Consider the following 57,671-nt stretch of genomic DNA (forward strand, 5'->3'; position numbering starts at 1 on the left):
AATCACTTTTTAAAAGTTTTTCCTGAGCTCCGTCCAGCAAAACCTTCCGAAACCAGCTCGCGTCATCTATTCAAGATATCCGCTCAGCCTGCTGCTCAATTAAACTTTTATTCAATGATCTCAACACCTTGCGTTTTCGCTCAGTGCGGATTGGGAAACTATGTGAACCCGATCCAGAAGTCAACCATTTTATGACCGGTCAGTCAAAAAAAATCTCAGCTGCGCTGTGCCACTTAAGGCCGCACTCAGCCGAGAAAGAGGTTCTAGATAAAACACACCGCCACGTCAACTGCTTTTTGAATTATTCTTTGGGATTTCCATCACACTGGATTATCGTATATGATTCTGATGAAATGTAATCACTGACAGAAAACATTCAAAGTGCAAGAACTCTTCACTACGCATTAAAAATGAGTTCATAAGACTCATCAAAAACTGCCCTTAAAGAGTATAGCTCTCTACTAATTAGATATGAAGAAAGACCTGCCGAGAAAAGATAGAGAATTGTTAGCTTATTCCATTGGAGTTACGTCGCTTTGTTTAATAGAACTATAATGAAACATAAAAAACATTTTTCAATTATAAAAAGAAAAAGGTTTACACCCAGTTAGGTGCAAACCTTTTTCTTTTATATGTCTTCATGAAAGTTATCGCGCTATGGAAAAGCCTACGAGAACTGCAGCTTCAGAAAACGTTTCTTTCGCAAAACATTCTTTTGCGAGATGGTAATACAATATAGAAAAGACCCTAATATCAGCAGCAACAAGATTATCATCTTCTTACTGCTTTTATGCTATATCTATTTACTAGATTACTCTGAAATGATTTCAAAGCATCACAAAAAGCGATCTTTAGGATAAAAGACAAATAATTTTTAAACTACAATTGTTGTACATACTCCGATGGTTTCTTCTATTTAAATAAAAAGTATCCCCACTAGATACTTTGCATACAACAGCCCACCCAACGCAGGGTTTTATAATATAAGCAAAATACGCACCAAATAATTTAGCCATTAATATCAGACACTTGTTATTTTTAATAATTTTATAATTGCCCCGAGTATTATCGGTTAAAAACCATGGACTCCATATAAATAACTATTAAAAGGTTTAACCCTAATAATTATCAAGTTATTTCAACAACTTAATTCGAAGTGACTTTTTTACACATCTTATTCATTCAAATGAGTCAAAATAACACACTTCAATTATTAATCTTATCTAACCTAATAGTTAGCTGATATACTGCCAAAAATATCTTCTGTGGTAACATTTTTTAGTTCCACTGGAAGCAATACATGCCAATAACCCAAATTCAGTTTTCATATCCATATATACATTATCTTACGAGCTACAGTCATCATCATTGACAAGCCTGCTTAACTCTGTTGTATCGAAGTGATTAAACGAAGCAACAGGTCCACAACTCAGGATAATTTCAGCATTTATAATGACTGATATGCGAGGAGATTACAGAGTGAAAAGACTTTTTAATTATTTCCGGCTAAGCAGTTTGGACCAATGCTCTGAGTCAAAACGACGGACAGCACAAGGGGTTCTTGGATCAGCTTTCTTTTCCACTTTAGGAGTCGGAGCTTTCACGTTCGCCTTGTCTGTAAATGCCCAGTCAGCAGGGTTATCGCCATCATGGCTTGGGCTTGCATTTTCCGGCTATTTTCTTGCCCGTTTAGTTCTTGCTCCACTTGCCGGTTATGGAGCAGATTTTATCGGAGCCATGCCGCTTCTGCTTATAGCCTCAGCTGCAGGAACCGCAATTCCTACACTTTATTATTTTTTTCCTATAAATGAGGCTCTTGGCATCATACAGATCTGTATGGGATTTTGTGCTGGAATAATCAAACCCGTAAGCATGTCTATTCTAGGAGAATGCGTGCCTCAAAATAAACGAGGTCGATTATTCGGTGCATACAATACATGCCTATATACAGCCCTTATATTCGGTCCGCTGGCAGGCGGAGCTGCTATAAATATTCAGGGGGGCATCAATACCCTGACCCTTGCCTGCCCCTGTATAGGTATGGGACTAACTTTTTTATTTTTCCTTCGGGCAAAATTTGTATCACCGCTTCACACAATGAAATCCGCCAAGGATAAAGAAGGACCACCATGGCGTAACATTACTTTTATAGCTCTTCTCTTAGCTGTGTTAGGAAGAACTATGGGGTCATCAGTAATCATAACATTTTTACCCCGACTAATTAATGAACGCTTTGGATTAAGTGGTATTCTTGCAGGGATACTGTTTGCGCTACCCAACATAATCATTATCATTGGTATGCCCGTCACTAGTAAATGGGCCGACATACGTGACAAAACCGGACTCACTTTTCTAGGCATGGGACTGTGCTCAGCATGTCTTTTCGGCTTTGGACAGTCTATTCCGCTATGGTTCTTTGCCTGCCTGTCGGTGACGATGGGCCTTGGATCAGCTCTGTCACTTCCCTCTTCCATGTCACTTGCCGTCGACATGGGATCGTCCAAAGGCAGTATCATGGGAATATTTCTAGGCGCATCCAATCTTGGATTTGTATTTGGCCCCAGTCTAGCAGGATTTGCCGCGGAGTACGGAGGTATATCCGACGCCTTTGAACTGACAGCTCTTTTTGGGGGATTGTGCCTGCTACCTACTTTTCTGATTTTGAATAAGAAATTAAATGTAGAGTGATTTGCGCGGGACATACTTTCTATAATATCATTTAAGAAATCAACGAATAAACATTAGACCTGCATGTAACTATTTATAAATATGAATACCTATAAAACCCATTATTTACACTTCTATAGCTGAAAAATTAATATTTATTCACAGTTACGATGGGTATTTTTTCACAAACTCTTGACGTATTAAATTCTTGTAGATAGGTTGTTAAACCAACGCAAAATTCTCCATGTGTACGTCCCACTCATCCGAACATCTGCTTTCGGAACACATAGGAGATAGATGAAATATCAGCCCGCCCACACAGGATACGCTTAAGCGCTAACGCTTATGCGTGTCGATCAGTTGCACCCGAATTAAAGTCCGTTCAACCTTTAGGGACAAGGTGTATTTTCCATGATAAAACTCAAGAAAGGACTCGACATTCCTATCTCGGGCGAGCCTGTGCTGGATTTCTTTGAAGGAAATTCCCCACGGACCGTAGCTGTTCTTGGCGGAGATTATGTCGGCATGAAGCCGAGCATGTCTGTAGCTGTGGGCGATACGGTAAAACTCGGCCAAACGATCTTTTCCGATAAAAAGATCGAAGGCGTCGTTTTTACGGCTCCCGGGGCTGGTAAAGTCGTTGCCATCAATCGAGGTGAACGCAGAATTTTACAATCTGTGGTCATCGAACTCGACGAGACAGCCGGAGCTGTGGAATTTCCGAAATATGATTCGGAAAAGCTGCTTGATCTTGACCGTCAGGACGTAGTCGATAATCTGGTTAATTCCGGAATGTGGACTGCGTTTCGTACGCGTCCACTAAGCAAAACTCCATCTCTGGACTCAATTCCACATTCCATTTTTGTCACGGCTATGGATACTAATCCACTGGCCGCAACCCCTTCCACAATCATCTGGAAAAATTCTGAAGCATGGCAGGCCGGTCTTAGAATCCTTACACGACTAACCGAAGGTGAAATTCATGTCTGTGCAACAGACGATTTTGCCTTACCGCTTATTCAGGAAGTGAAAATGCAGTTTTTTTCAGGCCCGCACCCTGCTGGACTTGTTGGAACTCACATTCACTTTATTGATCCGGTTGGACCGCAGAAAACTGTTTGGCATCTTGGTTATCAGGATGTCATTGCTTTCGGTAAGCTTTTCACCACCGGCATGCTTCCGACCGAGCGATACATTTCTCTGGCCGGTCCTATGGTCAAACAACCACGCATCATCAAGACCCGCATAGGAGCAGGACTAGATGACGTACTCGCCGGAGAAATCATGGCCGGAGATGTCCGTGTTATTTCCGGATCAGTCCTTTCCGGCTTCAAAGCCGAAGGTCCACTTGGCTTTTTAGGCCGCTTCCACAACCAGATTACAGCTTTATCCGAAGGCGGAAAACGCGAATTTCTGGGATGGATGGCACCTGGTAAAGACAAGTTTTCGATCAAGCCCGTGTTTTTGTCAGCCTACCTCAAGAATAAAAAACGCTTTGCACTGAATACCTTATTAGGTGGCAGTCACAGAGCAATCTTCCCGACAGGAGCATTCGACGAGGTTATGCCTCTTGATATCCTGCCGACATATCTTGTGCGTGCTCTGGCAGTCATGGACACGGACGAAGCTCAGGCACTTGGCTGCCTGGAACTCGATGAGGAAGATCTCGCCCTCATGTCCTTCGTGGACTGCGGCAAGAACGATTTCGGGCAGATGCTGCGCGAAGTCCTCACTCTTATCGAGAAGGAAGGATAAGATCTTATGAGTACTTTGCTTAATAAAATACATGATGCTGTCACCGGAGATGGAAAGTACAAAAAGTACTATCCGCTCTACGAGATGGTGGATACCTTCCTGTTCTCCCCTCCCGAGACCAGTTCGGGTGCCCCGCATGTTCGAGATGCCATCGACCTGAAAAGAGTCATGATTACCGTTGTTTTCGCTCTGATACCCTGTTTCTACATGGCCATGTGGAACACTGGATATCAAGCCAATTCAGCACTTTCTGTAATGGGACTTGAAGCAGGTACCGGCTGGCGCTGGAGCGTAATGCATCTTCTTGGCCTTGCAGCAAATCCAGCAAGTTTTGCATCCAATGTTATTTTGGGCGCTCTATACTTCTTCCCGATTTATATTGTCTGCAATATCGTGGGTGGATTTTGGGAAACTCTGTTTGCTGTTATCCGCAAACACGAAATAAACGAAGGATTCCTTGTAACAGGATCACTCATTCCACTTATAGTTCCTCCGCATATTCCACTCTGGCAGTTGGCATTGGCAACCAGTTTCGGTGTTGTAATAGGTAAGGAAATCTTTGGTGGTACAGGAAAGAACATCCTTAACCCGGCCTTACTAGCCCGTGCCTTCCTCTTCTTTGCCTATCCGGCTCAGATATCAGGTAACAGTGTATGGGTTGCTGTAGATGGTTACTCCGGTGCAACTCCTCTGGCATTAGCCTCCGGCGGAGGACTCAGTGCTGTCATGGCCAAATATTCATGGTGGGATTGTTTTATAGGAACCATTCCCGGTTCAATAGGTGAAACGTCAACCTTGGCATGTCTTATCGGTGCAGTAGTTCTCTGCATAACAGGTATTGCCTCCTGGCGGATCATGGTTTCCATCCTCGCCGGTGCTTTCTCTATAGCTATTATATTCAATGCTGTTGGAAGTGCAACCAACCCTATGATGACAGTCAGCCCTCTGTGGCATCTCGTTATGGGCGGTCTGGCTTTCGGTATGGTCTACATGGCTACTGACCCGGTTTCATCCTCAATGACTCCCAAAGGGCAATACTATTACGGGGCACTTATCGGAATAATGATTATTCTGATACGAACAGTCAACCCGGCCTATCCCGAAGGTGTTATGCTGGCAATTCTCTTTGGTAACGTATTTGCCCCAATTATCGACCACTTTGTCATGCGGGGTAATATAAAACGTAGGATGGTGCGCAGTGTCTAACGATTCCACGAAAAATGTACTTGTTGTGGCGTTTTCCCTGTGCCTTGTATGCTCACTGCTTGTTTCTACCGCAGCTGTCGGTTTAAAATCCATTCAGGAAGAAAACAAAGTTCAGGAGCGCAAGGAGAACATTCTCAAAGCTGCCGGTATCTATGATGAAGATGCATCAATAGATGAACTTTATAAACAGATCGAACCTAAAGTGGTTGATCTGTCTACAGGCGAATACGTAGATATGGATGCAGCCACCTTTGATCAGCGTAAGGCAGCCAAAGATCCGGCATCCAGCGTTGCTATCCCGTCCGATAAAGATAAGGCTGGCATTGGACACCGTTCCAAATATGCCAGTGTCTATCTGCTGAAAGACGGCAACGAGCTCAAACGCATTGTACTGCCAATCCACGGTAAAGGATTATGGTCTACAATGTATGGATTTATAGCTCTTGCTCCTGATTTCAACACAGTCAAGAACTTCGGTTTCTACGAACACGGTGAAACTCCTGGCCTAGGTGGCGAAGTTGATAATTCTGACTGGAAGAGTCTGTGGGTAGGCAAAAAAATATATAACGACAAAGGTGAGCCGATTATCGATGTAGTTAAAGGGACTGTCAATCCCAGCGATCCTAAAGCCGAGTATGAAATAGACGGATTAGCAGGTGCCACCCTGACATCACGCGGTGTAGCTAATCTGGTTCAATACTGGCTGGGCAAAGGCGGCTTTGAGCTATACCTCGAGCGGCTAGCAAAAGAGGGAGGCGATAATAATGGCTAAATTCAGAGAAGTTTTGCTCAAACCGCTTCTGGAAGATAATCCAATTGCCGTCCAGATCCTCGGGATTTGTTCTGCTCTGGCTGTTACCACCAAACTGGAAACGGCGTTTGTTATGAGCCTTGCAGTAACTTTTGTTACCGCAGCATCAAACGTATCGGTAAGTGCTATTCGAAAGCACATTCCATCCAGCATCCGCATCATTGTCATGATGACTATCATTGCCACACTGGTAATCATAGTAGATCAGTTCCTTAAAGCCTTCGCCTACGGGGTCAGCAAACAGTTATCCGTTTTCGTCGGACTGATTATCACTAACTGCATTGTTATGGGCCGTGCTGAGGCATTTGCCATGCAAAATGAGCCGAAACTAAGCCTTGCTGATGGTATCGGTAACGGTTTGGGATACGGACTTATACTTCTGACAGTCGCCTTTTTGCGCGAACTGTTCGGATCAGGCAAACTGTTCGGCCTCAGTATCTTTAAGCTGTCTTCCGAAGGCGGCTGGTACGAACCGAATGGACTTATGCTTCTGCCACCAAGCGCATTCTTCATCATCGGACTGCTCATATGGTCTGTGAACACTTATGAAAAGCGGAAGAACAAGCGCTAAGCCCGAAAGGAGTGAGCTGTGGAACACTTAATTAATATATTCGTCAAATCGATTTTTATCGAAAATATGGCGCTGGCCTTCTTCCTGGGCATGTGTACCTATTTGGCTGTGTCCAAAAAGGTTGCTACCGCTATGGGTCTGGGAGTGGCTGTTGTCGTTGTTATGACGATTACGGTCCCGGTCAATAACCTGCTTTATAACTACTTCCTGCGCGAAGGAGCATTATCATGGGCCGGGTTCGGTGATACCGACCTGACCTTTGTCGGTCTGATCTCATACATCGGAGTTATCGCAGCTATCGTCCAGATTATGGAAATGGCTCTCGATAAGTATGTGCCCTCGCTATATAACGCCTTGGGTATCTTCTTGCCGCTGATCACTGTTAACTGTGCCATATTAGGAGCATCTCTCTTTATGGTCGAACGTGATTACAACTTTACTGAATCCGTGACCTTCGGTTTCGGTTCCGGTGTAGGTTGGGCGCTGGCCATTGTTGTGCTGGCCGGTATCCGCGAAAAGATGAAGTACTCGGATGTACCGGAAGAACTTCAGGGACTCGGCATCACGTTTATCGTGGTAGGTCTTATGTCATTTGGATTCCTATCGTTTTCCGGCATTCAGATGTAGGAGCTTTGGGTGCGTCTTGCGCCCACTTGTTTAAGAACCGTCAAACTATGGGAAGTGAAGAACCATGGTTGAAATAATACTCGGCGTAACGATGTTTACCGGCGTAGTTCTTGCGCTGTGCGTGTTCATCCTGCTTGCCCGGGCAAAACTTGTCCCGAGCGGCGAGGTGAGCATCGAAATTAACGGAGACCCGGAAAAGACTATTGAAGTCAGACCGGGAGCCAAACTCCTTGGCGTATTGGCCGAAAAAGAGATCTACGTTCCCTCTGCTTGCGGTGGTGGTGGATCATGCGGTCAGTGCAAATGCAAAGTCCATGAAGGCGGCGGAGACATTCTGCCGACAGAAACATCTCACATCAGCAAACGTGAAGCCCGTGAGGGAACCCGTCTTGCCTGTCAGGTAAACGTCAAACAGGACATGAAGATTGCAGTTCCGGCTGAAATCTTTGATATCAAAAAATGGGAGTGCACGGTCAAATCCAATATCCCGCGTGCTACATTTATTAAAGAACTAACGTTGCAATTGCCTGATGGTGAAAATGTCGACTTCCGTGCAGGTGGTTACATTCAGATTGAAGCTCCAGCCCACACTGTCCACTACAAGGATTTTGAAGTTGGAGACAGATTCAAAGAAGACTGGGATAAGTTTAACCTGTGGCGCTATACCTCAGTGGTCAAAGAGCCAATTGTCAGAGCTTATTCCATGGCCAACTATCCTGATGAAAAAGGTATCATAATGCTTAATGTACGCGTTTGTCCGCCGCCGCCATTTGCGCCGGACTCCCCTCCCGGACAAATGTCCTCGTACATCTACAGTCTGAAGCCTGGTGATAAAGTTACTATCTCCGGTCCTTACGGCGAATTCTTTGCCCGTGATACAGATGCAGAAATGATCTTTATCGGTGGTGGAGCGGGTATGGCCCCTATGCGCTCGCACATCTTCGATCAACTCAAACGCCTCAGTACCACTCGCAAAGTCAGCTACTGGTATGGAGCACGAAGCCTGCGTGAAATGTTCTATGTGGAAGAGTTCGATAAACTCGCCGAAGAGTGTCCGAACTTCACATGGCATGTAGCACTTTCTGATCCTTTGCCTGAAGATAACTGGACTGGCTACACAGGCTTCATCCATCAGGTTCTGTACGACAACTATATTAAACAGCACCCTGCGCCAGAAGACTGTGAATTCTATATGTGTGGACCGCCGATGATGGCATCTGCCGTAGAAAACATGCTCTTGTCTCAAGGGGTGGAAAAAGAAAATATTATGTACGACAACTTCGGAGCCTAATTCGGCGATAGAAGTTGACAAAAAAACCGTGGCTGGAAAAGAAACTGTTTTCCAGCCACGGGAACCATTAAAAAAACAACTGAATCGATAACCTTAAGAGATTTGTAATTAAAGGACAAATGAATGAAATGCTTTTCGGGATTATTGAAAAAAATCGCTGTACTACTCATCCTGCTGACCGCGGTCAGTGGGTGCAGCGGAGAGCCGCAACCCGTGAAGCTTCGGGGAAAAGCAATTGGCACGATGTATTCCATAGTGGCTTTCGATCTCCCTGACAACATATCAGCTAAAGATCTGGACAAAGGGATTAATCAGGTCGTGTCCAGAGTAAACTCGGCTATGTCCCTGTTCAAATCTGATTCCGAACTATCACGTTTTAACGCTCTGCACGATTCTAAATGGTTTCCCGTATCCCCAGAACTGGCAGAAGTAGTTAAAACAGCTAAAGAAATAAATGAATTAACGAATGGGGCTTTCGACATAACCGTGGCCCCGCTGGTCAACCTGTGGGGTTTTGGACCGGATAAACGTCCCGATGTTGTGCCCAGTGGTGCTGACATCAAAAAAGCATTACAAAATGTTGGTTCACAGTTTATTGAAGTTCGCACTGATCCTCCGGCACTCAAAAAACTTAATCCAAGTTTAACCCTTGATCTGGCCGCCATAGCTAAAGGCTATTGCGTTGATGCAGTCAGCAATTGGCTTTTAAGCCGGAACATACCCAGCTTCATGGTAGAGATAGGTGGCGAAATCAGGACTAGGGGAACAAAACCAGGCAGTGTTCCATGGCGAATAGCCGTTGAAAAACCGGTGAGCATGGAGAGATCTGTTCAAGCCGTAATATCATTCACAGATAAAGCGATGGCTACGTCAGGAGATTACCGGAACTATTTTGAAGTAGATGGCAAACGCTACTCTCATATTCTTGACCCAACCACAGGACGGCCGATTACCCATAAGCTGGTCTCGGTCAGTGTCATGAACGACACATGCACTCGCGCCGACGCTCTCGCAACAGGTATAACAGTGCTCGGCCCTGAGAAAGGTGTCGAAATGGCCAAAAAAGAAAACCTGTCCGCCTTTTTCATTGTGAAAACCGCCGATGGATTCGTTGAAATCGCAACGGGCGATTTCCCCAAACACGAAAATCTGAAGTGAGGAGATAAATCATGACAACTCTCATGATGGCAATCACAATTTTCGCTCTGGCCTTTGCAGGCCTGGCTATTGGAATTATATTTAAACGCAACTGTATAAGAGGCTCATGTCAAGGGTCTATTCAGGCCGGAGATGGTTCAGGATGCAGATGCGGCAAGTATGACTTTGATAAGAAAAAAACTGATGAAACTCATTCACCCAAGCCATTTCTATAGGCTATCAGGAGAACCGATATGACAACAGTCCAGACCGCAAAAGATGTTATTGATCAGGTCAAGGCTTTTCACAGAAAGTTGGGTGATTTTTACCAGAATTTATCCGACAAGGTTGAAAAAGAAAGAGTCAAAATCCTTCTTGAATATATGAGTCGCCACCAAGACAATTTAGCTGCAATTTTGGAAGAATATGAGGCAGATCTATCCGAAAACATACTGAACACATGGTTTATGTATGTGAATAAGGAGTGTGACCTTACTCCGTTTTTTAATGCCAATCTCGGCCCCGATATGACTGCCCAGCAAATAATCAAGGTTGCCGTAGAACTGGACCAATGCCTGCTCGAAACTTATGAAGCCATGCTTCATAAGGAAGTTCCTGATGAGGTCACTAAGGTTTTTCAAGGTTTACTTGAAATGGAGAAAAAAGAAAAAAATAAGATGGCTAAAAATGCGCTCAAAATCGAAACCATGTAAACAGGAATGCTTTATTAGCTAGAACTGACACTCCCCCCCCCGCTCGGCTGGATAAGCTGAGCGGGGATCAAAACTATAATAACTTCATACACAAATTCTTTTCTAACTATCAGTTCATCTACAGCAGTCACTGTAACAGCCTTAAGCCCACCAGCATCAATACATTTCTATTTATTACCGCTCATAAATATCGTTGGTAACATAAGATAATACTTCTCTTAAAATAAATACCTGCCCACTACCAAGCTTACGTTTTATACGGCCCAAAAAAATATACACCAATCACTCAGCTATTTTTTCTACATTTTTGCATATACTCTAAAGACAATTGCAGAAGAATTTGTAATAAAAAACAATTAATTCAATCTAAATAGACAAAACATACTAATATTCTAAAATCATGACACTGCATCCAAGCTCTTCGTAGACGAAGACCATTTATCAAGGATTTATATGCTCAAACATAAATTATTTTCCATGATAAAACCTAAAACCATACAGCATTACCTTGCATATATGGTAACTGGACTTGTTCTAATTCAGCTTGGGATCACATGGTTTCTAATTTCCAATCTGACTTCCGAAATGCTTACGGAGCAGGTAGGTCTGAGAGCCCTTCAAACAGCGCAAACCATTGCCAGCACCCCCATGATAAGGGAAGAACTTCAACGTGAAGATCCTTCAGGAAAAATCCAAATTCTTGCAGAAGACATACGTAAAAAAACCGGTGCAACTTTTGTAGTCATCGGAGATGTGAACAATAAACGTTTCTCCCATCCGGTTCCGGAAAGGGTCGGTAAAACATTCGTTGGAGGGGACACAGGACCTGCTGTAGAGCAAGGAAAGTCATATGTATCAGAAGCAGTCGGGACTCTTGGCAGATCGATAAGAGGCTTTGTACCCGTTTTTTCCGATAACAACAAAATCATAGGATTTGTTTCTGTCGGCTACCTATCCAAAAGTGTTCAAAAAAGTATTGCCGAACACCTGCATCGCCCCTTAATATTTATAATATTCATTACACTGGTAGGATTCATAATAACTGCCTGTATAGCCAGACACCTAAAGAAAGTAACTCTCAATCTGGAACCGGCAGAGATTACCAATCTCTATCTGGAAAGAGGAGCTGTTCTTGAAACCATTCGTGAAGGAGTAATTGCCACTGACCATAAAGGAGAAATCCGTCTGGCCAACAAAGCTGCGCTAGAGTACACCTGCTTTAACTCATCTGAACTGGTTGGCAATCTGATTGATGATGTTATTCCCTGTGCAGGACTTAAACATGCTCTGACTACGGGTGAAAGTGAACATGATCAGGAACGTATAGTAAACGGACAGGAACTTATATTCAACATCGTTCCGGTTCTTAAAGATGAAATAGTCAAAGGACTGGTAGCCAGCTTCAGACGCAAAGACGAGTTGGACAGAATTTCTCATGAACTTTCAAGTATTCAAGAATATTCAGAGCTTCTCAGAGCTCAGACCCATGAGTATTCCAACAAACTCCACACTATTGCAGGGCTGATCCAGATTGAAGCTTATCAAGAAGCTCTTGATCTGGTTTCAAGCGAATCTTCAGGTTATGAGGAAATAATAAGATTCCTTAATAAAGCAGTTCCTCATCCGGTAATAGCAGCTATAGTTCTTGGGAAATTTAATAGAGCTATGGAGCTTAAAGTTTCATTTGAAATTGACCGGGACGGCACCATGATAGATGTACCTGATTGGATTAAGCAGGAAAAAATTGTTACTATCGTAGGCAACCTGCTGGATAATGCATTTGAGGCAGTTCTTGAGCAGGATAAGGACAAAAGAAATGTTTTCCTCTCGTTTACAGATCTGGGTAATGACATTGTGTTTGAAGTTGAAGACTCCGGGGCAGGTATACCCAGAGACAGAGTAGATAAAATTTTTGAGAAAGGCATTTCTTCTAAAGGCACACTCAGAAGAGGGCTTGGACTGTATCTGGTCAAACAACGACTTGAAGAGCTTGGCGGTTTCATATCAGTCTCTTCCGTAGAATCCGGAGGATCTCTCTTCTCTGTCATTATCCCGAAAGTAAGGTGTTATATTCATGAAAGATATTGAAGTAATTATCGTTGAAGATGATGCTAAAATAGCCGGTCTCCACCGTCGTTTCACCGAAAGAGTTGAAGGATTTAAGGTTGTAGCCATTGCGCAGGGGTTAGATGACGCCAAAACAATGATTGAGCTCTATAAACCGGATCTGATCCTGCTTGACCTATACTTTCCGGAAGGAACAAGTCTTGACCTGCTACGCGAAATACGTATGCAGGGAATTGAGACTGATGTGATACTTATCACCGCAGCACGGGAGATGGGGACACTAAAAGATGCGCTTCGAGGCGGAGTCTTCGACTACATCATTAAACCGGTAATTTTAGATCGATTTGTTGCGTGTTTGAAGAAATTTGAAAAGTACCACCATAGACTATGTTCTGAAGCTACAATTGAGCAAAAAGATGTGGACAGCATGATGAATTTCAGTCCGGCATCGTCACTACAGCCCCCCCACACAGAATCTCTGCCTAAAGGGATCGATCCCCTGACTCTCAAAAAGATCAAAGCTGTATTTGAAGAATCAATCACTGATTCTGAAAAAGGTGCAAGCGCTGAGGATGTCGGAGAAATAATCGGTGCAAGCAGATCCACAGCCAGACGCTATCTTGAATATATGGTTTCCATAGGAGAAATCTATCCAGATGTTGTTTATGGTACTGTTGGACGCCCTGAACGAAAATATTTTCAAAATTAATAATTATAAGATTGAAATACGTCATAATTGATATTATATTTTTATGTTGAACTATTATTTCCATTTAGTGGACTGCCCACTATTTCTAGTACCAAAAACTTCCATGATATGTCCTTCTGTATCAATTGATATCCCCCCTCCAGATTCTACTTCTCTATTGTACTAAAAAATACCACATAAAGAGAAATGCATCATATTCCTTAAAAAAATCTTTTTTACTTCTACCATTATATTTTGCTACTGAGTAACAATTCGATTTTGCCGTGAACAATATGAACAATATTCCGGTAAAAGAAAAAATACCCATTAAACAGTTAATAACCTTTCTTTTGATTTTTTATATAGTCTTCGCCCACAACGTAATAGTTTTGGGAAGAAAGCTATAATACGAAATCTTGCAAGTCTGCCTACGCAGAGGAGGGTGTATGAAACGTTTATTTACAGTTCTATGCGCGATAATGCTGATTGCTGTTTTGTCAGTTCCTGCATTTGCCGGAAAAGTGGTTCTCAAACTTGGGCACATTGCCGAACCAGTCCACCCCTATGGTCAGGGTGCAGAAAAGTTTGCCGAGCTGGTAAAAGAAAAATCCGGCGGAGATATTATTGTTAAGGTTTTCCCCTCCTCCCAGCTGGGCGGACAGAAAGACCTTATCGAAGGCCTCATCTTCGGGACAGTTGACATGGCCTTAGTCGGAACAGCCGTTCTTGGCCAGTTCCAGCCTCAGATCTCAATTTTTGATATGCCATTCCTCTTTCAGGACCGTGAACATGCATACAAATCACTGGACACAGTGGGCATGGACCTCGGCAAGGCTCTTGAACCTAAAGGCATTAAACTTCTCGGATACATGGAAAACGGAATCCGTCATGTGACTAACAACATTCGTGAAGTAAAAACCCCCGCAGACATGAAAGGCCTAAAAATCCGGGTCATGACTAATAAAATCTACATCGAAATGATGAAGTCTCTCGGAGCATCCCCCACTCCCATGGCTTTCGGAGAACTTTACTCTGCAATGCAGCAGGGAACTGTTGATGGACAGGAAAACCCAAGCGCGCACATCTGGACCAAACGTTTCTTCGAAGTTCAGAAATATGCTTCTAAAACAGCACACTCATACGCTCCGGAACCGCTGGTAATGTCTATGATCAGCTGGTCCAGACTCTCCCCTGCACAACAGAAGATTATTACTGCTGCAGCGAAGGAAGCTGTTGACTGGCAGCGTAAATTTTCAACTGAAAAAGATCAGGAATACTGGAAACTCATTGAAGAAACAGGAAAGATCAAAATCACTGAAGTTGACCGTACTGAATTCATGAAAGCAACGAAACCTGTCTATGAGAAATTTGCATCGGTTGTCGGACAGGACAACATTGATAAAATTAATGCTCTGAAAAAATAGTCATCTTGAATCTGGAACCGGAGGATCTCTCCGGTTCCAAATTTTTTCAAGGAGAATTTCTGATGGATAAGTTGTTTGAAAAATTACATGCGGTTCTCTACTGTATCTCAGTAACTTCAATGACGCTAATGCTTGGATTAATCTTTTTTCAGGTTGTCACACGTTACTTCTTCGGACATACATTTGAGTGGTCTGAAGAACTTGCACGTTTTCTTTTTGTCTGGGTTGTTTTTCTAGGCTCAGCACTCATCATGGGGGAGAGCGGACATCTTGCTGTACAGATTCTGCCGGGAAAGCTTAAAGGGACGTCCGCCGGCGTTGCACTTGAAATTTTCATAAATCTCTGCAGCTATGCCTTTACCTTGCTCCTGCTGATCCAGGGGTCCAAAATGACATCTGTAATGACCTTTCAAATGGCCCCAGGACTCGGTATTTCAATGAGTGCAGTCTATGTCATTATTCCCATAAGTGCATCACTTATGCTCCTATACCTATTCAAAGACTCAGTACGTATCTTCAAACAGATCAAAGAAAGCAGAAGTTAGGAGACCATCATGGAAGCAGTATTACTTTGCACGTTTCTTGGCCTGACATTTCTTGGAGTCCCGGTGGCATACGCACTGGGCCTTTCTGTATCTGTAATCCTTTATTACTACATGAACATACCGCAAGTCATGATCACTCAAGTCATGTATTCCGGTGTTGACTCTTTTTCTTTCATGGCAGTGCCCTTCTTTATGCTTGCAGGCTCCTTCATGTCTGCCGGCGGTGTGACAAAACGGCTTGTTAATTTTGCTCAATCACTTGTTGGATCTTTTACAGGAGGTCTTGCTCAGGTTGTTGCTGTTTCAGGTATGTTTTTTGCCGCAATCTCAGGCTCATCCGCAGCTACGACCGCAGCCATCGGCTCCACAATGGTCGATGAAATGGAAAAGAAAGGATATCGCCGTGAACTGGCAACAGGGATTGTTGCCGCAGGCGGAACTGTAGGAATAGTAATTCCTCCTTCAATAACACTAGTTGTATACGGTGTAATTGCAGGAGCCTCAATAGGTGATCTCTTCATGGGAGGTCTGATTCCCGGGCTGCTGATGGGATTAACCATGTGCCTGGTGAGTTATGCAATCGCCAAAAAGGAAGGAATTCCCGCTGAAGGTTCATTTTCGTTTATGAACGTGATCAAATCATTTAAAGATTCATTCTGGGCTTTGATGACCCCGGTCATAATCATTGGAGGTATTTACGGAGGTATTTTCACTCCGACTGAGGCGGCTGCTGTTGCTGCTGTATACGGAATCTTTGTCGGTTTCTTCATATACAAAGAATTAACAATCAAAGATTTTCCTCGTATTATATTTCAAGCCGTCATGGGAACAACAATGATCATGTTCATTGTCGGCGCAGCCAAAGTTTTCGGGTGGATGCTCACCAACCTTGAGATCCCCCACCACATTGGCGAATATATAGTATCTCTGACTTCCTCTCCGGCAATGTTCCTCATAATGATGAACGTACTGCTTCTTTTCATCGGAACACTTATCAATGCATCAGCTGCAATTGTTATTTTGACTCCGATATTCCTACCTGTAGCAACCAAGCTGGGAATTGATCCGCTATTTTTCGGAGTATTGATGGTTATCAACCTCGCAATTGGATGCATCACTCCTCCGGTCGGTCTGGACCTTTTCGTTGCCAGTGCAATTACAAAAGTCCCACTTGAAAAAGTAATGAAAGCCTCAACTCCCTATCTGATCGCATTGCTGGGAGCTTTACTGCTGATGACTTTTTGTCCTGCAATCATCACTTTTCTGCCAAACCTCTTGAACTAAGAGTTCTATACCAGAAACCTCGTTCCTTAGAACCTTAGCCGGCAGTCCCCGCAGCATATTCTCGTGCTGCGGGGACTGTCTTTTGTTTACTATTATTAAAATAATCCTATAGAAATAGGGTGTTACGCTAAAACTGTAACTCAATATCTATAGCGTAATTTTTCTTTACACTTACCACACCTGCTTATTTATGGCATGGTTGCTGCTGCTTTCCTTTTTAATCCACTCCCTTTAGGTTGAAGCCAAAACAGGCAGGGATAAGACATAAATATGAATTACAAATGGCATGCTTATTGTACTCAAACGGTCTATATTTTAGAAAGTTCAATCTGGAGATCGATTAGAGGTTATTATGAGAACAGTTAGAATCAAAGTTATTGCTTTTTTTATTGCCTACCTTATTTTTATGGCTTTAAACACCAGTTTTTATTGGTATAATATAGTTTCACTTCGAGACAGACTTATCGTTATGGACAATTTCCACGACCTTCTTTCAGATATACTTGAAATCAGGCGTTATGAAAAAAATTTCATTTTCTACCCTGAGCCGGAAAGCCTGAAAGAGGCTGTTATATATCTTGATAAAGCTAAAGATGCTGTTGCTATGTTGAAAGACAAAATTATCGAGATTGCCGGACAAGAAAAATTCGATAAATTTATTGATGATATCAATAGCTACAGTCAGCAGCTTAATCTCCTTGCTCAAGGAGATAACGGAGACTTGATTAAAACCAGAGCACTGGGAACAACAATGGTTCAGGGAGCGCAAAACCTTCTTGTTTTAAAACAAAAACGTATCCATAACACATTACTCAAAATTCAGTATATTCCCATAGTGGTAATGGTTTCACTGGCGGTTCTTATAATTATTTTCTTCTCATGGCAGGCCAAAAAGGTGCTGGGAAGACTGGTTTATGTTCAACGTGCAGCTGAAGGAGTGGCTAAGGGCGATTATACTTCTATTGATCAGATCACCAGTGATGATGAAATATCGCAACTGATGCATTCCGCATTCAGCAGTATGGCAGCAGATATTGAAAACAGACAAAACCAGCTTATTGAGTCCAGAAAACTTAGTTCCATAGGTACTCTCACTTCAGGCATTGCACACGAACTGAATAACCCCTTGAACAATGTCTCTCTGACTGCTGATACAATGCTTGAGGATTTTGAAGAACTTGACCCGGATGAAGCCAAAGAAATGCTCGGGGATATAATTAATGAAATCGGCCGTGCCAGTGAAGTGGTCAGAAATCTTCTTGATTTTTCGAGAGAGGGTGAGCACAACATGGCCGAACTCAGTGTGCAGAAACTTATCAACGAAACTCAGAGACTTGTTGCTAATCAGCTTAGACTTGACAAGATTAACTTCTCTACAGATATTCCAGCAGAAATACCTCAAGTTTACGGAGACTTAAACTCATTACAACAAGTATTCATCAACCTTTTTATCAATGCAGACCATGCTATGCACGGTGGTGGCAGCTTAAATGTCACAGTATCTCATACAAAAGAGAACTATGTCCGCTTTGATGTCAAAGATACTGGATGTGGAATGTCTCCGGAAACGATAGAACAGATTTTTGATCCGTTTTTTACAACCAAGCCCGTAGGGAAAGGCACTGGGCTGGGGTTGTCAATCATCTACGGACTTATTAAAAAACACGAAGGATTCATTAAAGTAAAAAGTAAAATTGGAGAAGGAACCACTTTTTCCATTTTTCTTCCAGCGGTAGCGGTGAGTGAAACGGAGGCGTATCATGGACAAATTTCGAGCAGCAATAATTGATGATGAAGACCAGACAACCAAGCATGTAGCCAGAGTATTAACCAAACTGGGATTTGAGACAGAAACATTTGCTTTAGGACACCCGTTCCTGAATCGTATGGCGGAGACTCCCTTTCACCTGGTATTCATCGATCTTAATCTTCCAGATATTGACGGTATGACTATTCTTAACTTTGTTAAGAAAGGATTTGAAGATGTAGAAGCTGTAATAATTACTGGTCACGGCACTATTCCTTCTGCTGTTGAGGCAACAAGCAAAGGGGCATTCAACTATATTGTAAAACCATTTCGCATTCAGGAAGTCAGAACATTAGCCAGTAATTTTTTAGAAAAACTTGAACTAAAAGAAGAAAACAGACGTCTTAAGCAGAGCTTAAGTGAAGAAGCTCAATTTAAAAATTTTATTGGAAACAGCAAAGTCATGCAGGATCTCTTTGCCATGATCCGCAAGGTTGCTAAAGTTAATTGTAATGTTCTTCTTCAAGCTGATACAGGGACAGGCAAAGAGAGAGCTGCACGGGCAATTCATGATCTGAGTCCCAGACGGAATAAAACCTTTGTTTCCTTTAACTGTGGAGGTTTTACCGAAGAACTTATTTCAAGCGAACTTTTCGGGCATGAAAAAGGCGCCTTTACCGGAGCTTCTGCAACGAAAATAGGATTACTAGAATCTGCGGATGGTGGAACTGTTTTTTTAGATGAAATAGGTGAGATGCCCTTGAATATGCAGGTGAAACTTCTGCATGTTATTCAAGAAAGAAGCATTATGCGCGTCGGAGGTACAAAACCGGTTTCTCTGGACATCCGCATAATTGCGGCCACTAACCGTGACCTCAATAAGGAAATGGAACTCGGGCAATTTCGTGAAGATTTGTTCTATCGCCTTAACGTGGTAATGGTATATCTTCCCAAACTTTCTGAAAGGCGAGATGACATACCCCTGCTGGCTAACTACTTCCTTAAAAGCTTCAATACAAAATTTGGAAAATCTGTAAAGTCAATATCTCCTCAAGCCATGGACGTTCTTACCAGCTATAATTATCCGGGAAATGTCCGTGAGCTGGAAAATATCATTCAAAGAGCTGTCGCTCTGGCTGAAGAAGAAACATTAGGAATGCGTGAACTGCCACCAGATTTACTTAACCTTGCTTTCAGTGCATTCGGGGCCGTAGGACTACTGTCTCTTGAGGAGGTCGAATGCAGGCATATCAAACATGTACTGGAAGCTACAGGATTCAATAAACATTTAAGCAGCCATATTCTAGGCTTACCCAGAACCACTCTTTGGCGCCGCATAAAAAAATACAATCTGGATGTAGAATTTGATGATGAAGAATAGTATCTACTCACGGCTTGTTACAATTTTTCACAATATTCTATAAGAAACTGCCACTTAACATGGCAGTTTCTTTGTTTTGACCATATGAAGAGTTATACCTCACCCTCCTTTGTTTCATTTTGAAACTTGATTCTTTCAGGAATGCATTTTTCACCTTGTACCCACACATTCTCCATTTCATTTTGAAACACACATCATCTTTGTTTTCTGACACGAATGTCATCACAAATTTCTAATGCCTCTGTTTTAGGCCTCCAACAAAAGTTGAAGAAGTGATCTGCTTATTTTCACTACCTTATTATTAGCAATGCCCTCTGTTCCAAATTGAAACATAAAATTAGTGAAAAAAATAACTAACTCCACATTAAAAATATTTATCAAATTATTACTAACACTTAACTTGTTAGTGCCCGCTAAATTCTTGGCATCTGTCTTGCTTTATCAACGTAAACGGAACGCAAAATATGAACAACGTACTTATCGCAGTAGACACATCTGAATCCAGCTTTTGGCTGGCTTATTACGCAATTGCACTAACCAAAAGAATTCCAATGAATGTATCTATTCTCATGGTTGAAGATGAAAAGTTTAAAAGCAAAAGCAGTAATACAGATGAGTGGATAGGTCTTCCGGAAAAACGTTTAGAGTCTCTTCTGGCAGAGGGCCGCTCCGACAGATCTCATATTAATTTTTATTCTGCAAAAGGAAATTTCGAAAATGAAGTCATCCAGTTCATACTTGCTAATAATATCACAACACTGTTTGTAGGAAACCCGGAAAACAGAAAAACAAAACTGGATAGACAATTTATGGAACTCCTTGAGCGAATAGGGAGCAAGACGGACTGTCATATAGAAGTGGTGCAAAAAATTTCAGCCTACGGGCAGTGAGAACCTTAAAAAGTAACCATCAAAGTCGGTGGCTGCTAAAAGATAATGGGAAAGTCCTTTCAGGAGCTAAGATATTAACAACCTGAATGAGTCGACCCGTTACAACCAAAGTCAAAATGAAAGGAGTTATTTAATGTGGCATATGTATCTTCCCATTGCCGGGAACAGCGTTAACGTAATTCTCATCTTCATGTTGGGAGGCTTAGTTGGGCTGCTCTCAGGGATATTTGGTGTAGGAGGCGGTTTCTTGATGACTCCGTTGCTGATCATGTTCGGAATTCCGCCGACTGTAGCAGCGGCATCTGACTCAAACCAGATTGTCGGAGCTTCAACTTCAGGATGTCTTGCCCACTACCGTCTTGGGAATGTGGATTTCAAAATGGGAATCTTGCTCCTTATCGGCGGTGTTTTAGGTGGTTTTGTCGGAGTACAAGCCATTAAGGTCCTAAGAGCCATGGGTAATGCCGACTTCTTAATTAATGTAACCTATGTTCTGATGCTCGGCGGTGTCGGCTCCTATATGTTTTATGAAAGTCTGCAAAGCCTGCGCAAAACACCTCCTGCGGTTAAGACTGAAAAACCAAAGAAAAAATCACGCTATGCAACAATACTGGAAAGCCTTCCTTTTCAGACTGATTTTAAAAAATCAGGTGTACGCCTCTCTCTTCTCATGCCTTTGATTCTTGGAACCCTTGTTGGTGTTCTGGCAGCCATTATGGGTGTTGGCGGTGGTTTCATCATGGTACCTATCATGGTTTATCTGCTTCGCATGCCCATGCATGTTGTAGTTGGAACGAGCCTTTTTCAGATTCTGTTCACTTGCATCAATGTCACCATCTTACAATCATACACCAACCACACTGTAGACTTTGTTCTAGCACTGATCCTGCTCGTAGGATCTACTATCGGAGCACAGTTCGGAACAAAAATCAGCAAAAAGCTCAAAGGTGAACACCTTAAGATCTTACTGGCAACGCTTGTTCTGGCTGTAATGGTAAAAATGCTTTTCAGTCTGCTGCTCACTCCTGATGTGTTGCTGGCTTATGCAGGAGGACATTAAAAATGATTAAAAATTTAATAAAACTTAACTTACTTCTAGCAGTTCTCCTAATTTCTTGTGCAACAGCTTATGCAGAGGGAGATATCTCCATTAACTTCAAGCCTGAGCATGTTACAATCGGCACGACTTATAATGGAGCAAATGTTGAAATAACAGGAACTGTCCCGAAGGACTGTTCCGCAGTCATCAGGGTTATGGGTGAGCACAAAAACACCCACTTTAAGAAAAAAGGTAAGGTTTTCGGATTTCTATGGATGAATGTTGCAAGTGTAGAATTGGATGATATCCCTAGTTTATTTCTGGTGGGAACCGATTCAAAAATATATGAAGGCGGCGGAGAAAAGTGGAAAAAACTTAATCTAGGCTTTAACTCAGTTAAAGGCACAGCAGATGAAAAAATATTTAATGAATTCCTTAAGCTGGTAGAACACGAAGAACACTATATGATTGAAGATGGTGTCGTTGAATACCAGGATGGTGCTGGTGGACTTCGTAAATATACTGCTGAACTGAGAATGCCTTCATCCTTGCAACGCGGAGCATATACTGTTGAAGTCGTGGCTGTTCGCGATGGTAAGGTGATTGGTAAAAAATCCAACATTATCCATGCAGACTTTGCCGGATTTCCCAAACTACTCGCTTCCATCGCATTTGGGCATGAAATTCTCTATGGAATCTCTGCTGTTATCATTGCTATTTTGGCAGGTTTATTCATGAGCCTGATCTTCAGTGATAAAGGTGCAGCACATTAGATTCGAGGTAAAAGCTATGAATCGGTTGTTTAATTTCATACACAAACTATTGTGTGGTAAGAGAAAAAAAGAGGCTCACTCTTTTGTCGATCTTTTTAATCGCTTTAATAAAGTGCTGGAATTAAACAACCGAATTCTTACCAGTATATCTGTTATGCAGAACAAGCTCGGAGGCGACTACATTTTTGATACCCAGTATCTTCGTAATGCCACCCAAGAGTTGGAGACACTTGTTCTGAAACTGGTTGGAGCATTTGATTCAATGTCTCCTGAAAAGTATATTAATCTTTATTGTTCACTTCGAATAATAACCGAAAAACTTCATAGCGAACTTGCGGGATGCCCTGCAATTGCAGATAGGCTGACTGTCTCTTTTGAAGAAACAACCAAAAAAGAATTCGATCTTGTCGGAGCCAAAAGCTATCATCTGGCAAGACTTTCAAACATAGTCGCTGTCACTACTCCTGAAGGAATATCTGTCACAACAAGATCATGCATGGAATTCATGGAGTATAACGACCTTAATGACCGCATATCCGAAATCAAATCAGAATGGATTGATGGAAGTAGAAGTCTCACTTCAGCCTCGGAAGAAATTTCAAAATTAATTCTTGCAGGAGAAATGCCTCCCAGGTTGCGCAAGTCATTGAACCGTGTTGGTAATCAACTTTTCAAAAATGATAAGACAATAGGACTCGCTGTTCGCAGCAGTGCATGGGGAGAAGACGGTAAGTTCTCTTTTGCCGGATTGTACGACAGTTTTCTTAATATTCCATATGATAAATTACAGGAAGCTTATATCAAGGTACTTGCCAGCATATATTCTCCTTCAGCAATGGAATATCGACAAAACTTAGATTACAAAATCAGTGAAAGCCTGATGGGCGTATCATTTCAGACAATGGTTCAAGCCAAATGCAGCGGAGTCATTTATAGTCTTTCTCCAGCTGCCCCCGCCGAGAATACTGTTATCATAAGTGCAACATGGGGGATGGGCTCTACTGTTGTTTCCGGCGAAGTCCCGGTGGATCAGTTCACTATCTCTAAAGATGAACCATATAAACAAATTGAAAAATCAATCGTCCGCAAAGTGGAAGCAAAAAGAATTAACCTTAATGGTGAAGGCTTGCTTACAGAAGCGGTCAGTGAAGAATTGCAATCCACATCATGTCTGACTGATGATGAAATAAGTCAGCTGGTTCAAGTTGCCATTAAAATTGAGCAATATTTTAAAAAACCTCAGGATATAGAATTCGCTTTTGACGTTGAGGGACAACTGTTCATTCTTCAAAGCCGCCCTCTGGCAATTAATGTTCCTACTGAATCAACGGTTAATTCGTTAAGTGAAAAGCTTTGTAATTGCGAGATTCTTCTTTCAGGTAAAGGAGATGTAGCCCAGAACGGTATCGCTTCCGGACCGGTGTTCATAGCCGGCAACAACAGAAATCTGGATGAATTTCCAGACGGAGCAATATTAGTGGCCCATCATTCATCTCCAATTTATGCCTCAGTTCTACATCGAGCATCCGGTGTAATTACCGACGTAGGTTCTCCTCTTGGACATCTGGCAACTATTGCCAGAGAATACAGAGTTCCTGCACTGCTAAATACTGAAGAAGCACTTAAGATACTCTCAGAAGGTCAAACTATAACAGTAGATGTTGAGCAACGAACTATTTATGCAGGAATTATTAAAGAATTAAAACTGCATGAAGCTGCGGCAGAACGTATTCAGGAAACATATGAATATAGACTTCTAAGAAGACTGTTAAAACATATTGAACCACTGAATCTGTTTGATCCATCCGACAGCAATTTCACACCTGACGGCTGTCAGACTCTTCATGACATTACAAGATTTGTACACGAAAAGGCTGTAGATGAACTTATACATATTAACATAAACACACTTGAATCATCTTCTCCAAGTGTTCGCCTAACTCTTCCTGTACCAATGGATATGACCATGATTGATATAGGAGGAGGGCTTGACAGCCGCTGGGCAGATAGCCAGGAACAGATACAGATCGGCAAGAAAGTAGTCACACCTGATCAAGTTGTCTCCACTCCAATGAAAGCTTTTATAGAAGGAGTGACTATGGCCGGAGTCTGGCAATCCACTCCGGTTGCAGTTGATTTTTCCAGTTTCATGTCCAGCATGACACGCACATTTCCATCTGAGCTTGCACCATCGGCCAGTGTAGGCCGCAATCTAGCTGTAATTTCAGACAATTATGCACATCTAAGTCTACATCTTGGATATCACTTCACAATAATCAACTGTTATGTGAGCGAAAACATCTCAGACAATTATGCATATTTTCGATTTGCCGGGGGAGTAACTGGAGCCAGACGTAGATCACGTAGAGCCCAATTCTTAGCTGAAGTTCTCGGTAAACTGGATTTTTCAACAACCCTGCGAGACGATCTTGTCATAGCAAGGGTTAAAAAGATTCCTGCCGAAGAGATTCTGCACAGAATGCAGATCTTCGGAGTTCTGGTTGCTTACACCAGACAACTTGATGTTTCCATGGTCGCCGATGAGCAAATTCACAGGCATGCCGAACTATTCGGCCGTCTCATAAATGAGTCGAATTTAAACAAATATCGGAGGGTTGCAACATGACCACTTCATCAAAAACAAGCATTCTTATTCTGGACGATGAACCTATTGTCAGCAAGCGGTTACAGCCGGCTCTAGAAAAAAAGGGCTATGAAGTCGAAAGCTTCTACGACAGTGCCAGTGCTCTAAAAAGAGTGCAGGAACGAAGTTTTAATATTGTCGTCAGTGATCTTAAAATGGATGGCATGGATGGCATGCAGTTTCTCACCAAAGTTAAGGAAATCTCTCCGGAGACGGAAGTTATCATCATTACCGGATTTGCAACCATGGAAACGGCAAAAGAATCCATGCGCAAAGGTATTTTTGATTTCTTAGCCAAGCCTTTCAAACTCGGAGAAATTCAGGAAGTTATAAGAAGAGCTGATGAAAAAATCAAAAAAGAAGCTCTTTAATAAAGCTTAAAACAAGAACCGCTATAAAAGCGAGGTGTGTTCATGCTTAAAGCATTAATCCCTATCGAAAAGACTTTGGCTTCAAATATTGCCCTTAGATATGCCTGCCAGAAGTCCAAAATCATCACGATGACTCTACAACCGATCCATGTTGAGGAACCTGATGAAAAACCTCATTCTTCACAGACAGGATGGATTAGAAGATCATGGGAAGAAGGCCTTAAGCAGGCCGGAGAAGAAGAAGTAAGAGAGATTCTGAGTAGTGAGGAGCTCAATTGCTACGTTCAACCACGCCCTATTGTCACGATCGGCGAACGTAATGACAAGATTCTTGAAGAATTACGGATGGGTGATTATAATATTTTCATAGAAGGAGAACTTTCGAATTTTAATACCGCTGAATTTCGAAAAAAAATCCGCTCCAAATTGTATAAAAAAATGCCTTGCCCAGCCCTCCTGGTCAAAAATATGATCCAGTCAGATAAAGTATTGCTCATAGTCGATCCCAAATCTGATTTAGAAAGTCTGACCGAACAGTTCAATAATCTGCTGACCAATAAGAAAAGTGAATTTGATCTCTGCCTATATAGTCTGGACGATCTGAATCAAGGTGATTTTCCTGATGACATTCTTGGTGACTGCGCAAAACTATTGAATAAGCTCGGACTCAAACCAGTAAGAACTTTTACTCTTTTATGTGCTCCTGAAGTAGCGGCTGTATCTCTCAAAGGGTACGGCTTAATTGTTTCAGCGATCGATCGTAAATCCAGTCGAAAATCGCACCTCACAGAAGTTCTAGCCCGCGTTTCTTGCCCCCTGCTTTTGTGCTGGACCTATTCTAATCGGAGGAAATAATGAAAGTACTTATTCCGGTCGACGCGAATTTATACAGTATGTATGCAATTCGCCATGCCGCACAGCTGGCTGCGAATACATGGCCTGAAGTTGTCATTTTAGCAATGGAAAAAGAGATTGATGATCTTGATACGGACACAATCCCTTTTGAAATTTCACATCCTAAAATGCGGATGCTGCACAATTATTGTAAGGACTTTCTTAACTTGCTGGAATCAGGTTCTGAGCTCTATTGTTCTGAAGATGAGACTCCTGAAGTAAAAGCCATCGGCAAGCATGTATTTGAGGAGAAACTGTCCGGGATTAAAAAACTGCGCCTGCATCTACGCAGTGAAGCTCCTACCAAAGCAATCCTGAAAGAAGCCAAACGGGTCAGTAGTGACCTCATCATTCTTGGTTGTGGAGACGGAGTATGCGACTGGGCTGGAGATCCTCAGGCACCGGGAAAAGTAGCAGAGAAAACGGATTGCTCTGTTTTAATCCTTAAAAAAGAACATACCATTTCAAAGGTCGTATGTTGCCTTGATCACGCACATGCCACTCAAAAATCCTTTGAAATGATTAACCAGCTTGTAACTCTGAACAATGCAGAACTGGAGATTGTCGGAGTGCTGAAACATGGCCAGCTTCAGGAAGAAGTTGAGCAGCAGATGAGTAAGGTGCTGGATTACTATATCAGACTGGGTATTCCAACATTAGTGAAAGTTGTAGATGAAGAATCTCTTGAAACTTTTATCTGCTCCGGCGCGCAAAATGACCTGATAGCTGTCTGGCTCAGTCCTAAGTCCACTCTCCAACGCCTGCTATCACGTGGCAAAGTGGCTTCTTTTGTTGAAAAAACTTTATCCTCAATTCTCATACTCAGATAAATAATTTTGTTTCCGGAAATCTCCCCGCAGAATTAATTCTGGATAAAATAAAATCCGTCAGCAAGCTGTTGCCACTTGCTGACGGATTTTATTTTTTTAAACCTTACGAGCTTAAAGCCCCTGATAATCATCTAGCGAGAAGTAATATAGCCCACAAAAACATTCTGAGTTTCTTCCCTAAGAAAACTTACTGATAAGTTGCATTCCCGCAATAGATACAATATTTTCAGAGTATACTTGCTTGCTGAACAATCATTCATTTATCAGCATGCAGACTTACGGCTTTCCTCTGCATAAACCTGATTTAGACGTTTTGAAACAGGCCCCGGCTTAGCATCGGAAATTTCTATACCATCAATCTCTATAACAGGATAAACAAAGGAAGTCGCAGAAGTAATAAAAGCTTCTGAAGCATTCTGGGCTTCTTCAATTGTGAACGGACGCTCCTCAATTTCCATATCCAGCTCCGCAGCAAGTTTTAATACTGAAGCTCTGGTTATCCCGTGCAGAATTGAGTTTGATAGATTACGGGTGATAATCTTCCCTTCATTCGTCACAATATATGCATTACTTGAAGACCCTTCAGTTACTAGACCGTCTTCAACAAGCCATACATCATCTTTTCCTTTTGACTTAGCCATCGTCTTAGCCATGGAAGAAGCAAGCAGTTGAACAGTTTTAACATCCCTGCGCCCCCAACGTATGTCAGGAGCAGAAATAACCTTTAGCCCGTCTTTCTCTGAAGTAAGGTCTTTAGCCTGAGTAAAAAGAACTAGAGTCTGTTCAACGCCTTTTGGATAAATAAAATCACGATCAGCGGCCCCGCGAGTGATCTGCATATAAATTGCCCCTTCTTCAAGAGCATTTCGTCTTATCAGCTCTCGATGAATTTCAAGAAGCTCACTCTTGGTTACAGGTACAGACATCTCCACAACACCGAGCGAACGCTCCAGACGGGCCATATGACCTTCAAAGTCTATGATCTTCCCGTCCAGAATAGCGCAGACTTCATAAACACCGTCTGCAAACAAAAATCCGCGATCAAAAACCGATACCATAGCCTCTTCTTCTGGCATATACGCGCCATTCAGATACACAGTACGACTCATAACAAACCTCTATATAAAGTATTTTCCCCTGCTATATGACAGGATTTTTCTTTTTTACAGCTGCATTTATAAGAATGCACACTCTTTTAAGATAAGTTGCTGCCATCATATAGTTGAGGGCTTCCATAACGCATATCATGAAAATAAACTTAAATAATTGAGCTGAAATGTTCCTCAAAATAATTAGAAACATCTCTTTCCCAATCATCTTCTAAATCAAGAATATTTTTTGTTACACAACTTGCCATGTCAACAAATCCCGAAATATTACCTACGGCACACATAACAGGAATATGCATATAACTGCCTTCCAGTTTTCTTCCCTGTTTTTCAAGATAATCAGTCGTCATTCGGATAATACGCGACTGGATGGTGACAAATTCATTCAGAGTATCAACCTGAAATGTTACAGGTGGAAACCAATCTGTATACTCGCTGAAATATGAATTTATACTTGCTGGCGCAGTGGGTTCAGAACCAGAAGTAAGAACCAGTGCTTCAGCCAGAATTGCTGAAGAGTCAATCACATTCATATCTTGCGGAATCATACCGTTTTTTTTGAAGCAGTTACAACTTTCAACAGTTAGAGCCAAAGGAAGTTCCGTACATCCCAGTACGACATTACGGCAGCCCTGATTTTCATATTCATCCATAAGAACTTCACAAAGAAGAGACTTTGCCTGAGCAGTGATCTTGGCGGTCTTGATGCCAAAACAAGGATCATAGATTGCGGACATTATCTTTTTTTGATTTCCAAGAGAAGGACTCACGCAAGCCACGCGATTATCAGCTAGAGCATCTTGATATAAACCGGATTCGACTAAGCTGGATACTCCGAGAATAAGGATCTTCTCGCCTTCATCCTTCAGGAAGCATGCCGTTTCATGAATCATATCCACAAACTTAACTGGAATATCAGTTATGACCTCTCGAAACAAAGGATGAGCACTGTTACAGGCCAACCCGATCACTCCGCATCCCAAAAATTGTAAAATTCTGGAGGTATAAACAGCCGTAGCCTGTTTTCGTAACTCAGGAATGTCAGTAGGCAGCCAATCAAATCCAACTTCGGCAGGTTTGTAGGCCAATCTTGAATTTCCATAAAAGATATATGCATTGTTTTCATGGCCCGGAACAACTGACATTTTCATGGCAAGATCTACCATAGCCTCATTGCCAAGCCCACCAACTACGCCGATAATGTTCTTACTGCTGTACATTATTCGCTATCACCTATGATTCACATTAAAAGCATATCAAAAATTTAGTGTAAAAAAAAATTAACCTTTATTTAAATATTTGATACAACCAATACAAGTAACTTCAATTCTAATCAATAACAGAATATACTGAACACATGCGAAAATATCCCGAGACTCTAATCGACATAATTGCAAATAGTGAAATGAACCTGAATAACATCAGTAAAATATCAGGAGTTTCAAACACTTACTTAACTAAACTAAGTAAAAAACAGATCAATCATCCCGGTAAAGATAAGATTGCATCCATATTACTGGCTATGAATCACCGAATTACCGATATTAATAACGTTCTTGAAGATTACGACTACCGTCCTTTAAATAAGCATGATATTCCGTCTATCCTGAATAATAATAGAAAGCGTAAAATTGAAGGCCCACCGACTCCTCACTATGACAGACTCTACTTCGAACTGATGCTGGTAGTACTGGAGCACATGGGAGGAACTAAAATAGTAGTAAAAGACTCGCCCAGTGGAATCTATCAACCCTACCTTTATTATATGATGAAGTCTTTCCAGATTGAACTAGACGGAGAAGCTGAAAAATTCCTTTATGATTTGACCGGGCAGGTAGTGAGAGAAAGGCTTCAGGTTTTTAATGAAAATTGTAAAAAAGGGCATAAAATTACAACTTATATTTGTAGCAAATGTCTTGATGAAACCATTGACCGGGTCATATCTAAAGCAGCTGCTGAAAAGGATATGAATAAAATACAACTATTTGCCCAATATCTTGCAAATGCAACTTCATGTGCAATTAAATTTCCAAATCAACATAAGTTACATGTCACAGAGCGTTGCTCCATGTTTGAATTCCTCTTGCAAGATGCCGATGGTAATAAACCGGCACTAAATTATACAGGTAGCAGCCCTCACTCATTCAGCAATCCTTACGACCAGCACAATCTTGAGGGTTTTTCAACCAGCTCAAAATCGCTTATCAATCTCTTTAAAGTTGAAGTAGATATGTGCAGTGCTGCCATTAACTATTCTGATTCCCGTAATACTCCTGAAGGGTTCAACAGCTATATTCATGATAAATTCACAAAATGGAAAGTCGCTCATTTTTTTGAAGAGGCTATGAACGAGCTCATGTCCACATCTAAACTGAAGTTATTCTAGATACATATAAACTTAATCTATACCTGCTAATTTTTTTTTGCACAGTTTGGTTTAATTTTTTTTTAAACCATAGGTTATAATTTTATTTGACTAAAGATGATATTTTTTACTAATTAACATTTTAAGGATATTCACCTCGACTAACGGAACTTAAAAATGACACCAGTTGACAAAAATGAAGTATTAAAGATCAGCAACCTCCAAACTTATTTTTTTTCATCCGACGGAACAGCAAAAGCGGTGGATGGAGCTACATTTTCCCTGACTAAAGGAAAAATACTTGGAGTAGTTGGAGAATCCGGCTGCGGTAAAAGTGTTACTGCCCAATCGGTAATGAGACTTGTACCATCTCCTCCAGGAAAAATTGTCGGCGGGGAAATACTTTTTGACGGAAAAGATCTGACTAAGCTGAGTATGGCCGAAATGCGCCACATCCGGGGAAACCGTATTTCGATGATTTTTCAGGAGCCAATGACGTCTCTAAACCCGGTCTTCACCATCGGCGATCAACTTTCAGAAATGTTCATACTGCACCGGAACATGAATAAAAGAGATGCTCTGGACGCTTCAATAGAAATGCTCGCCAAAGTACAGATTCCGGCTCCACAATCAAGAGTCGGAGAATATCCTCATCAAATGTCCGGCGGAATGCGCCAGAGAATAATGATTGCCATGGCTCTTTCGTGCAGTCCAGAAGTGCTCATTGCAGATGAACCCACAACGGCACTTGATGTTACCGTACAAGCCCAGATATTAGACCTTATCCTGCAACTTAAAGACGACTTAGGTGCAGCGGTGGAACTGATAACCCACGACCTTGGGGTTATAGCCGAAACCGCAGATTCCATCGTCGTCATGTATGCAGGAAAAGTTGTCGAACAAGCCGAGACAATAGAGCTTTTTGAAAACACACTTCATCCCTACACTCTGGGGCTGCTGGATTCTACCCCAATACTTGGCCGCCGCACCGCAGGAAAATTTGAAAGACTCCGGGAGATCAAAGGTATGGTTCCGAGTCTTTACGACCTGCCTAAGGGGTGTAAATTTCAGGCAAGATGCCCTAAAGCCCTGCCTATTTGCCAAGAGAAAGAACCTGAGCTCACGGAAATCAACGACGGCCATGCAGTAAGATGCTGGTTGCATATCCCAAACTAAAATATGACTGAATCTTTAATAAAAGCTGAAGACCTTAAGGTCCATTTCCCTATCAAAAAAGGACTGCTTTCCCGCACCGTTGGCCATGTTTTCGCAGTAGACGGAATCGACTTTGAACTGCGCAAAGGCGAAACTCTGGGCATAGTTGGCGAATCAGGTTGCGGAAAGAGCACTGCCGGTCTTGCAACTATGCGGCTCATTGAACCTACCGGCGGCACTGTTTACTGGAAAGGTAGAGACATGAACGAAATGTCTCCGAAAGAATTGCGAGCGCTACGCAGAGAAATGCAGCTTATTTTTCAGGACCCATACTCCTCTCTGAACCCGCGTATGAACGTCAACCAGATTCTATCCAATCCTATGGATGTTCACAAAATGTACACAGGCAGCGAGCGTGAGGACAGATTGGCTTTCCTGCTTAAGACCGTGGGTATGAACCCGGACCAAGGAATGCGTTACCCTCATGAATTTTCAGGTGGACAAAGACAACGTCTGGGCATCGCAAGAGCTCTGGCTCTCGATCCATCAGTGATTATCGGTGACGAGCCTGTTTCCGCGCTGGATGTATCTATTCAGGCTCAGATAATCAATCTGCTTATGGACCTTAAACAGCAGTTTGATCTTTCACTTATGATCATATCCCACGACCTTGCCGTAGTTGAATATATCTGTGACCGGATTGTGGTCATGTATCTGGGAAAAGTTGTCGAAACCGGATCATATATGGATATCTACAGCAATGCCCAGCACCCTTATACTCAAGCTCTCCTTTCCGCCGTGCCCATTGCTGACCCGCGCCGAAAAAAACAACGGCAGATACTGACAGGAGACGTTCCCAGCCCTATAAACCCGCCATCAGGATGTCGTTTTCACACGCGCTGTCCCAAAGCAAAAGATATCTGTTCGCAGAAAATTCCGTCAGTCACCCACTTCAGTGACGGACATCAGGCTTCGTGCCATTTATTATAAACGGCATGAATAAATAATAACTTTTACTAGGAGGCTGAATGATGAAACGCTTAATTGTTGCTGCAACTCTTATTGCAACACTTGTACTCCCCTCTCTTGCAATGGCTAAAGCTGATTTGACCATTGCTATGGACGCACCGCCCAAATCCATGAACCCTCATGCATACTCTTCAGATGCAAACTATTCTTATATGTCAAACTTCTTTGACGGGCTGCTCCAGCGTACTGCTCCAGACGGAAAGATAGCTTCTGCTCTGGCGACTGAATGGAAACGCGTTGACAGCAATACCTGGGAATTCAAACTTCGTAAGGGCGTTAAATTCCATAACGGTAACAAATTCAATGCTGAAGACGTAAAATTTACCTTCGAACGCATGAAAGACCCCAAATATTCCAGATTCCTGAATATGGGTAACTCCATTGCCTCCATTGATACTCCGGATGAATATACTGTTATTTTCCATACAGTTAAACCTGTCCCCTGGTTTGCTGAAACCATGCCGCAAATGTTTATTGTAGACAAAGAATCATCTCTTAAACGTGATGATGGAGACTACAACACCCGTCCTATCGGAACAGGTGCATACATATTTGATGAATGGGTAAAAGGTTCCTACCTGCGCATGCACGCCAATCCTGACTACTGGGAAGGCGCTCCGAAATATAAAACAATAGAAATGCGCCCCATCGTAGAGGAAGCAACCCGTTTTGCTGCTCTGGCCGGTCATCAGGTTGATATCGTTAACGGCGTTCCGTTGACTCTCTACGACCGCATCAGCAAAATGCCCAACATTGAAACTATCACTCGTCCGGCTCGTCGCTGCATCTACTTACAGGTTTCCAACAAGCCCGGAACCCCTTTTGCTGACAAACGTGTCCGTCAGGCTCTTGCTCACGCTATTAACGAAGACGAGATCATTGCTAAAGTAATGCACGGTCATGCAGCAAAATCTGCTCAGATTCCAGATGTACCTACTATTGGTTACGATGCATCCATCAAACGCCTTGAATATAATCCTGAGCTTGCTAAAAAACTTCTCGCTGAAGCCGGCTACAAAGATGGCTTCGAAATCACTCTCGCTGGCCCTAACGACCGTTACATCAACGATGAAAAAATCTGCGAAGCCATTGTAAAATACCTCTCCAGAATCGGTCTGAAAGCCAAACTTGATGTAAAACCAAAATCCATCTTCTTTGATGAAACAGCAAACTTCAAACATCCTTTCTACCTGATCGGCTGGTTTGACGGTTCATACGACTTCGGCCGTACTGCAGAGAAGAACGTACATACCTGGGATAAAGACAAAGGTATGGGCGGATACAATGGTGCTGTTTATTCAAACCCTGAAGTTGACAAACTGATCATCGACTCCGCATCTATCCTCGACCGCGGCGAGCGCGAAAAAGCTCTTCAGAAGATCAATAAAATGGTTATGGAAGATGTAGCTTTCATTCCTCTCCATTACCAAGAAGACATGTACGCAGTTGCTAAAGGCAAGGGTATTAAATTCAGCCCACGCCCAGACCGTTGGGTCGTAGCTAAAGAAATCAAATAACATATAGAATCACAGGGCCGCTGCGGCGGCCCTACACTACTCATTATGGCATCATATATTTTTCGAAGATTGTTGCAGGGGCTTATGGTTCTGCTGGCTGTCTCATTCGTATGTTTCTGCCTCTTCCGCTATACCGGTGATCCGGTACTTATGCTGGCAGGCAAATACGCCACCCAGCAGGAGCAGGAAATGGTTCGGCAGGCATACGGACTGGATCAGCCCCCCCATATTCAATACATAAAATTTATCGGCGGAGTGCTTAAAGGCGACTTCGGCAAATCCTACATCAGTCAGGTGGATGCGCTGGACACTATACTTGAACGCTTTCCCGCCACATTTGAACTGGCCTTGTCTGCCATCTTCATATCTTTTGTAGTCGGAGTAGGACTGGGGATTGTGGTTTCTATCTGGCCGACCGGATTCATGAGCAGAATGATTATGGCAGGCTCACTTATGGGCATTTCTATACCAACGTTCCTGATAGGTATTCTGCTGGTTATGTTTTTCTCCGTATATCTGGACATCCTTCCCTCATTCGGCAGGGGGGATACCGTAATGATAGGACCATGGCGCACCGGACTGCTTACCATGGACGGACTGAAACATATTATTCTGCCGGCACTGACCCTTTCCGGTTACCAGCTTGCAGTAATGCTCAGACTGACTAGGGCAGGTATGCGTGAAGTTATGGGAGAGGAGTACATTAAAACGGCATGGGCCAAAGGACTTTCCCCTTTCAAGGTAATAATGAAGCACGCTCTGCGCAACGTAATGATCCCTGTAGTTACAATTGCAGGACTCTCATTCGGCGAGCTGATAGCATTCTCGATCGTCACCGAAACAATCTTCCAGTGGCCGGGGATGGGCAACCTGCTCCTGACCTCTATTTTCGAGACAGACCAACCTATTATCGTTACGTACATTATGCTGGCATCAACCATAATTTTGTCCATCAACATCGCGGTTGACCTGCTGTATGCATTGCTCAATCCAAAAATTCGCTACGACTAGAGTTAAAATATGAACCGCCCACTTCTCCAAAAGCGTTTACGCAGCTTCAGAAGCGACAAACCGGCAATGATCGGTGCATTCATCCTGTTGCTGTTCATTTTAATAGGGATCTTCGCCCATGTACTGGCGCCTATGAACCCGTACGACCTGAGCTCAGTTGATCTTGGTAACTACCTCATGCCGCCGTGCTGGCTGGACGGAGGCTCCTTATCTTTTCCATTGGGAACAGATGATCAGGGACGCGGAATACTGTCAACCATACTATATGGAATGCGGACCTCTCTTATTGTAGGAGGATCTGTAGTTACAGTTGCCGGCAGTATAGGAATAGCTCTAGGCATGGTTGCAGGCTATTACGGAGGGCTGATTGACACCTTCGTAATGCGTTGCGCTGATACTGTTTTTTCTTTCTCCACAACCTTGCTGGCTGTACTGCTGCTCGGTGTTTTTGACACCAGAGGAATTGCAACTGTCATCTTCGCTATATGCATTGCAGACTGGGTAAAATACGCCCGAACCATCCGCGGCAGTGTGCTTGAAATAAAAAACAACCCCTATGTAATGGCTGCAAAATCATCCGGTGCTAAAGATTTCCGAATTCTTTTCCAGCACATTCTGCCCAATGCCCTGCCTCCAATTATGGTTGTCATGGCAGTGGACCTTGCTGTGGTCATCATGCTTGAAGCTACACTTAGCTTTCTAGGGGTTGGTGTTCCATTAACAGAACCTTCACTCGGTATGATGATCGCAATAGGAAAGAACTACATCTACGCAGGCATGTGGTGGATGACCCTTTTCCCGGGAGCAGCACTGATTCTGCTTGTTGTAGGCATAAACTTATTTGCTGACTGGCTTCGCGATGAACTGAACCCTAAACTGAGCCGCTAATCCGTATCTGGTAGACTCAAATTTACACGGACATTAGTAATGACTGAACAAGAACAGAATACTTACGACCACTTTCTGGCCGAGCTCGAAACACTGGTTAACACCGACAGCGCAACAGAAAACAAAGACGGCGTTGCCGACGTGGCTGAAATTCTAAAAAAACGTCTTGAAGATCTTGGTCTTGAAGCGAAAATAACCTTTGAAGGAAAAGACCGTACTCCCTGCCTCAAGGCCTGCACAGCATCTAAGAATGGACGCTTTGATTTCATGTTCCTCGGACATATGGACACGGTTTTCCCCACTGGAGAAGCTGCCAAACGCCCTTTCTCAACCAAGGATGGGCATGGACTGGGTCCTGGCGTCAGCGATATGAAAGGCGGACTGTTGGTAGCTCTATATGTTGTTGAGCAATTAAAAGAACGAGGGTTGCTGGACAAGATTGCCATATGTATCGCCTTTAACGGCGATGAGGAAATCGGCTCTCCTGACTCCCGCCCATGGATTGAAAAAACATCTGAGAACTGTGACAGAGTATTCGTCTTTGAACCATGTCGCTTAGAATTCCGCCATGTGCTGCACCGCAAAGGAGGAGGAAGGGTCAAAATTACTGCAAAAGGAATTTCATCCCACGCAGGAGCTGATCCGGAAAAAGGAGCGAATGCTCTTGTAGAACTGGCCAGCCATATTCCGTCTATACATGCCCTGAACGATCTTGATGGAGATATTACGGCCCAGTGCACAGTTATACGCAGCGGAGAAAAAACAAATATCATTCCTGATGAAGCCGTTCTTGATGTTGACGTGCGGGTTGGCACAAAAGAAGAAATGAAGATAGTGGAAAATTTCTTCAATGAACTGCCAAATAAAAATTATGTTGAGAACACTTCCATAGAAATCACAGGTGGTGTTGACCGTCCTCCCATGGAGTATACAGATAAAACAGTTGAGCTGTGGAATGTCCTTGCTGAAGAAGGCCGCAAGCTCGGGCTCGATCCCGCATATATTTCCACAGGAGGCTGCTCTGATGGCAACTGGACCGCAGCCAGAGGTATCACAACCATTGACGGCATGGGGACAGTTGGCGCTAATTCTCACCGCGAAGATGAATATACTGAGCTTAAAAGTATCATTCCTGCAATTACTATGATTACGAATACATGTATTAAAACGGTACTCGGGGATTAGTATTCAGTAAATACTGTTCTAAAAAAGACTGACTGTTTTTAAATGCTTGCCATCGGGCTGTGAGGTTAACCTCACAGCCTTTTTTTATTGCCTACGCTTAACTTCTGGCATGCAAGTTGCTTTTTAATATCAAACTTCTTTCACCATAATCCAAACAAAAATCATGAAAGATCAAGACAAAAAAAATACTCACAGCGGTGCATGGCTGGAATTTTCCAGACGCGATTATGCCGAGATGACGGAGCTGCAGGAAGCTCTTTGCAGCAAAAGGCAGCAGGGACTTATTCCTGATGTTGTAATTTTGCTGGAACACTCTCCCTGCTTTACCGTAGGCCGCAGCGGAGGGCACCATAATATTCTTGTAAACAATAAAATCTTGGAAAAACAAGGCATTACCATACATGACACAATGAGAGGCGGTAATATCACTTATCATGGCCCCGGACAGCTTGTATGCTACCCTATATTATCACTGAAGGGAGAAAACAGAGACCTCCATGCTCATGCCCGCAAAATGGAAGAAGTTATGATCCGGACTATTGGTGAATTCGGTATAGTCGGAGACCGCAAGCCGAAATACCCAGGAGTGTGGGTCGGTGATCAAAAGATCGGTGCGATGGGAATTGCTGTTCGAAAATGGACCACAATGCACGGCATTGCGCTTAATGTATGTCCAGATCTTGAACATTTTTCATATATTGTTCCCTGTGGAATTACTGCCCATGGAGTAACTTCTATGGCCCAGATACTTGGGCATCCCATAGATATAGACTCCGTGCGAAATAAAATGCGCAAAAACTTTTCAGACATTTTCCAAATTTCTCTTAGCCCGGCTAATCTGGAACATCTAATTAAGGAGAACTGCCGTGAACAAGCCTAACTGGCTGGTAATTCCAGCTCCCAACGCAAACGATATGAACCAGATTCAGGCATTACTGAGTAAGGGCCAGCTACATTCTGTATGTGAAAGTGCTCAGTGTCCTAATATAGGTGAATGCTTTGCCAATAAAACATGCACATTCATGATTTTAGGAGACATCTGTACACGCAACTGTGCTTTTTGTGCTGTCACACATGGTAAACCATGTAGCCCCGACCCCAATGAACCGGAGATGGTAGGTTTAACAGCCAAGCAGCTGGGCTTGAAACATGTTGTTGTAACTTCTGTTACCCGTGATGACCTGCCGGACGGAGGAGCTGGACAATTTGCTGCGACAATACATGCCATCAGACAGGAGAACCCTGAAGCAACAGTTGAAGTCCTCATTCCAGATTTCGGAGGGCAGGATGCTCCTCTTAAACAGGTCATCGCAGCAGCTCCGCATGTCCTCAATCACAATATTGAAACAGTTCCACGCATTTACCCGACAGTGAGACCGGGGGCCAGATACGAACAGTCCTTGCAACTGCTAAAGAATGTGGCGTCAATATGCCCGGATGAACAAATAATGACTAAGTCTGGTTTGATGCTCGGATTAGGTGAGACTCAGGAGGAAGTTATCGGGGTTATGATCGATCTGCTTAAGGTTGGCTGCAAGACTCTGACACTGGGACAATATCTGCGCCCTTCTTCCCAGCACCACCCTGTGGTAGAATATGTGCACCCGGATAAATTTGATGAGCTGTCAGGGATTGGTGAAGAGCTCGGATTCAGACAGGTTGTGTCAGGACCTTTGGTCCGCAGTTCATATCATGCTGCCGAAAGTTTTGCGCAACTAAATGCATAGTTATTCAATAAGCGTCATGGAAAATATGTTTCTTCATGACGCTTTTTAGGACGGATTGAAAATGACCGATCTGATCAAAATAACCCTTATCGCTAACGCCGGAGTACTGGTTGAGTATAATGGGACAGGAATCCTTGTGGATGGAATCCACCATGAGGAAGGACATCCATTCAGCCGGGTTTCTAAAGTTGATATGAGACAGATGCGTTATGGGGAAGGTCTTTTCCAGAATCTTGACTACCTGCTATTCACACATGAACACCCAGATCATTTTACACCACAATATGTATTGAAACATATTCAGTGCCGCTCTGTTAAAGGACTGTTTCTTCCCTGCGAAAGGGACGGATCTTCGGACTTGGTATTTCTATTCAACCATGCAAGAATACAAGAAATTCCCTGCTGGTCCATGGGGTTGGAACCTGGAAAATCAAAATATATTGAACTTACTGAAGACTTGTCTGTCACAACAATTGGATCACGCCATATGGGACCACAATATGAAGACATTCGTAATGATTGTTTTTTGCTAACATTGAAAGGTATGAATCTCTTATTTACCGGAGATGCTGACTACGTATCAGACTTTTTTGAAAAAGCTCTTGCTGAAGTGAATCTGGATGCAGTCTTCGTAAACCCTATTTTTTATCATAATCCAGGTGGCCAAGCTATAATCAATGAAATATTCAAGCCTGCCACGACTGTGATTTACCATATGCCTCCTGCTGACGAGGATACCATGCAATTTTCATTTATGGTTAAACGTGACATTCAACGATATGAACGTCCCGATATCCAAACTCATGTTCTTAATGCAGAAAATAGCAGTATATTCTTATCGGTCCATGCTAAGAAATAACATTCCCCATCACTCCACTCTTATTGAAACATATACGTCTTCAATCTGCTGTTCTTAAATTGAACATTTTCTTTTAGCTGTTCAATTTCAGAGCGCATTCTTAATTCCTAAATTCTTTATCGAAAAGTCAGATATTCAGTCTTCTGCAACTTCTTCCTACACTGTAGATGTATATAACTTTATGATATTTTTGAGCATAAAATATATCTTCTGCGATTAAAGTCACATCAGAAATTTTTATGTTTTTTTGGCATACCCGGTGCAAAAGCAGGTCAAGCTATTTGAGATCCCGTTAGTTGCGATCAGTACGTTCTATAACTGAAAAACAAAGAGAGGACCAATGAGCGAGACAATGCGAGCTGCCGTTTGGCACGGAAAACAGGATGTGCGTGTAGAGACAGTACCTGTTCCCCCTTTCCCTCCAGCCGGATGGGTAAAAATAAAAGTAGACTGGTGCGGAATATGTGGCTCTGATCTGCACGAATTTGTGGCTGGACCGGTTTTTATACCGACTGAGGCTCCACATCCTTTAACAGGAAAACAAGGTAGTGTGATCCTTGGGCATGAGTTCACTGGAACAGTAGTTGAGGTCGGAGAAGGAGTTTCCAATGTAAGTGTTGGAGACTTTGTAGCTCCAGATGCCTGTCAACACTGTGGAGAATGTGTAACATGCCGAGCGGGACGTTATAATGTCTGTGAAAAGCTTGCATTCACCGGATTGCACAATGACGGTGCTTTTGCAAAATATGTGAACATTCCCAGTGAGCTCTGTTTTGTGTTGCCAAAAGGTGTTTCTCCCGAAGCAGGAGCATTGATTGAACCATTGGCCACAGGTTTTAAAGCTGTGCGTGAAGCTGGCTCCATTTTAGGAGAGACGGTTGTTATTATAGGAGCAGGTACTATCGGTCTTGGAACTCTCATGGCCGCAAAAGCGGCTGGTGCTGGTAAAATTATTATGCTGGAGATGTCTAATGCCCGTACAGCCAAAGCCATAGAATGCGGCGCTGACGTAATGCTCAATCCTAATGAATGTGATCCTGTTGCTGAAATTAAAGCCATGACTAACGGCTCAGGTGCAGATGTTTCATTTGAATGCGTCGGCAATAAATTTACCGGACCACTGGCTATAGACGTCATCAGAAATGCAGGCAGGGCCGTAATTGTCGGCATTTTTGAAGAACCAAGTTCTTTTAATTTCTTCAGCTTAAGCGGAACAGATAAGCGAGTAATCGGCACTCTGGCATATACCTTGAGTGATTTTCAGGGAGTATCCACTCTTCTGGCTAGCGGTCAACTCAAAGCTGAGCCTATGATCACAGGTCGAATAGATTTAGAAGACATTGTGAAAAAGGGCTTCCAGGAACTGATTAACAACAAAGATGATAATATCAAAATCATCGTAAGACCTGGTGAGTAGGACTTAGCGGCCAAAGTAACGCCCGGGTGTTTGTCCTTGAGTGTACGCCCGGGCTGTTTAGAAATATATAAATATGAACTTATTCTAAAATATTACATCTGATTTCATATAACCGCTAGAAAACATTTACAAGATTAAACATGTATGTGATGGCGCTCCATTTTGGAATAAAGGGTGTTGCGACCGATTCCTAAAGCCTTAGCCGTTTTGCTGATATTGCCCTCATGAAAATTCAACGCCTCGCGAATTGCATCTTCTTCTCTTTTTTTGAGCTGAAAGCCACTGCTTAAAGCCGGGCGATGACTCATTACCTGATTTGTAGTTTTCTCTATAAGGTACGGAGGCAGATGCTCTGCTTTTAACTGTACTCCTGACAGATTATTCACAGCATATTCAATACAGTTTACCAATTCTCGAACGTTTCCGGGCCAGTTATAGGACATAAGCACATCACTGACCTCTGTAAGCATTCCTTCACAGGGAATACCGAATTCGGTACACAAACGGTCCAAGTGATACTCAGCAAGCAAAACAATATCAGTTCCCCTGTCTCGTAGAGGAGGAAGAGTAACCCCTACAACATTAAGGCGATAAAATAAATCCTCTCGGAAAAACCCTTGCTCGACAAGCCCTGATAAATCCTTATTGGTGGCAGCGATTATTTTTACATCCACAGGCTGAGGAGTGGTTCCTCCGACAGGCACAACAGCTCTTTCCTCTAATGCCCTGAGCAGATTAACTTGTTGTGAAAAAGGCATTTCCGAAATTTCATCCAGAAATAAAACACCCTTATCAGCCAATTGAAATTTGCCTAAACGCCCTTTTTTAGCTGCTCCAGTGAAAGATCCTCCGCAATATCCGAATAGCTCACTTTGAACCAGCTCCTCAGAAAAAGCACCGCAATTCACAGCAACGAATGGATTACCGGAGCGAGGTCCTGCTTGATGGATTCCTCTGGCAAACAATTCTTTACCTGTCCCTGACTCTCCATATAATATTACTGTTGAAGGAGTTCGTGAAGCCATCGCTGCCTGTCGAATTGCCTGACGCATAGCGCTGCTTGCATGTAGGATATGTTCAAAACCTTTAGGGGATTTCTCGGATTGAGATGGTTCATTTAATGCTTTTCGAGCAGGTACAGCAAATTGATGTGCGGATTGTTTCTCGCAGATACTTACTATTGTATCCAGGTGTGTTCCCGTTGGACTGAAAATATATAAGGCCCTAACATATAAGTCCGGGTTTATCCTGCAACGCATAACTATAGGCTCGCGTTTGGAAGATTTTTTTGCTTTGCTAAGGAATTCTTCATAATCAAAGAATTCCTCTGCCCGCCGGCCCTGCAACGTTCCCCACGGATTACCCAGTAAAACCTCAGCAGCACTGTTAGCGCTGAGAATATTTCCTGATTTATCAAGAGACAGAATTCCAGTCATTACTGAATTGAACATTGAAGAAAAAAGAGACCCTAATTGACCTTCCAGTTCGGAGCAATAAAGTCGGCAAAGACGTTGTTCCAGTGCTCTAGTTGCCTGAAGAACAAGTTCTAGGCTCTTGCTATGATCTGATGTTTTTGGTCCTGAGATATCAAAACATCCCCATATATTACCTTGAGGTCCAAATATGGGAGCGGCTGTACAGCTCCAACTATGATGACTGCGGCAGAAATGTTCTTCTCCAAAGACCTGCATTGGAAGACCTGTAACCAAAGTCGTTCCTATGGCATTCGTGCCAACACTTTCTTCAGCCCAATTCGCCCCCGGGCCAAAGTTCAGTCTATCCGCCTCGCGAAGAATCTCGAGATCTCCGCACGTACGGCCGACCCGCCCCTTGGCATTAGTATATGTCATCAACAAACCTTTGCCGCGAATAGCTTCATAGGCTGTTTTCTCAACATCCTTGCAGATTCTTCTAAGAGTGGAGGTAAATGGTTCCAATTCTGACATTGGAGTGAAGTCCCAACAGCTTCTTGGAGCCGGATCAATAGACATAGCCATACAGCGAGTCCATGAATCAACTATATTTTTGTCTAGATGCCCCAGATTGACCTGCCGGCCATCCACGAATCTTTTCCACTTGGAATAGTCTACCTGAGGCCCACGCAACCCGCGAGGCTCAGTCATCTTGAGCTCTGCAGATGCCGTGTTATCAGCATTAGCCGCACAAATTTCAAATCCATTATCGTCTCTAAGCAGTTTATGCATTCTCAGCCTCCGCAATAAAACGAAAAAAATTATAACAGTATGAATTTCCTGACCCATCTAAGTACTTACTGTCAAGTGTTCATATTTCGAACACAACAGCATCCACTTCATACAACTAAACTTATTAATATCGGTATGATAAAAGAATTTAAGCCCTCTTTTGAGAGTGTTTGGTTTAGTTGTTCAACTCCTGAACATAATTTTAAAGCAGTGCAGTAAAATATTATTTATCATACTGAAATAAATAGCATTATAACGTTGGCATCCCCATTGCAATCCTTCTGTCCCAACACGATAAAAACAATAGGAGGATTGGTCATGGCTCAACAAGTGATCATGCCCAAATGGGGCTTGACCATGAAGGAAGGTAAAGTCGTTCGCTGGCTCAAAGGCGAAGGAGAATCGGTCGAGGCCGGTGAACCTTTATTTGAGGTAGAAACTGACAAAATTACCAACTCAGTGGAAGCTTCAGCCAGTGGTGTATTGGCTCAAATAATTGTGCAGGAAGGCGAAACAGCCGATGTTCAGGCTGTACTCGCAATAATTGCAGCCCCCGGTGAAACACCTGATAAAATTGCCAGCGGTGCTGCTGACAGTGCTCCAGAAGCGTCCGCCAGCGCAGAAGAGAAAGAAACAGCATCCAGCCCTGTTGCTGCTCAGGCAGAAAACGGCGAATTCGTCCGGGCCATGCCTGCAGCCCGTAAGCTTGCCAAAGACCTGAATATTGCCATTTCGGCGGTAACCGGCACAGGTCCTAATGGCTCGATTACAATGAAAGATGTTCAGGCCGCAGCTGATGCCGACTTCGCCGGTATCAATGCAAGTCCTAAGGCTATCGAATTTGCCCGTAAAAAAGGCATTGACCTCAGTCAGGTTGCAGGCACAGGAGAAGACGGCAAAATAACCAAAGCCGACATCCTGAGAGCAATGAACCCAGCTGCAGATCAACCTGCCCCGGCATCTCAGGCAGAACCCAAAGATACCATCATCCCCATGGAAGGTATCCGCAAGATAATCGCAGACAACATGCACGCCAGCTTAACCAATGCTGCTCAGCTATCTGTGTTTGTAGAACTTGATGTAACAGAGATGGTTAACCTCCGCAGCACGCTTCTCAAACGGAATAAGCGCAACGCTGAATACAGGCTGTCATACAACGATATCATTTCCTACGCAGTATGCCGTGCCCTCAAACGTCATCCAATCATGAATTCCACACTTCAGGACGATGGAATCCATATTCATGAACATGTCAATCTAGGCATTGCCGTTGCCCTGCCAAATGGACTTATTGTGCCTAAAGTTAAACTGGCTGACACTTTCACACTTGATGAGCTTAAGACCAAAATCAGGGATGTAGCCGGCCGCTCCCGCTCCGGTGGACTGGATATGGATGAACTCAGTGGAGGAACGTTCACTATAAGCAACGTCAGCATGCTTGGCGTAGACGGATTCACCCCTGTTCTCAATCCTCCGGAAACAGGAATACTCGGTGTTGGCCGCATCGTAGAAAAACCTGCGGTAAAAGACGGTGAAATCAAGATCAGGCAGATGATGACCCTTTCACTGACATTCAACCACATGACCACTGACGGAGCTCCAGCTATGTCCTTCCTGCGCGAACTGGGAGACATGCTTGAGAATCCCGGTCTGATGATAATGTAGGTGAGCTATGGCACGAAAACGATTCGCTATTGAACTGGGCTATGCTGCTGATTTGCACGGAGAAGACATGACCAAGGCCGCTGTCCGTGCCGTCCGTGACGCAGTGTCACGGATATGTTTGTGCGGTATTGTGGAAATCTGCGGTCGAGACAAGTTTCAAGGTGTTTATGTTCACGCTGATATAGCCGTGCCTTTTCCTGATGAAGTTGATCAAGAAGCTGTACTTGCCAGCATTCCTATAGGTGAGACCTCGCTGAACATGACTGAAGGCGGCTTGAGTGTGCCGGGGATTGAAGTTCCGTGTTTTGCTCCCGGTGTCAGCAATATTGTCGTTGCGTGTGCAGCCCTCACCATTTCTATAGAAATGGAATTATCGGATGCGGGAATTTAAGTATCGGAGAAACAGGCCTTGCGGAAGTAACGCCCGGGCCGAATAACTCAGAGGAGTGAAAACAATGGCTCTTAGCAAGAAGACATTGATTAATATGTACGAAACTATGAATAAGATTCGGCTTTTCGAGCTGAGATTACAGGAACTTTTCGCTGCAAGCGAAATTCCCGGTTTCGTACATCTTTACTTAGGTGAAGAGGCAGTTGCTACTGGTGCCTGCGCTGCGCTGACAGATAACGACATGATTACCAGTACTCACCGCGGGCATGGTCATCTTTTAGCCAAAGGCGGCGACCTTAAACTGATGATGGCAGAGATCTTCGGTAAAAAGACCGGATATTGTAAAGGTAAAGGCGGTTCCATGCACATTGCTGATTTGGATCTGGGAATTCTCGGAGCAAACGGCATTGTTGGAGGAGGCGGTCCTTTGGCTGCAGGAGCTGCTCTGGCTGCAAAATACAGAAAAAATAATGATGTGGCCATGTGCTTTTTCGGAGACGGCGCCTCTAATCAGGGAACCACTCAGGAATCCCTGAACCTTGCCAGCGCATGGAAACTCCCGCTGGTCTTTGTCAATGAAAATAACGGATACGGCATCTCCTGCCCGCAGTGTAAATCCATGGCAGTAGTAGACATCGCCGACCGCGCCGCAGCATACGATATGCCGGGTGTAGTTGTTGATGGCAACGATGTACTCGCTGTGTATGAAGCTATCTCCGAAGCTGTCAAACGAGCCCGCAAAGGTGAAGGTCCTTCCCTGGTAGAATGCAAGACTTACCGCTGGCGCGGCCATTTCGAAGGCGATGCCTGCACCTACCGCTGCGTAGAAGAACTTGAAGAATGGAAGGCAAAGGATCCAATCCCCCGCTTCGAATCCAAGCTTATTGAAAACAAAACTTTTACCAAAGATGAAGCGGAAAAAATTAAAGCGCAGATTGAAAAAGCAGTCGATGAGGCTGTTGTTTATGCAAAGGAAAGCCCCATGCCTTCCGCCAGTGCGCTTATGGACGATGTGTACGCTTAGAACAGCTGCGTTATCTTTTACGAATCCATATTTAATCCAACGGAGAAAATCATGTCCGAAAAAACATATCTTCAAGCACTCAATGAAGCATTGAGACAGGAAATGGAGCGCGATGAGAATGTGTTCATTCTCGGCGAAGACGTGGGGCAATTTGGTGGTTGCTTTGGCGTTACTCAAGGGCTTTTTGATCAGTTCGGCTGCGACCGGGTAATGGATACACCTATTACCGAAAGCGTAATCGTCGGCGCAGCTACAGGAGCTGCTGCATGCGGACTTCGCCCGGTAGCAGAATTGATGTTTGTAGACTTTATCGGGGTGTCAATGGACCAGCTTTTTAATCAGGCTGCCAAAATGCGCTACATGTTCGGCGGTAAAACCACTGTGCCTATGACACTGCGTGCTCCGCAAGGAGCAGGTATCGGCGCCGCAGCTCAGCATTCACAATGTCTTGAATCATGGTTCATGAATATCCCAGGACTCAAAGTTGCCATTCCGTCCACCCCATATGATGCTAAGGGTTTGCTGATAAGTGCTATTCGTGACGATAATCCTGTAGTATTTCTTGAACATAAAATGCTTTACGGCGTTACCGGCGAAGTTCCAGACGAAAGCTACACTATCGAAATAGGCAAGGCTGACATCAAACGTGAAGGCAGTGATGTAACAATTGTTGCGACTTCACAGATGGTCTATGCAGCTCTTGAAGCAGCAGAAAAACTGAAAGCAGACGGCATTAATGCTGAAGTTGTTGACCCTCGTTGCGTTCTCCCTCTAGATAAGGAGACTATCCTTGAATCAGTGAAAAAGACTCACGCACTGGTCGTAGTCCATGAAGCAGTCCAGTTCTCCGGTCCGGGAGCAGAGATTGCAGCCATTGTAGCTGAAGAAGCTATTGATTACCTTGATGCACCTATTAAAAGAGTTGGAGCTCCTTTCTGTCCGGTCCCATTCTCTCCTCCGCTGGAACAGCATTATATCCCCGGAGTAAAAAACATCATCGAAGCCGTTAAGAGTATCCGTTAATACAAGTCATATAAAAAGTCCGGGAAGCTTCTATACTGTTTCCCGGACTAACTTCACGAGGGTATATCCTTGAGCGTTGCCGCAATATTAGCTAACCCAGCTTCCGGTAAAGATATTCGCCGTCTAGTGGCTCACGGCAGTGTTTTTGATAATCAGGAAAAAGTACGCATGGTACGGCGGTTGATTTTAGGTCTTGAGAGGGCTGGCGTAAAAAAGGTTCTCTACATGCCTGATTCATATGCAATAATTCCTCGTGCTCTCAATTCTATTTCTCCATCCATTCAGGTTGAAGCGATAGAGATGCCCATCCGAAACAACCAGACAGATACAACCATTGCAGCAGGCATTATGGAGACACTGGGAGCCAAAAGCCTCATTGTACTTGGAGGTGACGGAACCAGCCGTGTTACCTGTAAAGGGACATTATCCGTTCCTATTCTTCCGCTTTCAACAGGAACAAATAATGTCTTCCCCATCATGTGCGAAGCTACTATTGCAGGACTTGCCGCAGGTCTTGTGGCCTGCGGCAGTCTACCAAAGGAAGAATGCTGCTATAAATCCTGTATGTTCGACATCTTACAAGATGACCGGCTAGTGGATATCGCTCTGGTTGATGTAGCTGTATACGATGATGTTTTTCTGGCCTCGAAAGCGGTCTGGCACATGGAGAAAGTTCCACAGCTTTTCCTGACAAGATGCAGCGCATCATCAATAGGACTCTCAGCCATTGGCGGTCAATTTCGGGAAATTCTTCCCGAAGAACCGTGCGGTATGTCTCTAAAGCTTGGAAAGTCAGCTTCTATAAAGGTTACTGCCCCTATAGCCCCGGGAATGTTCGCTGATGTCCCAGTTATTGATATGACAGAAATGGCTCCCGGAGAAATATTCCCCATTACTTCCACTTCCGGCCTCATTGCTGTTGACGGAGAACGGGAAATCGAGATCAAAGACAATAAATGTGCAGGCATACGACTCAATACTGATGGACCAATGGTCATAGATGTGCAAAAAACAATGTCACTGGCTGGAAAGAAAGGTTTATTCCGTTAACTTTAATTAGAGGAAATAGCATGAGCAATCCACTTAAAGCCGCTTTTATATTCGTTGCACCAGGCGGTGATCCCAAACAACATAGAAACTGGGTTATTACCGAAGGCGTAGAACTGCTTGCAATCGCTGTAAGTAATTATGATCAGGCTGAAGATTTGGCCCGTGAACTTGTTGAAAAAGAAGGCATCGCCGCTATTGAGCTTTGCGGAGGGTTCGGATCAGTCGGAACAGCACGAGTAGCTGCTGCCGTTGATGTCCCTGTAGGTGTAGTCCGTTTTGATATTCATCCTGGTTTAAACAACGTCAGCGGTGACAAACTGTTCAGCTGATAAAACGCCGTCACGCAAGAGCCGCACTGTAATGGGTGGCTCTGCGTCCAGATAGTATCGTTGCTAAGAATCTGCCAAAATATGCTGTTTGGTAACAAAACAGGTAAACATTCCTGTAAATACAAGTTCATCACCGCAAAAGACTTCTACCTGAACGAGATGTTTGCGATCCTGAGGGGTTGTATCATTTGCTTTGGCTATTAAGGTATCAGTTATACGTGATGGTTTTAAAAAGCGGGTTTCAGCAGCACCTAAAACAACATTTGGGTGGTTTACTGCAAGCATTGCAGCATAATCAGCCAATCCGAATATAAAACCTCCGTGCACAAGACCGCTTTCATCAGCAGCCATGCAGTTACCACACTTCAAATGAACTTCACTGCATCCGTCTTTCACCATGACAGGTTCCCCGCACAGTGAGCGGTCAATCTTCGCATGTGTCTTAATTTCTATCATTAAATATCCCTGCTTATCAGTTTTATAGTACCTTAAAAAATCAATTTCCGGGACAGAGAAAGACTTTTCTCCGCCCCGGAATAATACCCTACCCTCGCTGGATTAATCAAACAGATCTTCCAGTTCGTCGAAAACATAATGCATATACATAACCTTAGGCGAACCGCCCATTGATATAGCCAGCATTGCAGCCTGCATAATTTCTTCCTTGGTGGCTCCATGACTGGCTGCACCTTGAATATGCAGAGAAATACACATTTCGCACTGGGACATCATAGAACATGCAACGTGAATCAATTCCTGTGTCTTATGGTCAATTGGACCGTACTCGCTTATTTCCTTTGTAAAAGCCAGATACTTGGGAAAAACGTCACCGGCATTTTTCATCATCTTGGCCAAAGTCATTGAAGCTTTTTCTGCTGCATCCATGAGTTAACTCCTATGTTAAATGTTAAGATACTGCAATTAAGCAAGGAGTATGCCTCAGTGGCATTTATGGCTATTAGCCTGAATTAATCAGATAAATACAACAACAATACTCTAAAATCGGGAATTATTGATGTTCAAGACCTGAACATTGATCGATAATCGAACACGCTTGCAATACCTGTTGCCGAATATGTCCATCATCCAGCTCACTACAAAAGAGGACAGCTAGCAGCTTTAGCAATAAGGCAGCGAAAAGATTATCAGGATTCAACTCCTCCAGCGATATCAGCCTTGGCTTCTGCCACCATCCGCTCAACATCACCTTTGGTCTTTGAATATTTCTGGCTGGCCCAATTTCCAGCTTTAACTGAAGACTTCACAACATTAGTCAAAGCCGGGCGCACGCCACCTGACTTGTATACTGAATAGGCAGCTAACCCCACAATAGTTGCAGTGCCGGAAACAAATAAAAACCTTCCAAAACTCATACTTTACTCCTGTATTTAAATTAAAGCAGTAGAATATCCAACGCCTGCCGACGCATCAAACATTGCAAGTGATAATAATATTCTTTTGCAAAGCTATGGCTTTCTGCAATCGGAACATATTCCAAACAAAATCATCTTATGACGCTTAAGTGAAAAACCGTGTCTTGCCCCCATTACTCTCTGCAGCTCTTCAATATCTTTATCTACAACATCAACCTTCTTCCCGCACTGAATGCAGACAAGATGATCATGATGCTGCTTCCGTCCACAGCATTCGAAACGAACAACACCATCACCAAAATCCATCGGCTCGGCGATCCGGCTCTCCACTAACAACTTAATAGTTCTGTAAACAGTTGCAGAGCTGATTGTGGAGTCACGCTCACGGACTTTCATATACAGCTCCTCACTGGAATAATGTCCTACCATTTCCAGAAAGACCTCTAAAACAACTCTGCGCTGTTCAGTCGCTACCATTTTATTTTTTGACAAATATTCTAAGAAAAGATGCTGGGGGCTTAACATTTCCATATAGAGTGCCGAACCTTTTTATTTGATTTTGAAATTGATGGTTATTCTCAAATGATAATAAATGTCAACTTTAAATTAAAACGAATGACACAAATAAAGACTGCAATTGAAACTCAATAGTAGTGTTTTTCAAAAATATGCAAACGGAGTAATCAAACAAATAAAGTGAGCAAAACTTAGATTTCATCAAAACAAGGAGATTAATTATGACAACAACTACAAGACTTCTTCCAATTGTTACCGCCTCAGCCGCAGCCACAGGAGCCTTAGTAGGCGGAACAGTCGCAGCTGTCAGAGGTACAATTGCAGTAAAAGAAGGCAAAATGACCTCTTGTGAAGCCGCAAAAGCTGTAGCAACTGAATCTGCAGGAACTGGCTTGGCAACAGCAGCAGGTGTCGCGGTGACCGGTTTTATGGGGATAGGAGGTTTAGCCGGACTTATTGGTTTTACGGTAATAGCTACCGGGGCTAAGATTGTCTGGGATAAAGCAATTCCTTCCTTTGCAGGTGCAAGTAAAAATTCCGCTCTAGAATGCTGCACGGAAAAATAATTTTTCTTGATCTTATTATTTTCATTTATACATTAGCCGACCGCACTGTTTTCATACAGTGCGGTTTTAAATTTTGAGCTGATTTCTTATATTTTAGGCTAATTTTTGAGTCCTGGACACCTGTCCTTCATATAAAATGAAGCATTGTAATTAAAATCAACTTTTCGTTGACAAAGGCATTTTGCATTTGTATTTAGCTTTTTCAACGACATTGAGATTCAGTATCATTTTCAACTTTGTTATTAAAAATTCCAGATAATCAGGATTTTCAAGTGCAGAAAAAGCCCAAAAAAGCCCGTATAAAGCATTCAATACCGGGAAGAATCAGATACAAAATACCGGAACTTAAAAAAAACAGCCTACTATGTGCCACGATTAAAGGAGACCTTGAACGCTTTGATACTATCAACCAAATTCGTACTAATGAAAAATGTGCCAGCCTTATTATTTACTACAGCACAGATACAATCTCTCCCGAAAATCTAACCAAAATAGTTTCTGAATTGCTCATTGCCAAGACAAAAAGACTCTGTCCCATAGAAAATAAATGCAGTTGTCCTCAAGTAAGCAATACACTGAAATATTTCTCATTTATATCAGCTGTGGGAGGAGCGGTACTAGTAAGTGAATCCATGCTGGGAATCACCGTTGCCCAGAATTTTTTCAGTCCACTTGGACTAATTACAGTGCTTGCAGCAATACCGCTCATAAAAGACGCCATCAAAAATGTTCGGGCTAAGAAATTTGGGCTTGAAGGAATTCTGGCTGGAGGAATCATTGCAGCAGTTGTTGCAGGTGAGGCCATGACGGCCTTTGAAATTATGTGGATCAATGCAGGAGCAGACCTTTTAACAGCATGGATAACCGAAAGATCCCGCCAAGCGATCTCAGGTATTCTGGATAATACGACTCATCATACCTTCGTCCTCAAAGATGGCGTTGAAATTGAAATCGAAATCGCCGACCTGCAAAAAGACGATGTAGTAGTTCTTCATACCGGAGAAAAAGTCTGTGTCGATGGCGTAATAGTCGATGGACAAGGGCTGATTAATGAGGCTCCAATAACTGGACGTGCTGATTTTATACATAAAAAGATCGAAGACAAAGTTTTTGCCGGAACATTTGTCCGTGAAGGAGTCATCTACGTAAAGGCTGAAGAAGTTGGTGACAAAACATACCTTTCCAGAATTCTACATAAAGTTGAGGATTCTCTTGAGAATAAAACTGACATTGAATCCACCGCTGACAAACTATCTGTGCGCCTTGTTAAAATAGGTCTGGGAGCAACAATAGGAACACTCATACTTACGGCTGACCCGTGGCGGGCTTTCACCGTTCTTCTGGTCATGGCCTGCCCCTGCGCAACAGTACTTTCGGCCTCCACTCCCATCAGCGCTGCAATCAATACCGCTGCACGGCATAATATTCTCATTAAAGGAGGAAGATATCTTGAAGAGGTAGGACGCTGTAACATTGCCTGCTTTGATAAAACAGGAACACTTACTGGCAACGAGCCCAGCCTTGAAGCAGTTCATACTATTGAAGGAGTTCAGGAAAGAGAAATTCTAACCTACGCTTTTTCAGTTGAAACTCATAACCATCATCCTCTGGCTCAAGCTATCAAGACTGAAGCTGACAACCGTAAACTAGATCCTCTACCACACACGGTATGTGAATATTTTCTTGGCAAAGGGATGCGGGCTGAACTCAATAGCCAGTCGGGTAAAAATATCGAAATTCTAGTAGGTAATAAGAAACTTGCAGAACAATTTAATGTCCGCATCGGCTCACTCAGCAGACAGGTCAGTACACTGAAACGTAAAGGTCTGACAGTTCTATATGTGATCAAGGATAAAGAAACTATCGGCCTGCTCGCTTTTGCCAACACTGTTCGCAAGGAGTCGGCAATGGTCCTGAGCTCCCTTGAAAAAGGCGGTATCGACAGGACTGTTCTGGTTACCGGAGATGAACCTGCAACAGCAACCCAACTTGCTCAGCTTTTAAACATAAATGAAATTCACGCTTCAGCCATGCCTGAAGAAAAAGCGGAACTGGTTAAGTCTCTGCAGGATGGAAACAACAGAGTCATGATGGTTGGGGACGGTATTAACGATGCTCTGGCCCTTGCTCAAGCTGATATTGGAATCGCCATGGGTACGGGTGGAGCTGAAGTAGCAGTTGAAGCTGCTGACATCGCCTTAATCGATGATAACTTAGCCGGTATTGTTTATGTGCAAAAACTTAGCCAGGATACCGTAAAAATAGCCTATCAAAATTTCTGGCTGGCAACAGGATCTAATCTTGCCGGTGTTGTTATGGGGGCTACCGGATTCCTAAGCCCGGTTATGGCTGGAATGCTACACATTCTGCATACAATCGGAGTAATTGCCAACTCATCAAGACTTTTAACCAACACCCCGCAGCCTCTCGAACTGAAATCAGGAAAAATACATGAACTTTCATAAAATAGTTGATCTGGAAAAATATCTGGATGTGGCTCACCACGTTCCAGGCCGTATCAGAGTAAAATTCAGTCCTCTAATCCTTACTAAGCCGGCAGCCATTTGTGCCATGCGTGAGCACTCTGAACTGCCTGCAGCAATCTTCAATGCACGCGTAAACATGGCGGCTCGCTCGGTTGTAATAGAATATGATTCCGAAGCAATCCTGCCAGATGTAATTGAGGAACTTATCCAAGGTACGGATAAAAAGAAAAAAGCCCAAATCATCAGTGATCTGTATGGAAAACTGATGAGTCAGACCTCATAAAACACACCAAAACCCAAAAAGGAGCTAATAATGTCGACCGAACACACTGAAACAGAATCCCCCCAGCAGCCTAACATGGAACAGCCTGCCATGGGACCGGACATGGGCCAACCACATTTTTCATACACGACACCCGGTGATCCATATCAGGGCGCACCTGTTTCAGGATATGTGCAGACGGACATATACGGGCAGCCCATGCAGCAACCTGTTCAGCCTGCACCTCAGATGATGCAGCAGCCCATATATGGTCAACCCATTTATGGACAACCTGTTTATGGGCAACCTGTTTATGGGCAACCTGTTTATGGGCAGCCGGTGTACGGACAAATTTATCAGCAGCCAATGCAACAACCAGTTCAGCAACCTCCTCTTACAGCTCCAAATGCTGCACCTACTATAGCAGAAAATCAGGTTAAACAATTTGTTGATCTAGTAAAAGACACTGCCGACGGCAATGCAGATCCATCAAGCTTCTTAAATTTTTTCAACGGGATTGATGACAGTTTCTGGAAAGGATTACTTGTCGGAGCAGGCATAACTTTCGCCTGCACCAGCAAAACAGTCCGGTCTATATTCACCTCTGGAAAATCCGATGAATTTTCAGCTGAAGAGGCTGAAAGACTTGAAGATCTAAAAGCAGAACAGGAATACAAAGCCGCTCAGGCAGCGAAAGAAGAAAAATAAGGAGTAATTACCATGTCAGATTACAATAATGACTACACATATTATTATCAGGACCCCAGACTTATTGCAGCCCAGCAACAGGTGGATGCGTCAACACAGGTACAACCTGCTGCGCAGCCATCCCCTGTTAAAAGCTGGGTAAATGTTACTGATTCACGTTATCTGAAAGGTTTTGCGGTCGGGGCTGCTGTTGCCTTTGCTGCTTCAAATCCAACAGTTCAAAAAGCAGTTGTATCCGGTTCTGTAAAACTCTGGACTGCACTTCAAGGCGGTATAGAAGAAGCTAAAGAAAAACTTCAGGACATCAAGGCCGAAGTTAATCATTCTGAATAATCACAATTATTACTGCAATCCGGTTCAGATCTATGCTGAACCGGATTGATATAAAAAATGAACACTTTTCCACAAGACTCTACAAGTGCGTACAAAAAAGAAAAAAAAACATTCCGCCAATGCAAGGACTGCCCTTTAGTTCCCAGCACAACTAAAACCGTTGCAAAAATAGGAATGGTTGCCACTCTGGGGGCATCAGCAGCCTCTGGAATATTGAAATTCAAAGGGGCAAGACCCTTGCATATATGGGCTTCTTTTGCCTTTATTGGATTTACAGCGTTGCACTATGCGGTATCCCAGAAACCCAAAAGGACAGCTAAATGACCGGAATTCCCCATAGAAAAAAACCTTTCGAAATTGTTCATGAACTGCCCCGCAGAATAAGGCTTAAATCCTTGATCATGCTGGCTCCAGCATTGGACCTAAACTATCTGCAGGCAAAAATTGAATCCCTTAATGGTGTTCGTTCTGTGAGAATCAACGGTCCTGCTTTTTCAATTACCGTAGAATACGATGGGACCCCTCCTGTACGTTCGACAATACTTCAAGAACTAAATTTCATTCCTGATGAAGCTTTTTTAAAGGAAAACACAAAAGAACATGGTGTTGATCTGATTGAGGTTGGTGCCAAAACCGCTGTAGCTGCTTTTACTCCCTTTCTTCCACTGCCTGTACAGGCGGCTACAAGCTGGATGCTGGCCATTCCAGGCATTACGAAAGGACTTGAAACTCTATTTGATCGAGGCGTGAAGATAGAAGTTCTGGACGGAACTGTTAAAGCTCTTTCACTGCTCCGCGGTGACTATTTCACTTCCAACTCTGTAGGTGCTTTGCTCAGTCTGGGAGAATACCTAGAAGATGAATCTGAACAAAAATCTACTGATTTACTGAAAACTCTTTTGAAGCCGCAGATTGAAAAAATCTGGATTGAGCAGGACGGTAGAGAAGTCGAAATTGATTTCAAAGAATTAAAGGCCGGTGACATTGTGGTTTGCGGAGTAGGAGAACTTATTCCAGTTGAAGGAACGGTCATTAAAGGTGATGGCTTAGTCAATCAAAGTTCTATAACGGGGGAATCATTCCCTGTACATCTACAATCAGGAGACCTGACCCTTTCAGGAGCAGTTGTGGAGGAAGGAACTCTTAAAATCAGGGCAGATAAAGTAGGTGCAGAAACAGGAATGGCACGCATCAACCGTTTCCTTGAAACCTCACTGCGATCACAATCAAAAAGCCAGATTGAGTCTGCTGAACTTGCTGACAAATTAGTACCACTGACCTTTGGTGCCGGGCTTGGTGTATACGCACTAACCAAAGATGCAGCACGCGCAGCATCTGTTTTAACAGTCGATTATTCATGTGCGATCAAACTTTCCACCCCGGTTGCCACCAGAACATCTATGTTTACCGCAAGTCAGGCTGGAGTACTGTTGAAAGGAGGTCAGGCTCTCGACAATCTTGCTTCCATTGACACTCTTATCTTCGATAAAACGGGAACTCTCACTAAAGGAGAACTGATAGTTACAGAAATAGTTCCCATGCCCCTTTACTCAGAGGAAGAACTCCTTTCTACCGCAGCCGGAGCAGAGGAACATTATGCTCACCCCGTTGCTAAGGCAGTTGTAAATAAAGCTAAAAAACAAGGAATACCCTTACCTGAAGTCAGCGGTGTAGACTTTGTTGTCGCCCACGGAGTTTCAGCCTTTGTCGATGGCAAACGAGTCCTGGTAGGAAGCCAGCACTTTATTGAAGAAGATGAAAAAATAGATTGTTCATTTATGGAAAAGAAAGCCCGACAGCTGCGTAATGCTGGAGATAATATTGTCTTTGTTGCCATGGATGGCAAACTTTTAGGCCTGATTGCTTTGCGGGATGAACTTCGCCCGGAAGCTCTTGAAACTCTTGAAGCACTGAAAAAGGCCGGAATAAAACGAATCGAAATACTTACTGGGGATCATCGCGAAGCAGCATTATCACTTGTGAGCCAACTTCCACCTGTAGATGCTGTTCACTGGGAGCTAAAACCGGAAGATAAAGCATCGATTGTTAAAAATCTTAAAAAAAATGGTGCAAAAGTAGGATTCACTGGAGACGGAGTCAATGACACCCCGGCGCTTGTTTGTG

56 protein-coding genes (1 of these 56 running past the window's edge) are annotated in these 57,671 nt (G+C 43.3%); 49 read left to right on the plus strand and 7 right to left on the minus strand.

Translation table 11 applies throughout. The annotated features are described in order from the left end of the window. From H589_RS20995 to H589_RS0109280, 25 genes are all read left to right on the plus strand, one after another. On the plus strand, window positions 1–195 hold a 195-nt coding region (locus tag H589_RS20995; RefSeq protein WP_035075661.1), incomplete at its 5' end, for a hypothetical protein. A 1,284-nt stretch (window positions 196–1,479) separates the two neighbouring features. Beyond that, the gene (locus H589_RS0109160) at window positions 1,480–2,688 is read left to right on the plus strand and encodes an MFS transporter (RefSeq protein ID WP_027721738.1); all 1,209 of its coding nucleotides are present in this window, start codon (window positions 1,480–1,482) and stop codon (window positions 2,686–2,688) included. A 390-nt stretch (window positions 2,689–3,078) separates the two neighbouring features. After that, window positions 3,079–4,422: a Na(+)-translocating NADH-quinone reductase subunit A gene (locus tag H589_RS0109165; protein WP_027721739.1), complete on the plus strand. Its 1,344-nt coding sequence runs from the start codon at window positions 3,079–3,081 to the stop codon at window positions 4,420–4,422. Window positions 4,423–4,428: 6 nt separating this feature from the next. Then, a complete protein-coding gene (locus H589_RS0109170; RefSeq protein WP_035075663.1) occupies window positions 4,429–5,628 on the plus strand; it encodes an NADH:ubiquinone reductase (Na(+)-transporting) subunit B in 1,200 nt (399 codons plus the stop codon). Continuing rightward, a complete protein-coding gene (locus H589_RS0109175; protein WP_027721741.1) occupies window positions 5,621–6,400 on the plus strand; it encodes a Na(+)-translocating NADH-quinone reductase subunit C in 780 nt (259 codons plus the stop codon). The genes H589_RS0109170 and H589_RS0109175 overlap by 8 nt, the downstream gene beginning before the upstream one ends. Further along, window positions 6,393–7,010, plus strand: a complete 618-nt coding sequence (locus H589_RS0109180; protein ID WP_027721742.1) for an NADH:ubiquinone reductase (Na(+)-transporting) subunit D — start codon at window positions 6,393–6,395, stop codon at window positions 7,008–7,010. The genes H589_RS0109175 and H589_RS0109180 overlap by 8 nt, the downstream gene beginning before the upstream one ends. A gap of 18 nt (window positions 7,011–7,028) precedes the next feature. Continuing rightward, window positions 7,029–7,637 (plus strand): NADH:ubiquinone reductase (Na(+)-transporting) subunit E, encoded by a 609-nt coding sequence (nqrE, locus tag H589_RS0109185; protein WP_027721743.1) that lies wholly within the window; start codon window positions 7,029–7,031, stop codon window positions 7,635–7,637. 64 nt (window positions 7,638–7,701) lie between these two features. Then, complete coding sequence (gene nqrF, locus H589_RS0109190) at window positions 7,702–8,928, plus strand: NADH:ubiquinone reductase (Na(+)-transporting) subunit F (RefSeq protein ID WP_027721744.1); 1,227 nt, start codon at window positions 7,702–7,704, stop codon at window positions 8,926–8,928. A 123-nt stretch (window positions 8,929–9,051) separates the two neighbouring features. Beyond that, a complete protein-coding gene (locus H589_RS0109195; protein ID WP_051249693.1) occupies window positions 9,052–10,086 on the plus strand; it encodes an FAD:protein FMN transferase in 1,035 nt (344 codons plus the stop codon). Between the two features lie 11 nt (window positions 10,087–10,097). Then, window positions 10,098–10,301: a hypothetical protein gene (locus tag H589_RS19525; RefSeq protein WP_035075671.1), complete on the plus strand. Its 204-nt coding sequence runs from the start codon at window positions 10,098–10,100 to the stop codon at window positions 10,299–10,301. Between the two features lie 18 nt (window positions 10,302–10,319). Then, window positions 10,320–10,778 carry a ferritin family protein gene (locus H589_RS0109205; RefSeq protein WP_027721746.1) on the plus strand — a complete coding sequence of 153 codons (459 nt, stop codon included), beginning with the start codon at window positions 10,320–10,322 and terminating at the stop codon, window positions 10,776–10,778. Between the two features lie 453 nt (window positions 10,779–11,231). Beyond that, a complete protein-coding gene (locus H589_RS0109210) occupies window positions 11,232–12,866 on the plus strand; it encodes an ATP-binding protein (RefSeq protein ID WP_051249694.1) in 1,635 nt (544 codons plus the stop codon). Beyond that, entirely contained in the window at window positions 12,853–13,554 is a 702-nt protein-coding gene (locus tag H589_RS0109215) for a response regulator (RefSeq protein WP_027721748.1), read from the plus strand. Before H589_RS0109210 ends, H589_RS0109215 begins: the two co-directional genes overlap by 14 nt. 425 nt (window positions 13,555–13,979) lie before the next feature. After that, a complete protein-coding gene (locus H589_RS0109220) occupies window positions 13,980–14,957 on the plus strand; it encodes a TRAP transporter substrate-binding protein (RefSeq protein WP_027721749.1) in 978 nt (325 codons plus the stop codon). A gap of 62 nt (window positions 14,958–15,019) precedes the next feature. Then, on the plus strand, window positions 15,020–15,502 hold the full coding sequence (locus H589_RS0109225) for a TRAP transporter small permease (RefSeq protein WP_027721750.1): 483 nt from the start codon (window positions 15,020–15,022) through the stop codon (window positions 15,500–15,502). A gap of 9 nt (window positions 15,503–15,511) precedes the next feature. Beyond that, a complete protein-coding gene (locus tag H589_RS0109230; RefSeq protein WP_027721751.1) occupies window positions 15,512–16,786 on the plus strand; it encodes a TRAP transporter large permease in 1,275 nt (424 codons plus the stop codon). Window positions 16,787–17,138: 352 nt separating this feature from the next. Next, window positions 17,139–18,575: a sensor histidine kinase gene (locus tag H589_RS0109235; protein WP_027721752.1), complete on the plus strand. Its 1,437-nt coding sequence runs from the start codon at window positions 17,139–17,141 to the stop codon at window positions 18,573–18,575. Continuing rightward, a complete protein-coding gene (locus H589_RS0109240) occupies window positions 18,547–19,914 on the plus strand; it encodes a sigma-54-dependent transcriptional regulator (RefSeq protein WP_027721753.1) in 1,368 nt (455 codons plus the stop codon). Before H589_RS0109235 ends, H589_RS0109240 begins: the two co-directional genes overlap by 29 nt. 464 nt (window positions 19,915–20,378) lie before the next feature. Beyond that, complete coding sequence (locus H589_RS0109250; RefSeq protein ID WP_027721755.1) at window positions 20,379–20,804, plus strand: universal stress protein; 426 nt, start codon at window positions 20,379–20,381, stop codon at window positions 20,802–20,804. 133 nt (window positions 20,805–20,937) lie between these two features. Beyond that, window positions 20,938–21,864, plus strand: coding sequence for a sulfite exporter TauE/SafE family protein (locus tag H589_RS0109255; RefSeq protein WP_027721756.1), 927 nt, complete (start codon window positions 20,938–20,940; stop codon window positions 21,862–21,864). 2 nt (window positions 21,865–21,866) lie between these two features. Continuing rightward, window positions 21,867–22,616: a TIGR02186 family protein gene (locus tag H589_RS0109260; RefSeq protein ID WP_035075674.1), complete on the plus strand. Its 750-nt coding sequence runs from the start codon at window positions 21,867–21,869 to the stop codon at window positions 22,614–22,616. Between the two features lie 16 nt (window positions 22,617–22,632). Further along, the gene (locus H589_RS0109265) at window positions 22,633–25,242 is read left to right on the plus strand and encodes a PEP/pyruvate-binding domain-containing protein (RefSeq protein ID WP_027721758.1); all 2,610 of its coding nucleotides are present in this window, start codon (window positions 22,633–22,635) and stop codon (window positions 25,240–25,242) included. After that, on the plus strand, window positions 25,239–25,631 hold the full coding sequence (locus H589_RS0109270; protein WP_027721759.1) for a response regulator: 393 nt from the start codon (window positions 25,239–25,241) through the stop codon (window positions 25,629–25,631). The genes H589_RS0109265 and H589_RS0109270 overlap by 4 nt, the downstream gene beginning before the upstream one ends. 42 nt (window positions 25,632–25,673) lie before the next feature. Then, window positions 25,674–26,486: a universal stress protein gene (locus tag H589_RS0109275; protein WP_245577091.1), complete on the plus strand. Its 813-nt coding sequence runs from the start codon at window positions 25,674–25,676 to the stop codon at window positions 26,484–26,486. Continuing rightward, a complete protein-coding gene (locus H589_RS0109280; RefSeq protein WP_027721761.1) occupies window positions 26,486–27,355 on the plus strand; it encodes a hypothetical protein in 870 nt (289 codons plus the stop codon). The genes H589_RS0109275 and H589_RS0109280 overlap by 1 nt, the downstream gene beginning before the upstream one ends. A 263-nt stretch (window positions 27,356–27,618) precedes the next feature. Here H589_RS0109280 and H589_RS0109285 read toward each other — a convergent pair whose 3' ends face one another. Continuing rightward, window positions 27,619–28,464 carry a D-amino-acid transaminase gene (locus H589_RS0109285; RefSeq protein ID WP_027721762.1) on the minus strand — a complete coding sequence of 282 codons (846 nt, stop codon included), beginning with the start codon at window positions 28,462–28,464 and terminating at the stop codon, window positions 27,619–27,621. A gap of 149 nt (window positions 28,465–28,613) precedes the next feature. Further along, window positions 28,614–29,684, minus strand: coding sequence for an aspartate/glutamate racemase family protein (locus H589_RS19530; RefSeq protein WP_051249695.1), 1,071 nt, complete (start codon window positions 29,682–29,684; stop codon window positions 28,614–28,616). Window positions 29,685–29,821: 137 nt separating this feature from the next. On the opposite strand from H589_RS19530, the gene H589_RS0109300 reads away from it, so the two are divergent. The 11 genes from H589_RS0109300 (at window position 29,822) to H589_RS0109350 (ending at window position 41,617) form a co-directional block, all read left to right on the plus strand. Continuing rightward, a complete protein-coding gene (locus tag H589_RS0109300; RefSeq protein ID WP_156891701.1) occupies window positions 29,822–30,850 on the plus strand; it encodes a hypothetical protein in 1,029 nt (342 codons plus the stop codon). 156 nt (window positions 30,851–31,006) lie between these two features. Beyond that, on the plus strand, window positions 31,007–32,005 hold the full coding sequence (locus tag H589_RS0109305; RefSeq protein WP_027721764.1) for an ABC transporter ATP-binding protein: 999 nt from the start codon (window positions 31,007–31,009) through the stop codon (window positions 32,003–32,005). Window positions 32,006–32,008: 3 nt separating this feature from the next. Beyond that, a complete protein-coding gene (locus H589_RS0109310; RefSeq protein ID WP_027721765.1) occupies window positions 32,009–32,974 on the plus strand; it encodes an ABC transporter ATP-binding protein in 966 nt (321 codons plus the stop codon). Between the two features lie 38 nt (window positions 32,975–33,012). Further along, the gene (locus H589_RS0109315) at window positions 33,013–34,530 is read left to right on the plus strand and encodes an ABC transporter substrate-binding protein (RefSeq protein ID WP_027721766.1); all 1,518 of its coding nucleotides are present in this window, start codon (window positions 33,013–33,015) and stop codon (window positions 34,528–34,530) included. A 45-nt stretch (window positions 34,531–34,575) separates the two neighbouring features. After that, on the plus strand, window positions 34,576–35,541 hold the full coding sequence (locus H589_RS0109320; RefSeq protein WP_027721767.1) for an ABC transporter permease: 966 nt from the start codon (window positions 34,576–34,578) through the stop codon (window positions 35,539–35,541). Window positions 35,542–35,550: 9 nt separating this feature from the next. Further along, entirely contained in the window at window positions 35,551–36,429 is an 879-nt protein-coding gene (locus H589_RS0109325; protein ID WP_027721768.1) for an ABC transporter permease, read from the plus strand. 39 nt (window positions 36,430–36,468) lie between these two features. After that, on the plus strand, window positions 36,469–37,614 hold the full coding sequence (locus H589_RS0109330; RefSeq protein WP_027721769.1) for a M20 family metallopeptidase: 1,146 nt from the start codon (window positions 36,469–36,471) through the stop codon (window positions 37,612–37,614). A 163-nt stretch (window positions 37,615–37,777) separates the two neighbouring features. Further along, a complete protein-coding gene (lipB, locus tag H589_RS0109335; RefSeq protein WP_084146934.1) occupies window positions 37,778–38,494 on the plus strand; it encodes a lipoyl(octanoyl) transferase LipB in 717 nt (238 codons plus the stop codon). Window positions 38,495–38,528: 34 nt separating this feature from the next. Next, entirely contained in the window at window positions 38,529–39,341 is an 813-nt protein-coding gene (gene lipA, locus H589_RS0109340) for a lipoyl synthase (protein WP_425411457.1), read from the plus strand. Window positions 39,342–39,402: 61 nt separating this feature from the next. Beyond that, window positions 39,403–40,200 carry an MBL fold metallo-hydrolase gene (locus tag H589_RS0109345; RefSeq protein ID WP_027721772.1) on the plus strand — a complete coding sequence of 266 codons (798 nt, stop codon included), beginning with the start codon at window positions 39,403–39,405 and terminating at the stop codon, window positions 40,198–40,200. Window positions 40,201–40,540: 340 nt separating this feature from the next. Continuing rightward, complete coding sequence (locus H589_RS0109350; RefSeq protein ID WP_027721773.1) at window positions 40,541–41,617, plus strand: 2,3-butanediol dehydrogenase; 1,077 nt, start codon at window positions 40,541–40,543, stop codon at window positions 41,615–41,617. 134 nt (window positions 41,618–41,751) lie between these two features. On the opposite strand, the gene H589_RS0109355 is transcribed toward H589_RS0109350, so the two are convergent. Next, window positions 41,752–43,821, minus strand: a complete 2,070-nt coding sequence (locus tag H589_RS0109355) for a sigma-54-dependent Fis family transcriptional regulator (protein WP_027721774.1) — start codon at window positions 43,819–43,821, stop codon at window positions 41,752–41,754. A gap of 318 nt (window positions 43,822–44,139) precedes the next feature. Between H589_RS0109355 and H589_RS0109360 the strand changes: the two genes are divergently transcribed. The 6 genes from H589_RS0109360 (at window position 44,140) to H589_RS0109385 (ending at window position 49,303) form a co-directional block, all read left to right on the plus strand. After that, a complete protein-coding gene (locus H589_RS0109360; RefSeq protein WP_027721775.1) occupies window positions 44,140–45,486 on the plus strand; it encodes a dihydrolipoamide acetyltransferase family protein in 1,347 nt (448 codons plus the stop codon). 7 nt (window positions 45,487–45,493) lie between these two features. Then, window positions 45,494–45,877, plus strand: a complete 384-nt coding sequence (locus H589_RS0109365; RefSeq protein ID WP_027721776.1) for a Lin0512 family protein — start codon at window positions 45,494–45,496, stop codon at window positions 45,875–45,877. A gap of 64 nt (window positions 45,878–45,941) precedes the next feature. Then, window positions 45,942–46,901, plus strand: coding sequence for a thiamine pyrophosphate-dependent dehydrogenase E1 component subunit alpha (locus tag H589_RS0109370; RefSeq protein WP_027721777.1), 960 nt, complete (start codon window positions 45,942–45,944; stop codon window positions 46,899–46,901). A gap of 51 nt (window positions 46,902–46,952) precedes the next feature. Further along, window positions 46,953–47,924, plus strand: a complete 972-nt coding sequence (locus H589_RS0109375) for an alpha-ketoacid dehydrogenase subunit beta (protein ID WP_027721778.1) — start codon at window positions 46,953–46,955, stop codon at window positions 47,922–47,924. A 69-nt stretch (window positions 47,925–47,993) separates the two neighbouring features. Then, on the plus strand, window positions 47,994–48,974 hold the full coding sequence (locus tag H589_RS0109380; RefSeq protein WP_027721779.1) for an NAD(+)/NADH kinase: 981 nt from the start codon (window positions 47,994–47,996) through the stop codon (window positions 48,972–48,974). Between the two features lie 20 nt (window positions 48,975–48,994). Further along, complete coding sequence (locus H589_RS0109385) at window positions 48,995–49,303, plus strand: DUF6506 family protein (protein WP_027721780.1); 309 nt, start codon at window positions 48,995–48,997, stop codon at window positions 49,301–49,303. Between the two features lie 63 nt (window positions 49,304–49,366). Here H589_RS0109385 and H589_RS0109390 read toward each other — a convergent pair whose 3' ends face one another. The 4 genes from H589_RS0109390 to H589_RS0109405 form a co-directional block, all read right to left on the minus strand. After that, window positions 49,367–49,756: a PaaI family thioesterase gene (locus H589_RS0109390; protein ID WP_027721781.1), complete on the minus strand. Its 390-nt coding sequence runs from the start codon at window positions 49,754–49,756 to the stop codon at window positions 49,367–49,369. A 105-nt stretch (window positions 49,757–49,861) separates the two neighbouring features. After that, the gene (locus H589_RS0109395) at window positions 49,862–50,188 is read right to left on the minus strand and encodes a carboxymuconolactone decarboxylase family protein (protein WP_027721782.1); all 327 of its coding nucleotides are present in this window, start codon (window positions 50,186–50,188) and stop codon (window positions 49,862–49,864) included. A gap of 260 nt (window positions 50,189–50,448) precedes the next feature. Continuing rightward, window positions 50,449–50,676: a hypothetical protein gene (locus H589_RS0109400; RefSeq protein WP_027721783.1), complete on the minus strand. Its 228-nt coding sequence runs from the start codon at window positions 50,674–50,676 to the stop codon at window positions 50,449–50,451. A gap of 93 nt (window positions 50,677–50,769) precedes the next feature. After that, a complete protein-coding gene (locus H589_RS0109405) occupies window positions 50,770–51,207 on the minus strand; it encodes a Fur family transcriptional regulator (protein ID WP_342664912.1) in 438 nt (145 codons plus the stop codon). A 206-nt stretch (window positions 51,208–51,413) separates the two neighbouring features. Here H589_RS0109405 and H589_RS0109410 point away from each other — a divergent pair, with 206 nt between their 5' ends. From H589_RS0109410 to H589_RS0109445, 7 genes are all read left to right on the plus strand, one after another. Beyond that, window positions 51,414–51,758, plus strand: a complete 345-nt coding sequence (locus H589_RS0109410) for a magnetosome protein MamC family protein (RefSeq protein ID WP_245577092.1) — start codon at window positions 51,414–51,416, stop codon at window positions 51,756–51,758. 272 nt (window positions 51,759–52,030) lie between these two features. Continuing rightward, window positions 52,031–54,223 carry a heavy metal translocating P-type ATPase gene (locus H589_RS0109420; RefSeq protein ID WP_027721786.1) on the plus strand — a complete coding sequence of 731 codons (2,193 nt, stop codon included), beginning with the start codon at window positions 52,031–52,033 and terminating at the stop codon, window positions 54,221–54,223. Next, on the plus strand, window positions 54,210–54,527 hold the full coding sequence (locus H589_RS0109425; RefSeq protein WP_027721787.1) for a hypothetical protein: 318 nt from the start codon (window positions 54,210–54,212) through the stop codon (window positions 54,525–54,527). Before H589_RS0109420 ends, H589_RS0109425 begins: the two co-directional genes overlap by 14 nt. 30 nt (window positions 54,528–54,557) lie before the next feature. Then, complete coding sequence (locus tag H589_RS0109430; RefSeq protein ID WP_027721788.1) at window positions 54,558–55,214, plus strand: hypothetical protein; 657 nt, start codon at window positions 54,558–54,560, stop codon at window positions 55,212–55,214. 12 nt (window positions 55,215–55,226) lie between these two features. Next, window positions 55,227–55,547: a hypothetical protein gene (locus H589_RS0109435; protein ID WP_035075681.1), complete on the plus strand. Its 321-nt coding sequence runs from the start codon at window positions 55,227–55,229 to the stop codon at window positions 55,545–55,547. A 57-nt stretch (window positions 55,548–55,604) separates the two neighbouring features. After that, window positions 55,605–55,871: a DUF4405 domain-containing protein gene (locus tag H589_RS0109440; protein ID WP_027721790.1), complete on the plus strand. Its 267-nt coding sequence runs from the start codon at window positions 55,605–55,607 to the stop codon at window positions 55,869–55,871. Continuing rightward, window positions 55,868–57,671: the 5' portion of a heavy metal translocating P-type ATPase gene (locus H589_RS0109445; RefSeq protein WP_027721791.1), read on the plus strand. It continues 326 nt past the right edge of the window; the window shows 1,804 of its 2,130 coding nt (coding positions 1–1,804); the start codon lies at window positions 55,868–55,870; its stop codon lies off the right edge, out of view. The genes H589_RS0109440 and H589_RS0109445 overlap by 4 nt, the downstream gene beginning before the upstream one ends.

It is taken from the genome of Maridesulfovibrio zosterae DSM 11974, from assembly GCF_000425265.1.
In the GTDB taxonomy this organism is placed as follows: Bacteria; Desulfobacterota; Desulfovibrionia; order Desulfovibrionales; family Desulfovibrionaceae; genus Maridesulfovibrio; species Maridesulfovibrio zosterae.

Bases quoted from the DNA above. Each gene is read 5' to 3' on its own strand.
- H589_RS0109165 (WP_027721739.1), top strand. From the start codon at position 3,079: ATGATAAAACTCAAGAAAGGACTCGACATTCCTATCTCGGGCGAGCCT.
- H589_RS0109170 (WP_035075663.1), top strand. From the start codon at position 4,429: ATGAGTACTTTGCTTAATAAAATACATGATGCTGTCACCGGAGATGGA.
- H589_RS0109180 (WP_027721742.1), top strand. From the start codon at position 6,393: ATGGCTAAATTCAGAGAAGTTTTGCTCAAACCGCTTCTGGAAGATAAT.
- nqrF (WP_027721744.1), top strand. From the start codon at position 7,702: ATGGTTGAAATAATACTCGGCGTAACGATGTTTACCGGCGTAGTTCTT.
- H589_RS0109195 (WP_051249693.1), top strand. From the start codon at position 9,052: ATGAAATGCTTTTCGGGATTATTGAAAAAAATCGCTGTACTACTCATC.
- H589_RS19525 (WP_035075671.1), top strand. From the start codon at position 10,098: ATGACAACTCTCATGATGGCAATCACAATTTTCGCTCTGGCCTTTGCA.
- H589_RS0109205 (WP_027721746.1), top strand. From the start codon at position 10,320: ATGACAACAGTCCAGACCGCAAAAGATGTTATTGATCAGGTCAAGGCT.
- H589_RS0109210 (WP_051249694.1), top strand. From the start codon at position 11,232: ATGCTCAAACATAAATTATTTTCCATGATAAAACCTAAAACCATACAG.
- H589_RS0109215 (WP_027721748.1), top strand. From the start codon at position 12,853: ATGAAAGATATTGAAGTAATTATCGTTGAAGATGATGCTAAAATAGCC.
- H589_RS0109220 (WP_027721749.1), top strand. From the start codon at position 13,980: ATGAAACGTTTATTTACAGTTCTATGCGCGATAATGCTGATTGCTGTT.
- H589_RS0109225 (WP_027721750.1), top strand. From the start codon at position 15,020: ATGGATAAGTTGTTTGAAAAATTACATGCGGTTCTCTACTGTATCTCA.
- H589_RS0109230 (WP_027721751.1), top strand. From the start codon at position 15,512: ATGGAAGCAGTATTACTTTGCACGTTTCTTGGCCTGACATTTCTTGGA.
- H589_RS0109235 (WP_027721752.1), top strand. From the start codon at position 17,139: ATGAGAACAGTTAGAATCAAAGTTATTGCTTTTTTTATTGCCTACCTT.
- H589_RS0109240 (WP_027721753.1), top strand. From the start codon at position 18,547: ATGGACAAATTTCGAGCAGCAATAATTGATGATGAAGACCAGACAACC.
- H589_RS0109250 (WP_027721755.1), top strand. From the start codon at position 20,379: ATGAACAACGTACTTATCGCAGTAGACACATCTGAATCCAGCTTTTGG.
- H589_RS0109255 (WP_027721756.1), top strand. From the start codon at position 20,938: ATGTGGCATATGTATCTTCCCATTGCCGGGAACAGCGTTAACGTAATT.
- H589_RS0109260 (WP_035075674.1), top strand. From the start codon at position 21,867: ATGATTAAAAATTTAATAAAACTTAACTTACTTCTAGCAGTTCTCCTA.
- H589_RS0109265 (WP_027721758.1), top strand. From the start codon at position 22,633: ATGAATCGGTTGTTTAATTTCATACACAAACTATTGTGTGGTAAGAGA.
- H589_RS0109270 (WP_027721759.1), top strand. From the start codon at position 25,239: ATGACCACTTCATCAAAAACAAGCATTCTTATTCTGGACGATGAACCT.
- H589_RS0109275 (WP_245577091.1), top strand. From the start codon at position 25,674: ATGCTTAAAGCATTAATCCCTATCGAAAAGACTTTGGCTTCAAATATT.
- H589_RS0109280 (WP_027721761.1), top strand. From the start codon at position 26,486: ATGAAAGTACTTATTCCGGTCGACGCGAATTTATACAGTATGTATGCA.
- H589_RS0109285 (WP_027721762.1), bottom strand. From the start codon at position 28,464: ATGAGTCGTACTGTGTATCTGAATGGCGCGTATATGCCAGAAGAAGAG.
- H589_RS19530 (WP_051249695.1), bottom strand. From the start codon at position 29,684: ATGTACAGCAGTAAGAACATTATCGGCGTAGTTGGTGGGCTTGGCAAT.
- H589_RS0109300 (WP_156891701.1), top strand. From the start codon at position 29,822: ATGCGAAAATATCCCGAGACTCTAATCGACATAATTGCAAATAGTGAA.
- H589_RS0109305 (WP_027721764.1), top strand. From the start codon at position 31,007: ATGACACCAGTTGACAAAAATGAAGTATTAAAGATCAGCAACCTCCAA.
- H589_RS0109310 (WP_027721765.1), top strand. From the start codon at position 32,009: ATGACTGAATCTTTAATAAAAGCTGAAGACCTTAAGGTCCATTTCCCT.
- H589_RS0109315 (WP_027721766.1), top strand. From the start codon at position 33,013: ATGATGAAACGCTTAATTGTTGCTGCAACTCTTATTGCAACACTTGTA.
- H589_RS0109320 (WP_027721767.1), top strand. From the start codon at position 34,576: ATGGCATCATATATTTTTCGAAGATTGTTGCAGGGGCTTATGGTTCTG.
- H589_RS0109325 (WP_027721768.1), top strand. From the start codon at position 35,551: ATGAACCGCCCACTTCTCCAAAAGCGTTTACGCAGCTTCAGAAGCGAC.
- H589_RS0109330 (WP_027721769.1), top strand. From the start codon at position 36,469: ATGACTGAACAAGAACAGAATACTTACGACCACTTTCTGGCCGAGCTC.
- lipB (WP_084146934.1), top strand. From the start codon at position 37,778: ATGAAAGATCAAGACAAAAAAAATACTCACAGCGGTGCATGGCTGGAA.
- lipA (WP_425411457.1), top strand. From the start codon at position 38,529: ATGAACCAGATTCAGGCATTACTGAGTAAGGGCCAGCTACATTCTGTA.
- H589_RS0109345 (WP_027721772.1), top strand. From the start codon at position 39,403: ATGACCGATCTGATCAAAATAACCCTTATCGCTAACGCCGGAGTACTG.
- H589_RS0109350 (WP_027721773.1), top strand. From the start codon at position 40,541: ATGAGCGAGACAATGCGAGCTGCCGTTTGGCACGGAAAACAGGATGTG.
- H589_RS0109355 (WP_027721774.1), bottom strand. From the start codon at position 43,821: ATGCATAAACTGCTTAGAGACGATAATGGATTTGAAATTTGTGCGGCT.
- H589_RS0109360 (WP_027721775.1), top strand. From the start codon at position 44,140: ATGGCTCAACAAGTGATCATGCCCAAATGGGGCTTGACCATGAAGGAA.
- H589_RS0109365 (WP_027721776.1), top strand. From the start codon at position 45,494: ATGGCACGAAAACGATTCGCTATTGAACTGGGCTATGCTGCTGATTTG.
- H589_RS0109370 (WP_027721777.1), top strand. From the start codon at position 45,942: ATGGCTCTTAGCAAGAAGACATTGATTAATATGTACGAAACTATGAAT.
- H589_RS0109375 (WP_027721778.1), top strand. From the start codon at position 46,953: ATGTCCGAAAAAACATATCTTCAAGCACTCAATGAAGCATTGAGACAG.
- H589_RS0109385 (WP_027721780.1), top strand. From the start codon at position 48,995: ATGAGCAATCCACTTAAAGCCGCTTTTATATTCGTTGCACCAGGCGGT.
- H589_RS0109395 (WP_027721782.1), bottom strand. From the start codon at position 50,188: ATGGATGCAGCAGAAAAAGCTTCAATGACTTTGGCCAAGATGATGAAA.
- H589_RS0109400 (WP_027721783.1), bottom strand. From the start codon at position 50,676: ATGAGTTTTGGAAGGTTTTTATTTGTTTCCGGCACTGCAACTATTGTG.
- H589_RS0109405 (WP_342664912.1), bottom strand. From the start codon at position 51,207: ATGGAAATGTTAAGCCCCCAGCATCTTTTCTTAGAATATTTGTCAAAA.
- H589_RS0109410 (WP_245577092.1), top strand. From the start codon at position 51,414: ATGACAACAACTACAAGACTTCTTCCAATTGTTACCGCCTCAGCCGCA.
- H589_RS0109425 (WP_027721787.1), top strand. From the start codon at position 54,210: ATGAACTTTCATAAAATAGTTGATCTGGAAAAATATCTGGATGTGGCT.
- H589_RS0109430 (WP_027721788.1), top strand. From the start codon at position 54,558: ATGTCGACCGAACACACTGAAACAGAATCCCCCCAGCAGCCTAACATG.
- H589_RS0109435 (WP_035075681.1), top strand. From the start codon at position 55,227: ATGTCAGATTACAATAATGACTACACATATTATTATCAGGACCCCAGA.
- H589_RS0109440 (WP_027721790.1), top strand. From the start codon at position 55,605: ATGAACACTTTTCCACAAGACTCTACAAGTGCGTACAAAAAAGAAAAA.